Origin of the sequence: Ancylobacter mangrovi (assembly GCF_024752335.1) — a bacterium.
In the GTDB taxonomy this organism is placed as follows: Bacteria; Pseudomonadota; Alphaproteobacteria; order Rhizobiales; family Xanthobacteraceae; genus Ancylobacter; species Ancylobacter mangrovi.
The window spans coordinates 565,103-620,684 of the sequence record NZ_JANTHY010000003.1 but is presented as its reverse complement, the minus strand read 5'-3'; the positions used below and the strand labels follow the sequence as shown (position 1 = coordinate 620,684).

At 70.8% G+C, this 55,582-nt stretch carries 52 protein-coding genes (2 of these 52 cut by a window edge); 23 read left to right on the top strand and 29 right to left on the bottom strand.

What is annotated here, in order from left to right; translation table 11 throughout:
* From NVS83_RS12525 to NVS83_RS12505, 5 genes are all read left to right on the top strand, one after another.
* Positions 1 to 186, top strand: partial view of an anti-sigma factor family protein gene (locus NVS83_RS12525; RefSeq protein ID WP_258739597.1) — the final stretch only. Its footprint begins 627 nt before the window's first position; the window shows 186 of its 813 coding nt (coding positions 628-813); the start codon falls outside the window, past its left edge; its stop codon occupies positions 184 to 186.
* A 306-nt stretch (positions 187 to 492) separates the two neighbouring features.
* Positions 493 to 855 carry a DUF305 domain-containing protein gene (locus tag NVS83_RS12520; protein WP_309486202.1) on the top strand — a complete coding sequence of 121 codons (363 nt, stop codon included), beginning with the start codon at positions 493 to 495 and terminating at the stop codon, positions 853 to 855.
* Between the two features lie 56 nt (positions 856 to 911).
* Positions 912 to 2,369, top strand: coding sequence for a YncE family protein (locus NVS83_RS12515; RefSeq protein ID WP_258739596.1), 1,458 nt, complete (start codon positions 912 to 914; stop codon positions 2,367 to 2,369).
* 79 nt (positions 2,370 to 2,448) lie between these two features.
* A complete protein-coding gene (locus NVS83_RS12510) occupies positions 2,449 to 2,991 on the top strand; it encodes a sigma-70 family RNA polymerase sigma factor (RefSeq protein ID WP_258739595.1) in 543 nt (180 codons plus the stop codon).
* Positions 2,988 to 3,785: an anti-sigma factor family protein gene (locus tag NVS83_RS12505; protein WP_258739594.1), complete on the top strand. Its 798-nt coding sequence runs from the start codon at positions 2,988 to 2,990 to the stop codon at positions 3,783 to 3,785. Before NVS83_RS12510 ends, NVS83_RS12505 begins: the two co-directional genes overlap by 4 nt.
* Positions 3,786 to 3,821: 36 nt before the next feature.
* Here NVS83_RS12505 and NVS83_RS12500 read toward each other — a convergent pair whose 3' ends face one another.
* Positions 3,822 to 4,628 carry an IclR family transcriptional regulator gene (locus tag NVS83_RS12500; RefSeq protein WP_258739593.1) on the bottom strand — a complete coding sequence of 269 codons (807 nt, stop codon included), beginning with the start codon at positions 4,626 to 4,628 and terminating at the stop codon, positions 3,822 to 3,824.
* 415 nt (positions 4,629 to 5,043) lie between these two features.
* Here NVS83_RS12500 and NVS83_RS12495 point away from each other — a divergent pair, with 415 nt between their 5' ends.
* The 4 genes from NVS83_RS12495 to NVS83_RS12480 all read left to right on the top strand — a co-directional run bounded on the left by NVS83_RS12495 (position 5,044) and on the right by NVS83_RS12480 (position 8,546).
* Positions 5,044 to 6,069, top strand: coding sequence for a 2-keto-3-deoxygluconate permease (locus tag NVS83_RS12495; RefSeq protein ID WP_258739592.1), 1,026 nt, complete (start codon positions 5,044 to 5,046; stop codon positions 6,067 to 6,069).
* A 134-nt stretch (positions 6,070 to 6,203) separates the two neighbouring features.
* Positions 6,204 to 6,614: a GlcG/HbpS family heme-binding protein gene (locus NVS83_RS12490; protein ID WP_258739591.1), complete on the top strand. Its 411-nt coding sequence runs from the start codon at positions 6,204 to 6,206 to the stop codon at positions 6,612 to 6,614.
* A gap of 15 nt (positions 6,615 to 6,629) precedes the next feature.
* Positions 6,630 to 7,619: a 2-hydroxyacid dehydrogenase gene (locus NVS83_RS12485; RefSeq protein ID WP_258739590.1), complete on the top strand. Its 990-nt coding sequence runs from the start codon at positions 6,630 to 6,632 to the stop codon at positions 7,617 to 7,619.
* 36 nt (positions 7,620 to 7,655) lie between these two features.
* On the top strand, positions 7,656 to 8,546 hold the full coding sequence (locus NVS83_RS12480; protein WP_258735094.1) for a 2-hydroxy-3-oxopropionate reductase: 891 nt from the start codon (positions 7,656 to 7,658) through the stop codon (positions 8,544 to 8,546).
* Here the strand turns inward: NVS83_RS12480 and NVS83_RS12475 are convergent.
* Positions 8,530 to 9,072 (bottom strand): hypothetical protein, encoded by a 543-nt coding sequence (locus tag NVS83_RS12475; protein ID WP_258739589.1) that lies wholly within the window; start codon positions 9,070 to 9,072, stop codon positions 8,530 to 8,532. The genes NVS83_RS12480 and NVS83_RS12475 overlap by 17 nt on opposite strands.
* Here NVS83_RS12475 and NVS83_RS12470 point away from each other — a divergent pair.
* From NVS83_RS12470 to NVS83_RS12455, 4 genes are all read left to right on the top strand, one after another.
* Positions 9,049 to 9,465 carry a PadR family transcriptional regulator gene (locus NVS83_RS12470; RefSeq protein ID WP_258739588.1) on the top strand — a complete coding sequence of 139 codons (417 nt, stop codon included), beginning with the start codon at positions 9,049 to 9,051 and terminating at the stop codon, positions 9,463 to 9,465. The genes NVS83_RS12475 and NVS83_RS12470 overlap by 24 nt on opposite strands.
* Complete coding sequence (locus NVS83_RS12465; protein WP_258739587.1) at positions 9,465 to 10,097, top strand: O-methyltransferase; 633 nt, start codon at positions 9,465 to 9,467, stop codon at positions 10,095 to 10,097. Before NVS83_RS12470 ends, NVS83_RS12465 begins: the two co-directional genes overlap by 1 nt.
* Before the next feature lie 138 nt (positions 10,098 to 10,235).
* On the top strand, positions 10,236 to 11,441 hold the full coding sequence (locus NVS83_RS12460; RefSeq protein ID WP_258739586.1) for an efflux RND transporter periplasmic adaptor subunit: 1,206 nt from the start codon (positions 10,236 to 10,238) through the stop codon (positions 11,439 to 11,441).
* 10 nt (positions 11,442 to 11,451) lie between these two features.
* Complete coding sequence (locus tag NVS83_RS12455; RefSeq protein ID WP_258739585.1) at positions 11,452 to 14,562, top strand: multidrug efflux RND transporter permease subunit; 3,111 nt, start codon at positions 11,452 to 11,454, stop codon at positions 14,560 to 14,562.
* Between the two features lie 25 nt (positions 14,563 to 14,587).
* Here NVS83_RS12455 and NVS83_RS12450 read toward each other — a convergent pair whose 3' ends face one another.
* Together NVS83_RS12450 and NVS83_RS12445 are read right to left on the bottom strand one after the other, a co-directional pair.
* Positions 14,588 to 15,481, bottom strand: a complete 894-nt coding sequence (locus NVS83_RS12450) for an SDR family NAD(P)-dependent oxidoreductase (RefSeq protein WP_258739584.1) — start codon at positions 15,479 to 15,481, stop codon at positions 14,588 to 14,590.
* A 60-nt stretch (positions 15,482 to 15,541) separates the two neighbouring features.
* The gene (locus tag NVS83_RS12445; RefSeq protein WP_258739583.1) at positions 15,542 to 16,279 is read right to left on the bottom strand and encodes an SDR family oxidoreductase; all 738 of its coding nucleotides are present in this window, start codon (positions 16,277 to 16,279) and stop codon (positions 15,542 to 15,544) included.
* Positions 16,280 to 16,396: 117 nt separating this feature from the next.
* Here NVS83_RS12445 and NVS83_RS12440 point away from each other — a divergent pair, with 117 nt between their 5' ends.
* Positions 16,397 to 17,311: a LysR family transcriptional regulator gene (locus NVS83_RS12440; protein ID WP_258739582.1), complete on the top strand. Its 915-nt coding sequence runs from the start codon at positions 16,397 to 16,399 to the stop codon at positions 17,309 to 17,311.
* 9 nt (positions 17,312 to 17,320) lie between these two features.
* Here the strand turns inward: NVS83_RS12440 and NVS83_RS12435 are convergent, their stop codons facing one another.
* The 4 genes from NVS83_RS12435 to NVS83_RS12420 all read right to left on the bottom strand — a co-directional run bounded on the left by NVS83_RS12435 (position 17,321) and on the right by NVS83_RS12420 (position 22,921).
* Positions 17,321 to 18,751 carry a basic amino acid/polyamine antiporter gene (locus NVS83_RS12435; RefSeq protein ID WP_258739581.1) on the bottom strand — a complete coding sequence of 477 codons (1,431 nt, stop codon included), beginning with the start codon at positions 18,749 to 18,751 and terminating at the stop codon, positions 17,321 to 17,323.
* A gap of 199 nt (positions 18,752 to 18,950) precedes the next feature.
* Positions 18,951 to 20,186, bottom strand: a complete 1,236-nt coding sequence (locus NVS83_RS12430) for an arginine deiminase (RefSeq protein WP_258739580.1) — start codon at positions 20,184 to 20,186, stop codon at positions 18,951 to 18,953.
* 27 nt (positions 20,187 to 20,213) lie between these two features.
* On the bottom strand, positions 20,214 to 21,647 hold the full coding sequence (locus NVS83_RS12425) for a basic amino acid/polyamine antiporter (RefSeq protein WP_258739579.1): 1,434 nt from the start codon (positions 21,645 to 21,647) through the stop codon (positions 20,214 to 20,216).
* 263 nt (positions 21,648 to 21,910) lie between these two features.
* Positions 21,911 to 22,921: a helix-turn-helix transcriptional regulator gene (locus tag NVS83_RS12420; protein ID WP_258739578.1), complete on the bottom strand. Its 1,011-nt coding sequence runs from the start codon at positions 22,919 to 22,921 to the stop codon at positions 21,911 to 21,913.
* Between the two features lie 214 nt (positions 22,922 to 23,135).
* Between NVS83_RS12420 and NVS83_RS12415 the strand changes: the two genes are divergently transcribed.
* Complete coding sequence (locus NVS83_RS12415; protein ID WP_258739577.1) at positions 23,136 to 24,140, top strand: helix-turn-helix transcriptional regulator; 1,005 nt, start codon at positions 23,136 to 23,138, stop codon at positions 24,138 to 24,140.
* Between the two features lie 20 nt (positions 24,141 to 24,160).
* Here NVS83_RS12415 and NVS83_RS12410 read toward each other — a convergent pair whose 3' ends face one another.
* Positions 24,161 to 25,375: an MFS transporter gene (locus NVS83_RS12410; protein ID WP_258739576.1), complete on the bottom strand. Its 1,215-nt coding sequence runs from the start codon at positions 25,373 to 25,375 to the stop codon at positions 24,161 to 24,163.
* A 533-nt stretch (positions 25,376 to 25,908) separates the two neighbouring features.
* Between NVS83_RS12410 and NVS83_RS12405 the strand changes: the two genes are divergently transcribed.
* The 3 genes from NVS83_RS12405 (at position 25,909) to NVS83_RS12395 (ending at position 28,990) form a co-directional block, all read left to right on the top strand.
* Positions 25,909 to 27,078, top strand: a complete 1,170-nt coding sequence (locus NVS83_RS12405; RefSeq protein ID WP_258739574.1) for a patatin-like phospholipase family protein — start codon at positions 25,909 to 25,911, stop codon at positions 27,076 to 27,078.
* A gap of 3 nt (positions 27,079 to 27,081) precedes the next feature.
* Positions 27,082 to 28,533: a GntP family permease gene (locus tag NVS83_RS12400; protein ID WP_258739573.1), complete on the top strand. Its 1,452-nt coding sequence runs from the start codon at positions 27,082 to 27,084 to the stop codon at positions 28,531 to 28,533.
* 127 nt (positions 28,534 to 28,660) lie between these two features.
* On the top strand, positions 28,661 to 28,990 hold the full coding sequence (locus NVS83_RS12395; protein ID WP_258739572.1) for a hypothetical protein: 330 nt from the start codon (positions 28,661 to 28,663) through the stop codon (positions 28,988 to 28,990).
* A gap of 19 nt (positions 28,991 to 29,009) precedes the next feature.
* Here the strand turns inward: NVS83_RS12395 and NVS83_RS12390 are convergent, their stop codons facing one another.
* The 8 genes from NVS83_RS12390 to NVS83_RS12355 form a co-directional block, all read right to left on the bottom strand.
* Positions 29,010 to 30,227: an alpha/beta hydrolase gene (locus NVS83_RS12390; RefSeq protein ID WP_258732685.1), complete on the bottom strand. Its 1,218-nt coding sequence runs from the start codon at positions 30,225 to 30,227 to the stop codon at positions 29,010 to 29,012.
* 131 nt (positions 30,228 to 30,358) lie between these two features.
* Entirely contained in the window at positions 30,359 to 31,987 is a 1,629-nt protein-coding gene (locus tag NVS83_RS12385) for a complex I subunit 5 family protein (RefSeq protein ID WP_258739571.1), read from the bottom strand.
* 10 nt (positions 31,988 to 31,997) lie between these two features.
* Positions 31,998 to 33,515 (bottom strand): complex I subunit 5 family protein, encoded by a 1,518-nt coding sequence (locus NVS83_RS12380; protein ID WP_258739570.1) that lies wholly within the window; start codon positions 33,513 to 33,515, stop codon positions 31,998 to 32,000.
* Between the two features lies 1 nt (position 33,516).
* Positions 33,517 to 33,864, bottom strand: coding sequence for an NADH-quinone oxidoreductase subunit K (locus NVS83_RS12375; RefSeq protein WP_258739569.1), 348 nt, complete (start codon positions 33,862 to 33,864; stop codon positions 33,517 to 33,519).
* A complete protein-coding gene (locus NVS83_RS12370; RefSeq protein ID WP_258739568.1) occupies positions 33,861 to 34,787 on the bottom strand; it encodes a hydrogenase subunit MbhD domain-containing protein in 927 nt (308 codons plus the stop codon). Before NVS83_RS12370 ends, NVS83_RS12375 begins: the two co-directional genes overlap by 4 nt.
* Entirely contained in the window at positions 34,784 to 35,110 is a 327-nt protein-coding gene (locus NVS83_RS12365) for a monovalent cation/H(+) antiporter subunit G (RefSeq protein WP_258739567.1), read from the bottom strand. Before NVS83_RS12365 ends, NVS83_RS12370 begins: the two co-directional genes overlap by 4 nt.
* On the bottom strand, positions 35,107 to 35,367 hold the full coding sequence (locus NVS83_RS12360) for a monovalent cation/H+ antiporter complex subunit F (protein ID WP_258739566.1): 261 nt from the start codon (positions 35,365 to 35,367) through the stop codon (positions 35,107 to 35,109). The genes NVS83_RS12365 and NVS83_RS12360 overlap by 4 nt, the downstream gene beginning before the upstream one ends.
* Positions 35,360 to 35,863 (bottom strand): Na+/H+ antiporter subunit E, encoded by a 504-nt coding sequence (locus tag NVS83_RS12355; RefSeq protein ID WP_258739565.1) that lies wholly within the window; start codon positions 35,861 to 35,863, stop codon positions 35,360 to 35,362. Before NVS83_RS12355 ends, NVS83_RS12360 begins: the two co-directional genes overlap by 8 nt.
* Before the next feature lie 318 nt (positions 35,864 to 36,181).
* Here NVS83_RS12355 and NVS83_RS12350 point away from each other — a divergent pair, with 318 nt between their 5' ends.
* Together NVS83_RS12350 and NVS83_RS12345 are read left to right on the top strand one after the other, a co-directional pair.
* Positions 36,182 to 37,270 carry an efflux RND transporter periplasmic adaptor subunit gene (locus tag NVS83_RS12350; RefSeq protein ID WP_258739564.1) on the top strand — a complete coding sequence of 363 codons (1,089 nt, stop codon included), beginning with the start codon at positions 36,182 to 36,184 and terminating at the stop codon, positions 37,268 to 37,270.
* Positions 37,270 to 40,311 (top strand): efflux RND transporter permease subunit, encoded by a 3,042-nt coding sequence (locus NVS83_RS12345; protein ID WP_374115058.1) that lies wholly within the window; start codon positions 37,270 to 37,272, stop codon positions 40,309 to 40,311. Before NVS83_RS12350 ends, NVS83_RS12345 begins: the two co-directional genes overlap by 1 nt.
* Positions 40,312 to 40,342: 31 nt before the next feature.
* Here NVS83_RS12345 and NVS83_RS12340 read toward each other — a convergent pair whose 3' ends face one another.
* The 3 genes from NVS83_RS12340 to NVS83_RS12330 form a co-directional block, all read right to left on the bottom strand.
* Entirely contained in the window at positions 40,343 to 41,389 is a 1,047-nt protein-coding gene (locus NVS83_RS12340; RefSeq protein WP_258739562.1) for an AI-2E family transporter, read from the bottom strand.
* Between the two features lie 135 nt (positions 41,390 to 41,524).
* The gene (locus tag NVS83_RS12335) at positions 41,525 to 42,262 is read right to left on the bottom strand and encodes an SDR family oxidoreductase (protein WP_258739561.1); all 738 of its coding nucleotides are present in this window, start codon (positions 42,260 to 42,262) and stop codon (positions 41,525 to 41,527) included.
* Between the two features lie 41 nt (positions 42,263 to 42,303).
* Positions 42,304 to 42,978 (bottom strand): O-methyltransferase, encoded by a 675-nt coding sequence (locus NVS83_RS12330; RefSeq protein ID WP_258739560.1) that lies wholly within the window; start codon positions 42,976 to 42,978, stop codon positions 42,304 to 42,306.
* Positions 42,979 to 43,071: 93 nt separating this feature from the next.
* On the opposite strand from NVS83_RS12330, the gene NVS83_RS12325 reads away from it, so the two are divergent.
* Positions 43,072 to 43,710 (top strand): TetR/AcrR family transcriptional regulator, encoded by a 639-nt coding sequence (locus tag NVS83_RS12325; protein WP_258739559.1) that lies wholly within the window; start codon positions 43,072 to 43,074, stop codon positions 43,708 to 43,710.
* 16 nt (positions 43,711 to 43,726) lie between these two features.
* On the opposite strand, the gene NVS83_RS12320 is transcribed toward NVS83_RS12325, so the two are convergent.
* The 6 genes from NVS83_RS12320 to NVS83_RS12295 form a co-directional block, all read right to left on the bottom strand.
* A complete protein-coding gene (locus tag NVS83_RS12320; protein WP_258739558.1) occupies positions 43,727 to 44,323 on the bottom strand; it encodes a UbiX family flavin prenyltransferase in 597 nt (198 codons plus the stop codon).
* A gap of 13 nt (positions 44,324 to 44,336) precedes the next feature.
* Positions 44,337 to 45,842 (bottom strand): chlorohydrolase family protein, encoded by a 1,506-nt coding sequence (locus NVS83_RS12315; RefSeq protein ID WP_258739557.1) that lies wholly within the window; start codon positions 45,840 to 45,842, stop codon positions 44,337 to 44,339.
* 24 nt (positions 45,843 to 45,866) lie between these two features.
* Positions 45,867 to 47,792, bottom strand: coding sequence for a TRAP transporter permease (locus tag NVS83_RS12310; RefSeq protein WP_258739556.1), 1,926 nt, complete (start codon positions 47,790 to 47,792; stop codon positions 45,867 to 45,869).
* Between the two features lie 43 nt (positions 47,793 to 47,835).
* Positions 47,836 to 48,831, bottom strand: coding sequence for a TAXI family TRAP transporter solute-binding subunit (locus tag NVS83_RS12305; RefSeq protein ID WP_258732663.1), 996 nt, complete (start codon positions 48,829 to 48,831; stop codon positions 47,836 to 47,838).
* 52 nt (positions 48,832 to 48,883) lie between these two features.
* Positions 48,884 to 50,281: a UbiD family decarboxylase gene (locus NVS83_RS12300; protein ID WP_258732730.1), complete on the bottom strand. Its 1,398-nt coding sequence runs from the start codon at positions 50,279 to 50,281 to the stop codon at positions 48,884 to 48,886.
* Between the two features lie 152 nt (positions 50,282 to 50,433).
* The gene (locus NVS83_RS12295) at positions 50,434 to 50,910 is read right to left on the bottom strand and encodes a MarR family winged helix-turn-helix transcriptional regulator (protein WP_258732662.1); all 477 of its coding nucleotides are present in this window, start codon (positions 50,908 to 50,910) and stop codon (positions 50,434 to 50,436) included.
* 322 nt (positions 50,911 to 51,232) lie between these two features.
* On the opposite strand from NVS83_RS12295, the gene NVS83_RS12290 reads away from it, so the two are divergent.
* Entirely contained in the window at positions 51,233 to 51,673 is a 441-nt protein-coding gene (locus tag NVS83_RS12290; protein WP_258739555.1) for an SRPBCC family protein, read from the top strand.
* A 53-nt stretch (positions 51,674 to 51,726) separates the two neighbouring features.
* Here the strand turns inward: NVS83_RS12290 and NVS83_RS12285 are convergent, their stop codons facing one another.
* A complete protein-coding gene (locus tag NVS83_RS12285) occupies positions 51,727 to 52,899 on the bottom strand; it encodes an MFS transporter (protein WP_258739554.1) in 1,173 nt (390 codons plus the stop codon).
* Positions 52,900 to 52,941: 42 nt separating this feature from the next.
* Positions 52,942 to 53,976: an aldo/keto reductase gene (locus tag NVS83_RS12280; protein WP_258739553.1), complete on the bottom strand. Its 1,035-nt coding sequence runs from the start codon at positions 53,974 to 53,976 to the stop codon at positions 52,942 to 52,944.
* 114 nt (positions 53,977 to 54,090) lie between these two features.
* Here NVS83_RS12280 and NVS83_RS12275 point away from each other — a divergent pair, with 114 nt between their 5' ends.
* Positions 54,091 to 54,987 carry a LysR family transcriptional regulator gene (locus NVS83_RS12275; RefSeq protein WP_258739552.1) on the top strand — a complete coding sequence of 299 codons (897 nt, stop codon included), beginning with the start codon at positions 54,091 to 54,093 and terminating at the stop codon, positions 54,985 to 54,987.
* Between the two features lie 18 nt (positions 54,988 to 55,005).
* Here NVS83_RS12275 and NVS83_RS12270 read toward each other — a convergent pair whose 3' ends face one another.
* Positions 55,006 to 55,582, bottom strand: partial view of an arabinose transporter gene (locus NVS83_RS12270; RefSeq protein WP_258739551.1) — the 3' portion only. The gene runs 611 nt beyond the window's last position; only the last 577 of its 1,188 coding nucleotides appear in the window; its start codon lies off the right edge, out of view; its stop codon occupies positions 55,006 to 55,008.

The following is a 55,582-nucleotide window of genomic DNA, read 5'->3' as shown; positions in this document are numbered from 1 at the left end:
GCCTCCGACGGCACGCAGACCGCGTTCCGCTTCTTCCGCGACGGCGATGCCTCGACGCTCGCCTGGCTCGACCAGGGCTTCGGTTTCGCGGTGACGGCGCCGCTCGCCCGCAACGCGCTGCTGCCGATCGCGGAAGCCATCTACCACGCCTTCGAGCCGGCCGGCCCGGCATCCGGGAATGGCTGAACCCACCCGCGATACCGGGGCCCGCGCGGTCCATCAAGCAGCCGTGACCGGCGGCGCGGCCCTTCCCGCTCCGTCGGCGGAATAATCCCCACCCGGCCCGCGTCTACGCCACCAGACGTTCATCACCGGACGAAGGAGTGGCCGATGACCGGCGCGATCCGCAGGACCTTCCGCAGAAACTTTGCCGGCAGCCTCCACCCCCTCCCGGGGTTCGCCCGCGGCGCGCTGGTCGGCGCGGCTCTGGCGCTGGGCGGCAGCGCCGTCCCGGGGCTCGCCCACGACATGAACGCCACGAACATGGGCGCGATGAACATGGACGCCACGAAAATGGCGGCTCCCGCGCCCGCTCCCGGCACCGACCCCGCCGCGCTCGCCGCCGAGCGGCCCTTCCTCGACGGCAATGATGCCGCCATGTCGACCATGATGGCCGGCATGGCGGTGGCGCCCACCGGCGACGTCGACAAGGACTTCGTCGACATGATGGTCCCGCACCACCAGGGCGCGATCGACATGGCGAAGCTCGAGCTGCGCTACGGCACCAACCAGAAGCTCAAATATCTCGCCCAGGAGATCATCGTCACGCAGCAGCAGGAGATCGCCGCGATGCGCCTCGCGGTGGGCGAGAAGCTGCCGCCCTCGACGCCCTCGCCCACCGGCACGGCCGACTAGGCCCCCGCCCACCCGGGCGCCGCCGCCTCCCCCATCCAAAACCTCAGGAAAATCCGATGAAGCGCATCCCCTTCCTGGCCGCGCTGGCCGGGACGCTGCTCGCCAGCGCCGCCGCCTTCGCGGGCCAGGCCCCCTATGCCGCTGCCGCGAAGGACATTCCGGTCAGCCATCGCGACCGCGTCTATGCCGCCGAGCAGTACTCCAATACGGTCTCGGTCACCGACCCGGCTAGCAACACGCTGCTCGGCGTCATCCGCCTCGGCGATCCCCAGCCAGGCAACCTCTCGCCGCTCTATCGGGGCCAGACCCTCGTCCACGGCATGGGCTTCTCGCCCGACAACCGGACGCTCGCCGTGGTCTCCACCGGCAGCAACTCGGTGACCTTCATCGACACCGCGACCAACACGGTGAAGCACACCACCTATCTCGGCCGCTCGCCGCACGAGGCGTTCTTCACCCCGGACGGCCGCGAGGTCTGGGTGACGGTGCGCGGCGAGGACTACGTCGCCGTGCTCGACGGCAAGACCTTCGAGGAGAAGACGCGCATCAAGGTGCCCGCCGGCCCCGGCATGCAGATCTTCTCGCCGGACGGCAAGTACGGCTATGTCTGCTCGTCCTTCAACCCGGAGACCGACGTGGTCGACGTCGCGACCCACAAGATCGTCGGCCGGGTGAAGCAGGCGAGCCCGTTCTGCCCCAACATCGCCGCCACGCCCGACGGCAAGCAGGTCTGGTTCACGCTCAAGGATGTCGGCAAGGTCCAGGTGTTCGACGCCCGCCCGCCCTTCAAGGTGCTGAAGACCATCGACAGCGGGCCGATCACCAACCACGTCAACTTCGCCCGCAACGCCAAGGGCAGCTTCGCCTATGTGACGATCGGCGGGCTCAACGAGGTCAAGGTCTACCGGACCGACACCTTCGAGGAGGTGGCGACCATCCCGGTCGGCGACCTGCCGCACGGCCTGTGGCCCTCGGGCGACGGCACGCGCGTCTATGTCGGCCTCGAGAACGCGGCGAAGCTCGCGGCCATCGACACGCTGACCAACAAGGTGGTGGCCGAGATCCCGATCGGCCAGGCGCCGCAGGCCGTCGCCTATGTGCCGGACGCGGTGCCGCAGGGTCCCGGCACGGCCAATCTGCAGCCGCTCGGCCTCGCCGGCGCGGTGGCGCATTTCCGCCTCTCCGCGCCCGGCGCGAAGGACGGCGCCAGCCCGACCAGCGTGGCGCTGTTCGACCAGGGGCTGACGCAGGTGCTGGAAGCCTCCGTCACCGGCCTCGAACCCGGCAGCCCCTACGTTCTGGCGCTCGCCGACAAGCCCGACGGCTCGGGCGATCTCGAACCGCTCGCCGCCTTCAAGGCCAATCCGGCGGGCTCGTCCATCGTCAACGCCGTCGGCCCGATCCGGCAGGTGGTGCAGGGCGGGAGCGCCGGCAGCCGGCGCTATCTGGTGATCGCCTCCGGCTCGATGGAGAAGATCGGCGCGCCGGTGCAGGTGCAGACCGCGGTCGAGTGAGCCGCCCGGCCCGCCGGCCTGTAGACTGCCGGCGGGCCGCCCCTCCACGCAGGGGCCGCCAACCCGAAAGAGACCTGTCATGGACGACATGGTGACCTTGCTCGAACCCCTGATCCCGCCGCTCCGGCGCTATGCGCGGGCGCTGATGCGGGACCGGGCGGCCGCCGACGACCTGGTGCAGGACTGCCTCGAGCTCGCCATCAGCCGCTGGCACCAGCGGCGCGAGGGCAGCGACGCCCGCTCCTGGACCTTCGCCATCCTGCACAACCTCGCGATCTCGCGCATGCGCCAGAGCAAGCGGCGCGGCGTGCACGTGCCGCTCGACGACCTGCAGCAGGACGCGGTGGCGCAGGCGCCGGACCAGGACCAGGGCCTGCGCCAGTACGACGTGATGAAGGCGCTCGACGCCCTGCCGGAGGAGCAGAAGAACGTGCTGCTCCTCGTCTCGGTGGAGGATCTGAGCTACGCCGAGGCCGCCCGCGTGCTGGACATCCCGATCGGCACCGTGATGAGCCGCCTCGCCCGCGCCCGCGAGCGCCTGCGCCACATCATGGAGCCGGGCGCGCAGGGTGGCGGCGAGGCCGGACAGGTGCTGCCGTTCCGCCAGCGGAGAATGACATGAACGCACGACCGATCAGCGAAGACGACCTCCAGGCCTATGTCGACGGCAGGCTCGACCCGGCGCGGCGGGGCGAGGTCGAGGACTATCTCGACACCCACCCGGAAGCCGGCGCGCGCGTCGCCGCCTATATGGACCAGCGCGACCAGCTCCGCGCCGCGCTTCGCCCTGTGGTCGAGGAGCCCGTCCCCTCCGAGCTGAACCTCGCCCGTCTGGTCGAGGAGCGGCGCCGCGGCCGGCAGGACCGCTTCGGCCGTTCCGCCCGCTCCTGGCGCGACCTTGCCGCCGCGGTGGTGCTGCTCGGCGTCGGCCTTGCCGGGGGATGGGTGGTGCATGGCCGCGTCGCCGGCCCGGCCGAGGGAGTGAACGCGCTCGCCAGCGAGGCGGCGGACAGCTACTCCGTGTTCGCCGCCGACCGGGTCCGCCCGGTCGAGATCGCCGCCGCCGACAGCAGCGACCTCGTCTCCTGGACCTCGGACCGGCTGCGCCACCCCGTGAAGATCCCGGATCTGAAGCCCTCCGGCTACCGCTTCATGGGCGGGCGGCTGGTGCCGACCGCGCACGGGCCGGCTTTGATGCTGATGTATGACGACGACAAGGGCACGCGACTGGTCATGGTCACGCGGCCGATGGCGGCCGACAGGAACGCGCTGATGTCGCAGACCCGCACCGGCGACCTCACCGGCTTCAGCTGGGCCCATGACGGCATCGGCTACAGCCTCGTCGGCCCGGTCGCGCCCGGCGACCTGCACCCGATCGCCGACGAGATCCGCCGGCAGGTCGGCCAGAGCGTCTGATCCCGCGCGGGCGTCCTTCCGCCGCCCGCGCGCCGGTCAGCCCACCGGCAGCGCCGGCTCCGGCGCGCCGCGATAGCCGAGCTCGCGCGAGATGCTGCCCGCCGTGCCACGCACCGCGCCGGCCAGCGTGTCGATGTGCTCCGGGCCGATGTCCAGCACCGTGCCCACCACGCTGATCGCCGCCACCACGCGCCCGCGCAGATCCAGCACCGGCGCGGCGATGCAGCGTATGTTGGGGTTGTCCTCCTCGTCGTCGAGCGCCCAGCCCTGTTCGCGCACCAGCGCGAGATGGGCGTGGTAGGCCGCCGGGTCGGTGATGGTCTTCGGCCCCTTGGGCTCCCAGGTCGCGTGCTGCAGCCGGTCGCGTATGTCGGCCTCCGGCAGCCAGGCCAGCAGCACCTTGCCGAGGGAGGAACTGTGCAGCGACAGGCGCTTGCCGACCCAGGTATTGACCCGGATCTCGCGCTGGCCCTCGACCTTCAGGAGATAGATCGCCGCGTGCCCTTCCAGCACGCCGAGATGGCAGGTGAGCTGCAGCTCGCGCGACATGCGGCGCAGGCTCGGCAGCGCCTGGTGCTCGATCTGGCGCTGACCGGCGGCGAGCGCGCCGAGTTCCAGCAGCCGCAGGCCGAGCACATAGCCGCGCTGCTCGTTCATCTGCAGCGCGCCGAGCTGGCACAGCGTGTTGATGAGGTGGTGGCAGCTGCTGCCCGGCAGGCCGAGGCGCGCGCGGATCTCGGCGAAGCGCAGGCCCGGCTCCTCGGCCAGCAGCTCGAGAATGGCGAACCCCTTGCTCAGCGCCGGCGCCGAAGACTTCGTCGCGTCCGTATGCCCGTCGGCCATCACCTGCTCCAGAACGTCGCACCCGCCGCCCGCGGCCGCGGAACGGTGCCGTTGCGGGCTTCTACCCCATTGATCTCCTCCGGCAACACAACTAGCATATCCGTATAACGAATTATAGTTCCACATATGGAATTATCTAGGGAGACCGGGTCCATGCACCCATGCCGCCATGCTCGTGGGGTAGGCACGCGCCCGCCCCATCGTTCGCCGCACTGACAGCTCAACAAAAAATCCGGCGAAACGCCGGCACCTGAAACCAGCCTTCTCGATGGAAACGGGCCGGTCCTGCCGTCGCGCGGGCGGGCCGCCGCATGGCCATAGGTAGTATTTTATTACCTTTACGCTACGGAAAGCGCCTCGCTGGGCGCGTTTCCGGGGCCGCTGTCGACGAATCAAGAAGTCAGAGGAAATGCCCATGAAGATCTACCAGACCATCACCAAGGTGCCCGGGGGGCTCATGGTCGTGCCGCTGTTCCTCGGCATGATCATCAACACCTTCTGCCCCAACCTGCTCAAGATCGGCGGCTTCACCGAGGCGCTCAGCGGCGCCGGCTACCCGACCGTGCTCGGCATGTACCTCTTCACGGTCGGCACCAAGATGACCTTCAACGCCGCCCCGCGCATGCTGAAGCGCGGCTTCGGCATCCTGTTCGCCAAGGTCGCCGTGGCGATGCTGATCTCGCTGTCGGTGGCGAAGTTCTTCGGCGGCGAACTGTTCGGCCTCTCCACCCTCGCCCTGCTGGTGGCCATGAGCGACACCAATGGCGGCATGTTCATGGCCCTCACCAGTGCCATGGGCAACAAGGAGGACGCCGGCACCTATGTGGCGCAGAGCATCGAGACCGGCCCGTTCCTGACCATGGTGATCCTGGTCGGCGCCGGCCTCGCCAACATCCCCTGGCTGTCGATGGTCTCGGTGGTCGCGCCCATCTTCGCCGGCGCCATACTCGGCAATCTCGACGGCGACCTGCGCGAGTTCTTCGGCTCCAAGGAAGGGCTGGTGGTGCCGTTCATGGCCTTCACGCTGGGCCAGAACATCAACCTGAACAACGTCGTCGCCGGCGGCCTCTCGGGCATCTTCCTCGGCCTGCTGGTGTTCGTCGTCACCGGCATCTGCTGCGTCTTCGCCGACAAGATGCTCGGCGGCTCGGGCGTCGCCGGTGCCGCGGCCTCCAGCACCGCCGGCAATGCCGCCGCCGTGCCCAAGGCCATCGCCGCCGCCGACCCCTCCTATGCCGCGATCGCGCCGGTCGCGACCGTGCAGGTGGCGGCCTCGGTCATCGTCACCGCCGTGCTCACGCCGCTGCTCACCGCCTATGTCTACCGCAAGGTGCAGAAGCGGAACGCCCAGCGGCTGGCGGAGGGAATGGTCGCCACCGACGAGACCGCGCCCCCGCCGCTGGTGACCGACCGCCCCGCCTATGAGCAGGGCAAGCCCTGACGGCTTCTCCCGACAGCTCCCACCCTGCCTGAGCCCCTGGCCGCGCCCGCCCGGCGTGGCCGGGGACGAAACCGCCGCGCGGGACCGGGATCCCTCCCGCCCCGCCGGCCCCGAACCGTGAAAGGCGCTTCCCCATGGAGACGATCGACTACGAACAGGCCCGGCGCATGGTCGCCGACGCCCTCGCCCGCGCGGCCGCCGAATACGGCCGGCCGATCTGCGCCGCCGCCTGCGACGCACAGGGCTTCCTGCTCGCCTTCGCCCGGGCCGACGGCGCCCCGGTACGCAGCATCGCCCTGTCGCAGGGCAAGGCCTATTCGGCCGCGCGCATGGGCGTGGGCACGGACGCCTTCCTCGCCCGCCTGCACCGCGAGAACATCCCGGCGAGCTATTTCTGCGATCCCGCCCTCACCGCGCTGCCGGGCGGCGCGGTGGTGAAGAACGCCGCCGGCCGCCTCCTGGGCGCCGTCGGCATCAGCGGCCTCGCGCCGGAGGAGGACCAGGCCATCGCCGACCTCCTCGCCGCCTCCCTCGACACCCACTGATCCAGGATCCGATCCATGACGAGCCGCAAATCCGTCTATGTGACGCGCGCCATTCCCTCGCAGACCATCGAGGAGCTGCGCGCCCATTTCGACGTGGAGGTCAATCCCGAGGACCGGGCGCTGAGCCGCGACGAACTGAAGGAGCGCCTCAAGGGCCGGGACGCCGCGATCACGCTCCTGACCGACACCATCGACGGCGAGGTGCTCGACGCCGCCGGCCCGCAGCTTCGCGTCGTCGCCAACTACGCGGTCGGCTTCAACAATTTCGACCTCGCCGCCGCCACCAGGCGCGGCGTCGTCCTCACCAACACGCCCGGCGTGCTGGACGATGCCACCGCCACCCACACCATGACGCTGCTGCTCGCCACCGCCCGGCGGATCGCCGAGTCCGACGCCTTCGTCCGCCAGGGCCGATGGCAGGGATGGGCGCCGATGACCTTCGTCGGGCTCGACGTCGACCGCCAGACGCTGGGCATCGCCGGGCTCGGGCGCATCGGCCGCAACGTCGCCCGCAAGGCGCGCGGCTTCGACATGAACATCATCTATGCCGACATGCACCGCGACGCCGACTTCGAGGCCGAGACCGGCGCCCGCCATGTCGACAAGCCGACGCTGCTGCGCGAATCCGACTTCCTCACCCTGCACGTCCCGCTGCTGCCCGAGACCCACCACTACATCGGCGCGGACGAGCTGCGGGCGATGAAGAAGACCGCCGTGCTCATCAATGCGAGCCGCGGCCCGGTGGTGGACGAGCCGGCGCTGGTCGAGGCGCTGAAGGCCGGCGAGATCTGGGGCGCGGGGCTCGACGTGTTCGAGGACGAGCCCGCCCTCGCGCCCGGCCTCGCCGGGCTGGCCAACGTGGTCGTCGTGCCGCACATCGCCTCCGCGACGCCGCAGACGCGGCTCGCCATGGGCCGCATCGCCGCGACCAACATCATCGAGGTGCTGCACGGGCGTGCGCCCGGGACCTGCGTCAACCCCGACGTGCTCAAGGTCACGGCCTGACCGCAGCGAAACACGCAGGAAAGCGAGGACGAAACGATGGCGAAGGTTGGATTTGTAGGTCTCGGGATCATGGGCGCGCCGATGGCGGGTCACCTGATCGACGCGGGCCACACGCTTTATCTGTACGACATCAAGCCGGTCCCGGCGGACCTGACAGGCAAGGGCGGCATCGCCTGCGCCAACGGGACCGAGGTGGCGTCGAACGCCGACATCATCATCATCATGGTGCCCGACACCCCGCATGTGGGGGCGGCGCTGTTCGGCGAGGGCGGCATCGCCGCCGGCCTGTCGGCGGGCAAGATCGTGGTCGACATGTCGTCGATCGCCCCGGTCGAGACCAAGGAATACGCGAAGAAGGTCAACGCGCTCGGCTGCGACTATCTCGACGCGCCGGTGTCGGGCGGCGAGGTCGGGGCCAAGGCGGCCTCGCTGACCATCATGGTAGGCGGGCCGGACAAGGCGTTCGAGACGGTGAAGCCGCTGTTCGAGAAGATGGGCAAGAACATCACGCTGGTGGGCGGCAACGGCGACGGTCAGACCACCAAGGTGGCGAACCAGATCATCGTGGCGCTGACCATCCAGGCGGTGGGCGAGGCGCTGCTGTTCGCCTCCAAGGCGGGGGCGGACCCGGCCAAGGTGCGCCAGGCGCTGATGGGGGGCTTCGCCAATTCGCGGATCCTCGAGGTGCATGGCGAGCGGATGGTGAAGCGGACCTTCGACCCCGGCTTCCGGATCGAGCTGCACCAGAAGGACCTGAACCTGGCGCTGAACGGGGCGCGCCAGCTGCAGATGGCGCTTCCCGCGACCGCGGTGGCGCAGCAGCTGTTCTCGGCCTGCGCGGCCAATGGCGGGGCGGCGTGGGATCACTCGGCGCTGGTCAAGGCGCTGGAGATGATGGCCAACCACACCGTCATGCCCGACGCCTGATGGGCGGCATGTTCGCGGACGACGACGACATTCGGGGGCGCTGGACGCCCCCGAAACTTTTTCCGGCGCAAGCTCCGCGCCTCGCGCAAATCCAGCGGCCGCCAGCCTTTTCCGCGCTCTGGTCGCGCCGGAGCGGGGCGACTGAAGCGGCATATCTCGATATATCTTGATTTACGATATATCGAGATATATATCCCGTCGCATGAAACACACCGACAACGAACACGACGATCACCCTTCCCACGAACCGCACCACCGCCGCGGCCGCCATCGCGGGCACGGCCCCCACGAACACGGTCATCACGAACACGGTCATCACGAACACGGTCATCACGAACACGGTCACGACCGTCACGGCGAAGGGCGCCACGGGCGCGGCCCTGGCGGCCCCGAGGGGCCTGACGCCGAACATCACCGCCCGGAGCGTCACGGCCACGGCCGCCGGCGCCATGGCGGCGACCGGGCCTTCAACTATGGCGAGCTGCGGCTGCTGACGCTGGACATGCTCGCCGAGCAGCCGCGCCACGGCTACGAGCTGATGCGCGCCATCGAGGCGCGGATGGGCGGCAGCTACAGCCCGAGCCCGGGCGTGATCTACCCCACCCTGTCCTGGCTGGAGGACATGGGCTATGCCCGCATCGCCGCCGAGGAGGGAGGGCGCAAGCGCTACGGCCCGACCGAGGAGGGCACCGCCTTCCTCACCGCCAACCGCGCCGCGCTCGACGCCCTGCTGGCGCGCATCGGCGGCGCCGGCCCCGGCTCCCGGCACGGCGACGTGCCGGCCCCGGTGATCGAGGGCATGGACTCACTGAAGCGCGCGCTGCGCCACCGCCTGCGGCGCGGCGATATCGACGAGGCCGCCGCCGGCACCATCGCCGATGCCCTCAACACCGCGGCGCAAACCATCGAGCAGAGCTGATGGACGACAGGATCGACGCCGTCCTCGACGTCTATCACGAGATGATCCGACGCGAGCAGGACGAGCGCGAACGGGAGCGGCGGGGCCATGCGCCCCGCCCTGCCGAGGACGGGATCGACCGCCGGCTGCTCGCCGTCGGCCCGCAGACCGGCCGCTTCATCAACCTGCTGGCGCGCAGCCTGAGCGCGCCGGCCATCCTCGAGCTCGGCACCTCCTACGGCTATTCCGGCATCTGGCTGGCCGAGGCCGCGCGCGCCTCCGGCGGCCGGCTCGTGACGATGGAGGCGAAGGACTACAAATCCGCCTTCGCCCGCGAGATGTCGGCAAAGGCGGGCCTTGCCGAGCATGTCGAGTTCCGCGTCGGCGACGCGGTGGAGATGATCGGCGACCTGCCGGCGGGGCTCGACTTCGTCCTGCTCGACCTGCCCAACCAGCTCTATTTGCCGGCCCTCGAGGCGTTCGCCCCCAAGCTCAATCCCGGCGCCATCATCGTCGCCGACAATATCCGCCCGGGACGGCGGGACGTCGCCGCCTATCTCGACGCGGTGCGCGGCCCGCCCGACATGGCGAGCCTGCCGGTGCCGGTCGGCAACGGGCTGGAGATCAGCCGCTTCAGGGCGTTCGAAAGCTGAGGTAATGCCGCGCGGAAAGGCAAGATTTCCCCGCCGCGTGACCTGCCCCAACGTAGCCCATGTGAACGCGAATTAATGTGACTATGACAGGGTTGCTGGGCAACATCATGCATCGTCAGCGGCGAACACGGTCCCCTAATGTCGGCAAGAGATGACTCCCCTTCGCGCGGTCGAGCGATCGTCCGCTCGCTGCTGCTGCTCGTCGGCCTCGCCGTGCTGGGCGCCGGCTTCTTCGTCTGGCGCGAGAGCGCCGCACGCGCCGCCGCCCCGAACCCCGCCACCGTCCGGCAGGCGGCGCCGGTCCCGGTCACGGTGGCCACCGTCGCCCGCCGCGACATGCCGGTGGTGCTGAGCGGCCTCGGCACGGTCCAGGCCTCGCAGACCATCAACATCCACGCCCGCGTCGACGGCACGCTGCAATCGGTCGACTTCACCGAGGGCCAGGACGTCAAGGCCGGCGACGTGCTCGCCAAGCTCGACCCGCGCCTCGCCGAGGCTTCGCTCGGCCAGGCACAGGCGACCAAGGAGAAGGACACCGCGCAGCTGCGCGGCGCCGAGGCCGACCTCAACCGCTACACCGAGCTCGCGCAGAAGGACTTCGCCAGCAAGCAGCAGCTCGACCAGCAGCAGGCGACGGTCGACCAGCTCAAGGCGACCATTTCCGCCGACGACGCCGCCATCCGCAGCGCGCAGACCACGCTCGGCTACATGACCATCACCGCCCCGGCCGACGGGCACATGGGCATCCGCCAGGTCGACGCCGGCAACATCGTCCACGCCACCGACAGCACGCCGATCGCCGTGCTCACCACGCTGAAGCCGGTGGCGGTGGTCTTCACCCTGCCGGAGAAGAACCTCGGCGCGGTGCAGCGGGCGATGGCGAAGGGCCCGCTCACCGTCGTCGCCCGCGGCGAGGACGGCAGCGCGCTCGGCACCGGCACGCTCGCCGTGGTCGACAACCAGATCGACACCAGCACCGGCACGCTGCGGCTCAAGGCGATCTTCACCAACCAGGACGAACGCCTGTGGCCGGGCGCCTTCGTGCATGTCGACCTCACCGTCGACAAGCTGAAGGACGTGCTCGCGGTCCCGGTGGCCGCGGTGCAGCGCGGGCCGGACGGGCTGTTCGCCTGGGTCATCGACACCGGCGACAAGGCGACCGTGCGGCCGATCGAGACCAGCCAGGTCGCGCGCGGCTTCGCCAAGGTCGAGAAGGGGCTGACGGAAGGCGAGCGCGTCGTCACCGACGGCCAGTACCGGCTGCGCCCGAACGCGCATGTGGCCGCGACCGACGCCGGGCCGAAGGAGGAATTATCCTCGGCCGCCGCCCCGGCGGCGCCGTGAGCGCCCAGCCATGAACATCTCGGCCCCCTTCATTCAGCGTCCCATCGCCACCTCGCTGCTGATGGCGGCGCTGGCGGTGCTCGGCGTCATCGCCTACCAGCTGTTGCCGGTGGCGCCGCTGCCGCAGGTCGACTTCCCCACCATCCAGGTCTCGGCGAGCCTGCCCGGCGCCAGCCCGGACACCATGGCCTCCGCCGTCGCCTCGCCGCTGGAGCGGCGCTTCGGCCAGATCGCCGGCATCACCCAGATGACCTCGACCTCGACGCTGGGGTCGACCTCGATCACGCTGCAATTCGCGCTCGACCGCGACATCGACGCCGCCGCGCAGGACGTGCAGGCAGCCATCACCGCCGCCCAGCGCCAGCTTCCCGACGATCTCTCCACCCCGCCGAGCTACCGCAAGGTGAACCCGGCCGACGCGCCGATCATGATCCTCGCTGCGCGCTCCGATACCATGCCGATCACGGCGGTGGATGATTTCGCCGACAACGTGCTGGCCCAGCGCCTGTCGCAGGTGCAGGGCGTGGCGCAGGTCATCATCGGCGGCGAGCAGAAGCCGGCAGTGCGGGTGCAGCTCGACCCGGCGCGGCTCGCCGCCAGCGGGCTGACCTTCGAGGACGTGCGTTCCACGCTCGCCGATTCCACCGCACAGGCGGCCAAGGGCGCGATCAACGGCGCGGTGCGCAGCTTCACCATCGCCGCCAACGACCAGATCGTGAAGGCGTCGGACTATGACGATGTGATCCTCGCCTACCGCAACGGCGCGCCGATCCGCGTGCGCGACGTCGGCCATGCGGTGGAGGGCCCGGAGAATGTCGACGTCGCCGCCTGGAGCACCGACAAGCGGGCGGTGGTGCTGCTGGTGTTCAAGCAGCCGGGCGCCAACGTCATCGAGACCGTCGACGCCATCAAGGCGACGCTGCCCAAGCTCGACGGCATCATCCCCGCCGGCATCACCATCGACACCATCGTCGACCGCACCACCACCATCCGCGCCTCGGTCGAGGATGTGCAGTTCACGCTGATCCTGACCATCGCGCTGGTGGTGATGGTGATCCTGCTGTTCCTGCGCAACATCCGCGCGACACTGATCCCGGCGGTGGTGGTGCCGATCTCGCTCGCCGGCAGCGCGGCGGTGATGTACGCGCTCGGCTTCAGCCTCGACAACCTGTCGCTGATGGCGCTCACCATCGCCGTCGGCTTCGTGGTCGACGACGCCATCGTGGTGGTCGAGAACATCGTGCGCCACATGGAGGAGGGCGAGGCGGCCTATCCGGCGGCGCTGAAGGGCGCGCGCGAGATCGGCTTCACCGTGCTGTCGATCAGCATCTCGCTGGTGGCGGTGTTCATCCCGCTGCTGCTGATGGGCGGCATCGTCGGCCGGCTGTTCCGCGAGTTCTCGCTCACCGTCACCGCCGCCATCGCGGTCTCGGCGCTGGTCTCGCTGACGCTGACGCCGATGCTGTGCTCGCGCTTCCTCAAGCCCCCGCGCCACACCCATGGCCGGGTCTACCGCTTCGTCGAGGCGGGCTTCGACGGGCTGCTCGGCTTCTACGAGCGCACGCTCGCCCTCGCGCTGCGCTGGCGCTTCTTCACGCTGATGGTGTTCTTCACCACCATCGCGCTCACTGGCTGGCTGTTCGTGGTGGTGCCCAAGGGCTTCTTCCCGACCCAGGACATCGGCGTTATCACCGGCCTCTCCGAGGCGGCGCAGGACATCTCGCCCGACGAGATGAAGCGCGTGCAGCAGGCGCTCGGCGCGGTGATCGCCAAGGACCCGGCGGTGGCCGCCTTCGGCTCGGTGCTCGGTGCCGGCGGGGCGAAGACCTCGAACACCGGGCGCTTCTTCATCGCCCTGAAGCCGCGCGACCAGCGCGACGCCTCGGCGCTGCAGGTCATCAACCGGCTGCGCCCGAAGTTGCAGCAGGTCACCGGCGCGGCGGTGTTCCTGCAGCCGGCGCAGGACATCAATGTCGGCGGGCGCATCTCGCGCGCGCAGTACCAGTACACGCTGACCGACGTCGACCTCGCCGAGCTCGACGAATGGGCGCCCAAGCTGCTGGCCAAGCTGCGCCAGATCCCCGAGCTGACCGACGTCACCAGCGACCAGCAGGGCAGCGCGCCGCAGGTCAAGATCACCATCGACCGCGACCGCGCCGCCCGCTTCGGCATCCAGCCCGCGGTGATCGACGCCACGCTGAACGACGCCTTCGGCCAGCGACAGGCGACGCAGTACTTCACCCAGCTCGATTCCTACTCCGTCATCATCGAGGCGACGCCCGAGCAGCAGAAGCACATCGGCACGCTGGACGAGATCTATGTGAAGTCGCCGACCACCGGGCAGGCGATCCCGCTCTCCACCCTCGTCACCCTCGACGCCAAGGCGGTGGGCCCGCTCTCGGTCTCGCACCAGGCGCAGTTCCCGGCGGTGACGCTGTCCTTCAACCTGAAGCCCGGCGTCTCGCTCGGCGAGGCGGTCGCCGCCATCAACGCCGCCTCGGCCGAGCTCGGCGCGCCCTCCACAATCGGCGGCAGCTTCCAGGGCAGCGCGCAGGTGTTCCAGAGCGCGCTGGCGAGCGAGCCGGCGCTGATCGCCGCCGCGCTGTTCGCCGTCTACATCATCCTCGGCGTGCTCTATGAGAGCTACATCCACCCGCTGACAATCCTGTCGACCCTGCCCTCGGCCGGCGTCGGCGCGCTGCTGGCGCTGTGGGGCGGCGGCTTCGACCTGTCGGTGATCGGCATCATCGGCATCATCCTGCTGATCGGCATCGTGAAGAAGAACGGCATCATGATGGTCGACTTCGCCATCGCCGCCGAACGCGAGCGGGGATTGGGGCCGGAGCAGGCGATCGCCGAGGCCTGCCGGCTGCGCTTCCGCCCGATCCTGATGACGACCATGGCGGCGCTGCTCGCCGGCGTGCCGCTGATGCTGGGAAGCGGCACGGGCGCGGAGCTGCGCCAGCCGCTCGGTTACGCCATGGTCGGCGGCCTCGCGCTCAGCCAGGTGCTGACGCTCTACACGACGCCGGTGGTCTATCTCTACCTCGCCCGGTTCCAGACCTGGCTGGCGAGCCGGGCCGAGGCGGGCACCGGGGCCGGAACCGTGCCCGCCGAATAGCGGCCTCGCCGCCGGCGGCGGCCGGTCAGCCGCGCCGGGCCGGCTTCAGCAGGTCGGCAAGGCCGACCCGGTGCAGCATCTCGGCGCGCAGCCGGTCGAGCACCGCGAAGCCCACATCCGCGCCATCCCCGGTCGGGTCGTAATGGACCCGGAACGGGCGCGTGCCGAACGGCGCATCCACCACCTCGACGATCCGCCGCGCGACTCCGCCCGCATCCGCGTCTTCCGGCACGATGGCGGCGAAGGCCTGCTGCACCTGCTCGCCGAAGCCCTTGTAGGGCCCGGCCTCGTAATCCGCGAGCCGCGCCTCGTCCGCCGGCCGGCCGGAATGGGCGAAGTGGTTGGTGCCCCTGGTGAAGGCGCCCGGCACCACGATCGTGGTCTCGATGCCCCAGCGGGCGAGCTCGCGCGCATATTGCACGGCGAGCGCGTCCATTGCCGCCTTGGCGGCGAAATAGGGCGCCAGATAGGGCGGCGTGCCGCCCGCCGAGCTGGAGCTCGACACCCAGACCAGCAGCCCCTGCCCGGCGGCGCGCATATGCGGCAGCGCCGCCCGGTTGACGCGCTGCGTGCCGAGCACGTTGACGTCGTACTGCTGGGCATATTGCTCGGGCGTGAAGCTCTCGGCCGGGCCGAACATCATGTGCCCGGCATTGTGCACCAGCACGTCGATCCGCCCGGCCTCGGCGATGATGCGCGCCACCGCGGCCTCGGTCGACGGCCCGGACTGGACGTCGAGTTCGACCGGGCGGATGTCGGTGCCCGGCAGGGCGGCGAGTTCGGCCGCATTGGCGGCATTGCGGCCGGCGACGTCGCGCATCGAGGCGTAGACGGTGTGGCCGGCGCGGCCGAGCGCTTCAGTCGTCAGGCGGCCGAAGCCGCTGGAGGCGCCGGTGATGAGAATGATCTGTTTCGACATGGCGTCATGCCTTTCCGATCCTGAAATCGTGGGGTTGAGCGGGGGACGGCGCGGGCAGGATCAGATGATCCCGCCATTGGCGCGCAGCACCTGCCCGTTGATCCAGCCGCCATCGGGGCCGGCGAGGAAGGCGACCGTATTGGCGATGTCCTCCGGCTCGCCGAGCCGTTCCAGCGGGGCGAGCTTCGCCAGCGCATCGACCGCCTGCTGCGGCTTGCCGTCGAGGAACAGCGCCGTGGCGGTGGGCCCGGGCGCGACCGCGTTGACGGTGATGTTGCGCCCGCGCAGCTCGCGGGCGAGCACATGCGTCAGCGCCTCGATGCCGGCCTTGGTGGCGGCATAGACGCCATAGGTCGGCTGGTAGAGGCCGACGACGCTGGAGGACAGGTTGATGATCCGCCCGCCCTCGCGCAGCCGCCGCGCGGCGAGCCGCATCGTGTTGATCGGGCCCTTGAGGTTGATGGCGATCTGGCTGTCGACCAGCGCGTCGTCGGCCTCGGCGAGCGTGGCGAGGCGCATGACGCCGGCATTGTTGACCAGCACGTCGACGCCGCCGAACGCGGCTTCCGCCGCGTCCCACATGCGCGCCACCGCCTGCGGATCGCTGACGTCGGCCTGCGCGGTCAGCGCGTGCCCGCCGGCCTTCTCGATCTTCGCCGCCAGCGCCTCGGCCTCCCCGGCCCGGCCGGCATAGTTGATCACCACCGTATGGCCGTCGGCGGCCAGCCGCTCGGCGATGGCCGCGCCGATGCCCCGGGACGCGCCGGTCACCAGGGCCACCCTGTTCTCGTTCGACATGGTGCTTCTCCTCTTGCTGCCGCCACCGTGGCGACGCGCCTGATGCGCCATCTGGCGGGTTGAAGATAATCGGGCTAGGATCGCCATTACTGTTCAATATGAACGAACAATCGATCCATGGACCGGCTCGACGCCATGCGCCTCTTCACCCGCATCGTGGAGCGGCGCAGTTTCACCGAGGCCGCGCACGACACCGGCGTGCCGCGCTCCACCGCCACCACCGTGATCCGGCAGATGGAGGAGCGGCTGGGCGTGCGGCTGCTCCAGCGCACCACCCGCGCCGTGCGCCCGACCCTCGACGGCGAGGCCTATTATCGCCGCTGCCTCGCCATTCTCGACGACATCGAGGATGCGGAGGGCGCCTTCGGCGGCGCCGAGCCGACCGGCATGCTGCGCGTCGACGTGCAGGGAACGCTGGCGCGGCATTTCCTGATGCCGACGCTGCCCGATTTCTTCGCCCGCCATCCGCGCATCGAGCTGAGCATGAGCGAGCGCGACCACTGGGTCGACCCGGTGCAGGAGGGCGTCGACTGCGTGCTGCGCTACGGCGCGCTGCCCGACAGCGACCTCGTCGCGCGGCGCGTCGCGATGCTCGAGCGCGTCACCTGCGCCACGCCGGGCTATCTCGCCCGCTACGGCATCCCGGCGAGCATTGACGATCTGGCGAACCATCGCCTCGTCGGCATCCGCCGGCTCAGCACCGGCAACCTGACGCCGGTCGAGTTCCAGGTCGAGGGCGGGCTGCGGCGGGTGGAGATGAAGGCGCCCTTCTCCGTCACCGGGCCGGAAAGCTACCTGCTCGGCGTGAAGCTCGGGCTCGGCCTCGCCCAGGTTCCGCGCTTCCACATCGAGCACGACCTCGCGAGCGGGGCGCTGGTCCCCCTGCTCGAAGACACGCCGCCGCCCTCCGCGCCGGTCTCGCTGCTCTATCCGCGCAGCCGCCAGCTCTCGCCCCGGGTGCGGGTATTCCTCGAATGGGCGGCCCGCCAGTTCGCCCGGCGCGAGGGGACGGCGGGGCACGAGCCGACGTGAGGCCCGCGCTCAGATGGTGATGCGCCCCGTCACCAGCCCGTACAGGCCGAGCACCGCGCCCGCCGCCACCGCGCCGAACAGCAGCAGCTCCGCCGGCGTGAACACCGCGTGGCCGCGCTCCTTCTGCGCGATCGCGAACAGTGCCGTGCCGGGCGCATAGATCACCAGCGACAGCAGCAGGAACTTCAGCCCGCCGGCATAGACCAGCCCGGCGGCGTAGAGCGTCGCCAGCCCCGCCCGCACCAGATCGACCCGCCGTCCGCGCGGTTTCAGCTCGTAGCTCTCCCCGCTCCAGGCGAGCTTCAGCGCATAGGCCGCGACCAGCAGGTAGGGCAGCAGGATCATGGAGGAGGTGAGCTTCAGCGCCAGCAGGAACGCCTGTTCGGCGAACAGCGTCATCACCAGGAAAAGCTGGATGAGGATGTTGGTCAGCCACAGCGCGGCGAAGGGCACGCGGTTGCGGTTCTCGGCCGAGAGGAAGGCCGGCATGCTCTCCATCCGCGCCGCCGAGAACAGCACCTCGGCGGCGAGCAGCGACCAGGCGAGATAGGCGCCGAGCACCGAGACGATCAGCCCGATGCTGACGAACACCGCGCCCCAGCGCCCGACCACCGCCTGCAGCACGCCGGCCATGGACGGGTTGCGCAGCGCCGCGAGATCGGGGCGCAGCAGCACGCCGTAGGACAGCATCGTCACCATCACCAGAAGGCACAGCACGCCGAGGAAACCGAGCAGCGTGGCGAGCCCGACATCCTCGCGCCGGCGCGCAAAGCGCGAATAGACGCTCGCCCCCTCGATGCCGACGAATACGAACACCGTCACCAGCATCGTGCCGCGCACCTGCGTGAACAGCCCCTCGCCTTCCAGCCCCGGCCCGCCGAGGAAATTGGCGGCGAAGACGTCCGCCTTGAAGCCGAAGCCGACGAACACCAGGAAGACGAGGATCGGGATGATCTTCGCCACGGTGACGATGGTGTTGAGGCCGGCCGCCTGCTTCACCCCGCGCAGGATCATGAAATGCACGGTCCATACGCCGACCGAGGAGACCGCCACCGCGGCCACCGTGTTGCCGTCGCCGAAGATCGGGAAAAGCGCGCCGAGCGTCGACTTGATCAGCACCCAGTAGGACACGTTGCCGAGGCAGCAGACGGTCCAGTAGCCGAGCGCCGAGAGGAAGCCGGGATAGTTGCCGAACCCCGCCTTGGCATAGGCATAGACGCCGGAATCGAGCTCCGGCTTGCGCCGCGCCAGCGTCTGGAACACGAAGGCGAGCATCAGCATCCCGCCGCCCGCGATGGCCCAGGCGACCAGCGCGCCGAGCCCGCCGGTGACGCGCCCGAAGGTCTGCGGCAACGAGAAGATCCCCGCCCCGACCATGGAGCCGACCACCATGGCGGTCAGGGTCGGGAGGGCGAAGCTCTGCCGGGAGGGCTCCTTCATCGGGACCTCTGGAGCGGGGGATCGGGCGCGGCCGTCCCGCCCTGCGGCGAAGGTGGCCGCGCGGCGGGTCGGCGGGGAATCGCGCCGGGCGTGGCGCCGTGGACGCCATCAAGCATAGCGCGACGACGCGCCGACGCACCCCCGCCGCCGGTTTTCCACCGCATGCGCCCCCTCCGGCAATGGGAGAGCGCCGCCGCGCTCAGTAGTCGACCGGGTCGCGGATGATCGGGCAGGTCATGCAGTGGCCGCCGCCGCGCCCGCGGCCAAGCTCGGAGCCGTCGATGGTGATGACCTCGATGCCGGCCTTGCGGAGCAGCGTGTTGGCGTAGGTGTTGCGGTCATAGGCGAACACCACGCCCGGCGCGGCGCAGACGAGGTTGGCGCCGGAATCCCACTGCGTGCGCTCGCGCATGTAGTCGTTGCCGCCGGTCTCGACCACGCGGATCTGGTTGAGCCCGAGCGCCTCGCGCACCGTCTCGACCAGGCCCTTGTCCTTCGACAGCTCGATCCCGCCATTGCCGTCCGGCCGATAGGAGAAGCACTCGATCTTGTCGACGATGTCGGGATAGAGCAGCACGCAGTCGCGGTCGGCGAAGGTGAACACCGTGTCGAGATGCATCGCCGCGCGCAGCTTCGGCATGGCGGCGATGATGACGCGCTCGGCCGCCCCCTTCTCGAACAGCGCCCCGGCGAGCTGGCTGATCGCCTGGCGCGAGGTGCGCTCGCTCATGCCGATGAGCACGTTGCCCTTGCCGATCGGCATCACGTCGCCGCCCTCAAGCGTGGCGAGGCCCCAGTCCTGCGTGGGGTCGCCCCACCACACATTCACCTTGCCGGCGAAGTCGGGGTGGAACTTGTAGATCGAGGTGGTGAGGATGGTCTCCTCGTGCCGCGCCGGCCAGTAGAGCGGGTTCAGCGTCACCCCGCCATAGATCCAGCAGGTGGTGTCGCGGGTGTAGAGCGTGTTGGGCAGCGGCGGCAGCAGATATTCGCTCACGCCGGCCGCGTCGCGGATCAGCGCCAGTGTCTCCCCGCCGATGGTGTCGGGAAACTCGTAGGTCGACAGCCCGCCGATCAGCGTCTCGGCGAGCTGGCGGTTCGGCAGGCCCTCGAGATAGGAGCGCACCTCGTCGACGAAGCCGAGCCCGATCTGGTTCGGCACCACCTGATGGTCGAGGATCCACGCCTTGGCCTCGGGGATCGCCACCGTCTCGGTGAGGAGGTTGTGCATCTCCACCACCTCGATGCCGCGGTCGCGCATCTTGGTTGTGAAGTCGAAATGGTCGCGCTTGGCGACGTCGACCCACAGCACGTCGTCGAACAGCAGCGCGTCGCAATTGCTCGGGGTCAGGCGCTGGTGGGCGCGGCCGGGGGCGCAGACCATGACCTTGCGGAGCTGGCCGACCTCCGAATGCACGCCGAAGGGGGTTTCCATAGTGAAGGCTCCTGATCCGTCCTGATGTCAGGGAGTAATGAGGCCGGTCGCGAGGCCATAGGCGCCGATGGCGCCGCCGAGCAGGGTGACGGCGAACACGGCGAGCTCGACCGGCGTGAACAGCCGCGCCCGCTGCTCGCGACGGGCCCAGACGTAGAGCACCGTGCCGGGCACGAAGAGCACGGTCACCAGCAGCACGTATTTGAGGCCGGCGGCGACGAACATGAACAGCGTGTAGACCACCGCGATCCAGGCGAAGACCTGATCGCGGCCGCGCTCGCCCGGCGTCGTCTCGTAGCCGACGCCGCTGCGCGCCAGCAGCACGCCGTAGCCGGCGACCAGCAGATAGGGCAGCAGCGCGGTGACGCTCGTCATGTCGAGCATGACGTTGAAGGCGTCGCGCGACCAGTAGGTCGAGATCACGAACAGCGAGACCACGATATTGGTCAGCCACAGCGCGTTGGCCGGCACGCGGTTGCCGTTCTGGGCCGCGAACAGCCGCGGCATGTCGTTGGACCGCGCGGCGGCGAACAGCACCTCGGCGCAGATCAGCGACCAGGCGAGATAGGCGCCGAGCACCGAGACCAGCACGCCGATGGAGATGAACACCGCGCCCCAGTGGCCGACCACCAGTTCCAGCGCGCCGGCGAGCGAGGGGTTGGCGACGCCGGCGATGTCCGCGCGCGGGGCGGTCGCGTAGGGCAGCAGCGTGATCGCCACCATCAGCCCGGTGACGGCGACGAAGCCGAGGATGGTGGCGGTACCGACGTCGGCGCGCCGCTTGGCGTAGCGCGAATACACGCTCGCTCCCTCGATGCCGAGGAACACGAATACCGTGATCAGCATGGTGTCGCGCACCTGCGCCACCAGCGTCTTCTCCGGCATGCCGACGCCGCCGAAGAAGTTCTCGGAGAACTGGGCGTAGTTGAAGAAATAGATGAAGGCGAGGATCGCGACGATGATCGGCACGATCTTGGCGATGGTGACGATGGTGTTGATGAAGGTCGCCTGCTCGACCCCGCGCAGGATCATGAAATGGAAGGCCCAGATGCCCGCCAGCGAGACGATGATCGCTGTCGCCGAGGTGCCGTCGCCGAAGAGGCCCGGGAAGAAGCGGCCCAGCGTCGAGGAGATCAGCACCCAGTAGAACACGTTGCCGAGGCAGCTTCCCAGCCAGTAGCCGAAGGCCGACAGGAAGCCCATATAGTCGCCGAAGCCGGCCTTGGCGTAGGCGAACACGCCGGAATCGATGTCCGGCCGCTTCTCCGCCAGCGCCTGGAACACCCGCGCCAGCATGTACATGCCGGTGCCCGCGATCGCCCAGGCGATGATGGCGCCGAACGGCCCCGTCGCGGTGGCGAAGCGGCCCGGCAGGTTGAAGATGCCGGCCCCGACCATCGAGCCGACGACCATGGCGGTGAGGGTGGGGAGCGGCAGCTTGTCCGCCGAAGGATCGGCCATGTGCGCCTCGTTCGGCAAGGAAGGAGCGTGGTCGATCCACCTATAGACCAGCGGCAATCACAAGAAATGGGTGACGCATCCCAATTGTTTGCCTGTAATCCCAATTTACGCCATTGTCACGCCGTTCTTCATGCTGCAATTGCGAGAAGATCTGGAATAATTAGTACCAGAGATCGCATGCAATCAACATACGGCCGATTAGTTCGATTCTGATAATTACCCTGCGGAATTATCGGACCGCGCCCGGAAATTTACGTCGCCGCCTAGGCGACGAGCATGCGCAGCAGGTCGGCGAGGCTCGGCATGTCGGCGCTGGCGAGGCCGGCACCGCGACCCCCGCCCGGCGGCAGGATGCCGATCCGCCCCGCCTCGCGCGCCGCCTTCGGCGACAGCCCGAACTCCTGCCGGAACGAGCGGCTGAACACCGAGGCGTCGGCGAAGCCCCACTGCTCGGCGATGCGGTTGATCGGCCGCCCGTCCGCCGTGTCGAGCAGGGCGTGGCGGGTCTGCATGAGGCGCTGGCGGCGCACATAGCTCGATATGCCGCCGAGCGGCTCGAACAGCCGGTAGAGCCGCGAGCGCGACACGCCGAGCTCGCGGCAGATCGCGTCCGGGGAGAGGTCGAGCTCGGCCAGCCGGCGGCGGATCAGCCGCCGCGCCCGCTCCAGCAGGGCGAGGTCGATCGGCGCCTGCGCCGCCGCGCGCCGGTCGGCGGACGGGCTCGCGCAGGCGGCGACGAAGCAGCGCAGTGCCTCCACCACATGGTCGAGCCCGGCCGGGTCGAGCTCGGGCAGCCGCCGGTCGAGCGCCAGCATCATGTCGGCGAGCAGCGCCCCGGCGGCGCCCTCGAGCGGCACGTCCAGCATTTCATCGAGCATGGAGGAGGCGAACAGGTCGCGCGGAATGTAGAGCGCGAGCGCGCCGTCATCGGGCATCTGCGCGGCGAGCGGGCGCGCCAGCGAATGGATGCGCGGGCGCATCGCCGGCTCACGGTGCACCGCCTGCCCTTCGACGAAGCGGCAGGGCAGGATCACGTACCAGTGGTCGAGAACCGCCCGCTCCCAGTGCTGCCAGCGCAGCGCGTGCCCCCGGCCCGGCAGGGTGGTGCTGGTGAGGACGAGCTTGCCGAGCGGCCAGATCCGCTGCGAGACGTCGAACGCGCCATCGTCGCCGGCGACCGGCCGTATGTCCTTGATCGGCTCATAGGCGGCGCGGAACGCCTCGAACTGGTCGTCCGGGCGCAGGTCCGTGGTTGCGAACAGGATCGGATGCACGAGCTTCGGTCGACCGCTGGCTGCCGCGAAGGCCGGATCGGACCTTCGTCGTCGGTACGCGCTCGCACGCGCCCGCGCCGGGTTCCAGAGGGGCGTGACGACTGGATATAGCCGGTGAAGAAGCGCAATAATGCCGGGCACCGCGCCAAGGGCGGATTCACGCCCTGCGCAGCCGCGCGGCGGCAGGGCGGTGCGGAAGGCGACGCAGGGGCCGATGGACGAGCGACGCAGGCTGGAACTGGACTTCCGCGCCGTGCGCTCCGGGCTCGGGGTCGGCGAGTTCGTGCGCTCGGCCGAGGTGCTTGGCCCGGTCGCGGACGTTTTCCGCGCCCACGAGCACGGCTACCGCCGCATCGACGACTTCACGCTCCTGCACCTGCTGAACTTCGAGGCCGGGCAGCCCTACAGCCTGCGCATGGAGCGGGCGGACCTCGTCTGCATCCAGGCTACCATCGCCGGGCGCTACAATCGCTGGATCGGCCAGCGCATGGACCTCGTCAGCCCGCATCTGATGCACATCAGCAATACCCCGCTCTCGGTCTCCGACACCGAGGAAGGGACGCGGTTGCGCGGCGTGCTCATCGTCTGCGAGCGCCGGCATTTCGTCGAGCACTACCGGCTCAACCTTGAGCGCGTGCCACCCGCCTACCGGCCGATCTTCCTGTCGCGCGAGGGAACGCCGGAGGTGCTGACGCTGCCGCTCTCCCCGCTCGGCATCGGCCTCGTCGACCAGCTTCTCTCCTGCCGCTATGGCGAGCCGCTGCGCGGCATCTTCGTCGGCGCCAAGACGGTGGAGATCATCTGCGACGTGGTCGCCCAGCTCAACCGGCTCCAGCCGCGCGCGGCGCCGCGCCTGCTGGGCGAGCGGGCGCGGGCCGAGGCGATCGAGAGCGCGGCCGAGATCTACCGCCGTGAGATCGGCGCGCCGCCGACCATCGAGCAGCTCGCCCTGCGGGTCGGGCTGAACCGCAACGAGCTCACCTCCGGCTTTCGCGCGCTGTTCGGCGTCACGCCCCACGCCTATGCGCAGATGCGCCGTATGGAACGGGCGCAGGAGCTGCTGCACGAGGGCGCGCTCTCCATCAGCGAGGTCGCCCGGCGCGTGGGCTATGAAGGCTATTCGAGCTTCGCGCGCGCCTATCAGGCCCATTACGGCCGCGCCCCCGCGCCCGCCGACGCCCCGCCCCGCCGCCGCGCGAAGGGAGACGAGCGCGCCTGAGGCGGCGGACAGGATCGACGTCAGCGGATCGGCATGTGCGCCGTCTCCGGCATGTGCCGGATCACCGCGAGGCTGGTCAGCGCGGCGGCGATTACATAGCCGGCCGGCGCCAGCGGGTCGTCCACCACCTGCGTCAGCCACACGGCGATGAACGGCGCGAAGCCGCCGAACAGCGCCGCCGCCACCGCATAGGCGACCGACGACCAGCGCGAGCGGTCGGAAGTGGCGAACAGTTCGGCGGCGACGGCGGGGCCCGGCCCCGAATAGAGCGCGATGGCGACGCCGAACAGAAGCTGGACGCCGACCACCAGCGCGAAGCTCGGAAAGGCGAGAATGCTCCACAGCGCCGGCACCACGGCCACCAGCACCAGAAGGCACGAGGCGGCAAGGAACGGCCGCCGCCCGTAGCGGTCCGACAGCCGGCCGACCAGCGGCACCAGCAGGACGATGGCGGCGGTGCAGATCGTGTTCGACCAGGTCGCCTCGGCCGCGCTCAGCCCGGCGTGCTGCTGGGTGAACAGCGGCATGTAGACGAGGAAGATGTAGTAGCAGACCGTCCAGTGCATGGTGAAGCCGAACAGCGTCAGCCCCGGCCGGCCGACCCGCTGAAGCAGCGGCGCGGCCGCCGGCGCCCTCGCGCGGCGATAGGCCGGGGTCTCGTCGATGCCGGTGCGCAGCCACAGCGCGACCACCCCCAGCGCGCCGCCGAGCACGAAGGCGAACCTCCACCCGCCCGCCGCCAGGCTCTCCGCCGGCAGCGTCCCCGCCAGCAGCGCGGCGACGGCGCTGGCGAGCCCGCTGCCGAGCGCCACCGACACCGACAGGAAGCTGGTGGAAAAGCCGCGGCGGCCCTCCGGCGCGGATTCGAGCAGGAAGGCGTTGGCGATGCCCCACTCCCCGCCGGCGGAGAAACCCTGCACCATCCGCGCCGCCAGCAGCAGCACCGGCGCCAGCGGCCCGATCCGCTCATGGGAGGGGATGAGGCCGATCGCCAGCGTGCCGGCCGCCATCAGCCCCGCCGCCAGCAGCAGCGCCGGCTTGCGCCCCCGGCTGTCGCCGAACCCGCCGAGCACGAGCCCGCCGAGCGGGCGCATCACGAAGCTGACGCCGAACACCGCCAGCGTCGCGAGCAGCGCGGTGTGCGGCGATTCCTCGGGGAAGAAGGCGCGCGACAGGTAGAGCGCGAGCAGCCCGTAGATGACGAAGTCGTACCACTCCAGCACGTTGCAAAGCATGACCCCGGCAAGCGCCCGCCTGCGCCGCGCGGCGGCCGGGTGCGCTTCGTCCTGGTGCGCAACGGGCGCGTCCAGCGTCGTGGAACTGTCAGGCGGGAGTGCCCGCGGCGTTACCGGCATGCCGCCCCGATCGGAAAGAGTGTACCGGTTTCATTGAACCACACGCGCGGCAGGTGGAAAAGGGAGACCGGCCCCGCGGCTCGCCCCCGCCCGGGCGGCGCGCACGGGCGAAGAAGCGCCGCGCGGCTCCCGGCCGCCTGCCAGCTTTCCCAAGTTGTCGTGAAATCCTGATCCTGTGCCGCGCATCCCAAAGTGGCGGTTGTACGCGATAACGCGCTGGCGGCGACCGTCATGAATGTTGCAAACCCTGCGGTGTTTCATGATGGAATCTCGCGGTTCGACTGGTCGCACGCGATCGGCGTGGGCGGACGGGCGGCGAGGACGACCACGCGAAGCGCCCGTTGCTTGAATCATGTTGCGATGCAGCATGCGCGGCGATACCGTGGCGCAACCCTGTCCGGGAGGCCGATCCGATGCCGCGCCAGACGCCTGCGACCCCGCCGCGCCGCCCCTCCCGGGCCGGCCGCTCCCCATCCCGAACAGCGACCGCCGACGCGCCCGCCGCACAGGACGCCGCCGCGCCAGACGCCAGCGCGCAGGACACGCCTTCGCCCGCCGGCAAGGGGCCGCGCGCGCCGGTGCTGGTCGACCTCGCGCTGCAGGGCGGGGGCGCGCATGGCGCCTTCACCTGGGGCGTGATCGACCGCCTGCTGGAGGAGGAATGGCTGCGTATCGACGGCGTCTCCGGCACCTCGGCCGGGGCGATGAACGCGGCGGTGATGGCCGACGGCTATGCCGCCGGCGGCGCGGCGGGCGCGCGCGCCGCGCTCGACGCCTACTGGCGCCACGTAGCCGACGCCGCCCGCTTCAGCCCGTTCCGGCGCGGGCCGCTCGACGTGCTGCTCGGGCGCTGGACGCTCGACCACTCGCCGCTGTTCCTCGCCATGGACCTGATGTCGCGGCTCTATTCGCCCTACGACCTCAACCCCGCCGGCACCAACCCGCTGCGCGCGGTGCTGGAGAAGGCGATCGACTTCGAGCGGCTGAAGACCTCGCCGGTGAAGCTCTTCATCACCGCCACCAATGTGCGGACCGGACGCGGACGGGTGTTCCGCAACGCCGAGATCACGCCCGACGTGCTGCTCGCCTCGGCCTGCCTGCCGACCCTGTTCCAGGCGGTGGAGATCGACGGCGAGAGCTACTGGGACGGCGGCTATGCCGGCAACCCGACCATGACCCCGCTGGTGCGCGACCTTGAATCGGACGACACCATCCTGGTGCCGATCAACCCGATCGAGCGGGCGGGCACGCCGCGCACGGCGGCCGAGATCCTCAACAGGCTCAACGAGGTCTCGTTCAACTCGGCGCTGCTCAAGGAGCTGCGCATGATCGCGCTGCTGCGCCAGGTCGCCGATCCGGGCAATAGCGAGGGCGCGCAATGGGCGCGCATGCGCATCCACCTGGTGCGCAACGACATCATGGGCACGCTCGGCTACTCCTCCAAGCTCAACGCCGAATGGGAGTTCCTCTCCATGCTGCGCGACGAGGGGCGCAAGGCCGCCGACGCCTTCCTCGCGGCCGACGCCGACAATATCGGCAAGCGCTCCTCGGTCGATCTCGACATCTTGCTGGAAGGGGTGTGAGCGATGGGCCTCCTCGGCATCCTCCTCGGCCTCGGCCTGCTCATCTGGTTCGCCTATCGCGGCTGGAGCGTCCTGCTGCTGGCGCCGCTGGCGGCGCTGATCGCCGCCTTCCTGTCCGGCGAGCCGCTGCTTGCCAACTGGACCCAGACCTTCATGGGCAGCGCGGCGAGCTTCGTCGGCCAGTTCTTCCCGCTGTTCCTGCTCGGCGCGCTGTTCGGCAAGCTGATGGAGGACAGCGGCTCGGTCACCGCCATCGCCGAGTTCATGACCGGCACGCTCGGCGCGCAGCGCGCCATCCTCGCCGTGGTGCTGGCCGGCGCCATCGTCACCTATGGCGGCGTCAGCCTGTTCGTCGCCCTGTTCGTGCTGGCGCCGATGGCCGAGGCGCTGTTCCGCGCCGCCGACATTCCGCGCCGGCTGATGCCGCCGGCGATCGCGCTCGGCACCTTCACCTTCACCATGATGGCGCTGCCCGGCACGCCGGCGATCCAGAACGCCATCCCGATGCCGTTCTTCGGCACCACGCCCTTCGCCGCGCCGGGGCTCGGCATCATCGCCTCGGCGATCATGCTCGGCTTCGGCCTGTGGTGGCTCTCGCGCGCCGAAGCGGGCGCGCGCCGCGCCGGCGAGGGGTTCGGCGCGAGCGCGGCCTCGGTGAACGCGGCGCTGGACGACACGGTGCTGCGTGAGCGCGCCACCACGGCGCGCGAATTCGACCCGGCCGAGATCGCCCACGGCCATCTCAGCGCTGAGCGGCCCTCCATCGCCCTCGCCGCCCTGCCGCTGGCGCTGGTGATCGTGGTCAACCTGCTGATGTCCTTCGTCATCCTGCCTCGGCTCGACTTCGCCTTCCTCGGCGAGGAGCGCTGGGGCGGCATCACCTTCTCGGCGGTCAGCGGCGTGTGGTCGGTGGCGGTGGCGCTGATCGTCGCCATCCTCGCCACGCTGGCGATCAACCGCCGTCGCCTGCCGAAGCTGCGCGAAACCATGGACGCGGGCGCCAACGCCTCGGTGCTGCCGATCTTCAGCGTGGCGAGCCTGGTCGGCTTCGGCGCGGTGGTCGCCGCGCTGCCCGCCTTCGCGCTGGTGCGCGACTGGGTGCTCTCGATCGGCGGCGGGCCGCTCGTCTCGCTGGCGGTCGCGACCAACATCCTCGCCGCGCTCACCGGCTCGGCCTCGGGCGGGCTCACCATCGCGCTCGACGCGCTCGGGTCGACCTATCTGCAGCGGGCCGGCGAACTCGGCATCGACCCGGCGCTGCTGCACCGCGTGGCGGTGATGAGCGCCGGCACGCTCGACAGCCTGCCGCACAGCGGCGCGGTGGTCACACTGCTCGCGGTTTGCGGGGCGACGCCGCGCCAGAGCTATCTCGACATCGTCATGGTCGCCATCGTCGGCGCCATACTGGCGCTGGTGGCGGTCATCGCCATCGGCTCGGTGACGGGGAGCTTCTGAACGCCGCCGCGACGGCGCCTCCCCCGCCCGACCCGGGACGCGAACGCCGCCCCGGCATCTTCCGCGACGGCCGCCATGCCGCGCGCCGCCGCTTACGGACACCATTCCCCCCTCAAGGACACGTGCGATGCTCTCACGCCGCTCGCTGCTCGGACACCTCGCCACCCTCGCCGTCGCCCTGCCGGCGGCCGTCCTCCCGCTCGCCGGCGCCGAGGCGCAGGGCGTTCCCGCGCCGCGCTCGGCCCCTCCCCCGCCGCGCCGCGAGCCGCGCCCGGCGCCGCGCCGGGGCTACACCTGGGTGCCCGGCCACTGGAACTGGACCGCGCGCCGCAACTGGGTCTGGGAGCCCGGCCACTGGGAGGAGAACCGGCGCGGCTTCACCTATGCCGGCCCGCGCTGGGTGCTGCGGCGCGGCCAGTGGGTGTTCGAGCCCGGCCGCTGGGTGCGGAGCTGGTAGCGGGCACGCCGTCCCGCGCTCACTCGGCGGCGGGGTCGTCGGCGTTCTCGGTCACCACCCGGCCGAACTGCTCCACCTGTCCCTGATAGGTGCGGCGCGTCGCCGGGTCGATGACGGCGATCGGCGCGCTCAGCGCCAGCCCCGCCGCTCCGCCGACGGTCTGGCCGACGCCCATCGCCGCCGCGCCGATCCGGTCGCCCAGGCTTATCTGCGAATCCGTCACCGTCTGCCCGTTCACCAGCCGCTCGCCGATCAGCCGCACCACCTCGGGCGAGGAGGCGAAGCGGCCATGGTTGAGCGCGTCGCCGCTGCGCATGGCGGTGAGGTCGATCACCACGATGCCGGACTTCTCCAGCTCCCGGTAATACTGGTCGGCGTCGATCAGCCCCAGCCGGTCGACGCCCCCGGCGATGCGGCGCGACACCCGGAGCGCGCGGTCGTCGCGCGAGACGAACAGGGTGAAATGAGCCTTCGGCGTGTTGAGCGCCTGCCACTGGGTGGCGAACACGTCGACATCGACATCGGGCGAGGCGAGGATGACGTTGCTGATCTTCGCCGGCAGTTTGCCGCGCCGGATCGCCATCTGCCGCAGCCCCTCCATGGCGAGCCACGCGCCCATCGAATGGGCCATGATGGTCACGTCCTCGACGCGTGGGTCGCTCGCCACCTGCCAGACCGTCTCCTCGAACGCGTCGCGCGAGAAGATGGTGCTCTCGCGGTCGAACAGATAGTCGAACACCCGGGCGCGCGAGGGCCAGGTGAACAGCACCGGCGCCACTTCCGAGCCGGAATCGTGGACGATCTGCGCGAAGCGGTAGACCGCATCCTCGAAGCGGTTGTTGAAGCCGTGCACGAAGATCATCACCCGCCGGCTGGGCGGCAGGTGGCCGTCGAGCCAGCTCCGCGCCGCCTTCTCCCCGTCGAGCGGCTTCACCGCGAGGGTGGCGAAGTCGGTCTGCGGATTGGCCGGCAGGCTGCGCGGCCACTGCACCTGCCCGACCTCGCGCCGGCTGTCCGGCGGGATCGAGATGGTGAAGGCGCTGAGCGAAATGCCCTTGCCGCGCTCGCCGGTGTAGCGGATCGCCTTGTCGGTCGAGGGCGCGCGGGTGGTGGCGACCAGCATGTCGACCTTGGTCGCCTCCGGCACCGACGCCTCGACCGGGGTGAGCACCCCGACCGGGCGCCCGGAACATCCGGCGCACAACAGGCCGGCCAACAGAACAACGACCAGACGCATTCCGCCTCCGCCGGCCACGCGCGAGCAAAGGTGAGCAATATCGCGCCCGCCCCGCCCTGACCAGAGGGCCGCGGCGCCGCATATTCCCTGCCCGCCCGCCGCGGCGGTGCCGTGATATGGGGCAGGGTGGCTCACGGCAAAGCGAGCAGCGCGCCCAGCGCCAGCACGACGGCGAGCAGCGCCAGCCCCGCCACCGGCCATGCCCGCATCGCGGCGTCGAACTGCTCGACCCCATGGCCGAGCCGGCGCACCGCCGGCCCGGCGCGCTCAGCCAGCACGGCGACGTCGCCTTCCGGGATCGCCGGCAGCCGCGCGCCCCAGCGGGCAAGGCCGAGCGCCAGCAAAAGGCCCAGCAGGATCGGCCATGTCGCCTTCCACAGCGCCGCGGGCGCCAGCATGCCGGCGAGGCTGCCGCCGGTCGCCTGCGGGAACAGCGCCCAGGCGACGGCGAACGAGGCGAACGCGGTCACCAGCCAGGGCACCACCATGCCGACGGGCGCGCGGTCCTGCGGTCGCGCCTTCGAGGTAGCCGCCAGCAGCCGCAGGAAATGCAGCATCAGCAGCGTGCTGCCGGCGGCGGAGAGGGTGGCGAGCGTACCCGTCGCGCCTTCGCCCAGCACGGCCTTGGCGGCGTATTTGGCGAGCGCGCCGCTGGTGAAGGGCAGCCCGGCGAGGCTGAGCGCCATCACCGTCATAACGCCGAGCACGAGCGGGCGCCGGCGCGCCCCGGTGGCGGCGACGACGCCCACGCCCATGAACAGCGCGCCCTTCACCAGCAGGTGGTGCAGCCCGTAATAGGCGGCGAGCCGGGTCGCGTCCCCCGCGCCGGCCGCCATGCCGGCGCCGATGATGGCGGCGACGAGCCCCATCTGGCTGACGGTGGAATAGGCCAGCACGGTCTTGAGGTTGCGCTGGGTGATGCCCACGCCCACCCCGTAATAGGCGGTGACGAGGCCGAGCGCGGCCAGCGCCGTGCCCCAGTCCGGCGCCGCCCGGTCGAAAGGCAGGAACCGGATCAGCCCGATCACGCCCGCCTTGACGACGATGCCGCTCAGCACCGCCGAGGCCGGCATCGGCGCCACCGGATGCGCCAGCGGCATCCATATGTGCAGCGGCACCAGCCCCATCTTCAGGCCGAAGCCGAGGATCAGGAGGGTGAGCGTCGCCGCCCGCCAGGGCGAGCCGTCGAGCATCGCCACCGCGTCCGCGATCAGCGGATTGCCGTTCGGCCCGGCGGTCGCCAGCAGCACGAAGCCGAACAGCAGGAACGCCTCGCCGAGCAGCGCCAGCGCCATATAGGCGAGCCCCGCCCGCTCGGCCGCCGGCGTGCCCTCATGCGCCACCAGCCCGTAGGCGGCGAGGCTGACCAGCGAGAACATCAGGTAGAAGCTCGTCATGTCGGCGACGATGAACACGCCGAGGCTGCCGGCGAGCGTCAGCAGCCACCACACCGCGAAGCCGGTGCGTCCGGCCCGCCCGCCCATGTAGCTTCCGGCATAGAGGCCGGCGCAGCTCCACAGCAGCGACGCGCCGCCGAGCAGCATCGCGCCCGGCGTGTCGAGCGCCAGCACGAGGCGCAGCGGCGCCGGCGCCAGCAGCAGCGATCCGCCGGGCGCGAGCAGCGCGGTCGCCAGCCCGGGCAGCGGCGCCAGCGGGAGGAGCGCGAAGACGCGGCGGCGGAACGGCGCCAGCAGGCAGAGCGCGGCGAAGGCGAGCGGCGTCGCGAGCGTGGCGGCGAGCAGGGTCCCGGACAGCGTCATCGCCTCCCCCTCACGGCAGCGCCACGCCCGCCCGGCCGATGGCGAGCAGGCCGAAGGGCTGGAGCGGCACCAGACCGAGCGCGACCGCGCACAGCGCGAGGGCGAGCGCCGCCAGCTCGCGCGAGCGCGCCACCGGCGAGGTGACGATGCCTTCCGGCAGCGGCGCCATCGCGCGCTTGAGCACCCGCGTGACATAGGCGGCGGCGAGCAGGCCGCCGAAGCTGATCACCACCGCGATCCACCACGCCCCGCTGAGCGTCGCGGCGCTGAGCAGCAGCAGCTTGGCGATGAACCCGCCGCTCGGCGGAAGCCCCATCAGCGACAGGCCGGCGAGGCCGAAGGCGAACAGGCTCACCGGCACGGCGCGCCCGGCGCCGGCGAGCTCGTCGATGCGGTCATGGCCCAGCGCCTCGGCGATCAGCCCGGCGGCAAGGAACATCGCCGCCTTGGCGAGTGCATGCGAGACGAGCTGCAGCATGCCCCCGGTCCAGCCGATGGTCGCCCAGGCCGGCACGCCGGGCTCGATGGTGAGCTGGAACATCAGGAACAGGTAGCCGACCTGCGCCACGGTCGAATAGGCGATCATCAGCTTCAGCCGCGCCTGGCGCAGCGCCACCACGCTGCACACCAGGATCGCCGCCGCCCCGAGCACGGCGAGCGCGCGCGCCGCCGCCTCGTGCGAGGCGCCGGGCAGCACGTCGAACCACAGCCGCACGATGATGAAGAACGGCGCCTTCACCACCAGCGCCGACAGCACCGCGCTCGCCGGCGCCGGCGCCCCGGCATGGGCCGGCGGCAGCCACAGATGCAGCGGGAACAGCGCCGCCTTCGCCATCAGCCCGCCGATCATCAGCGCGATCGCGGCGTGGGTGGCGAAATCGGGGTAGGCCAGCTCGTGCAGCAGGCCGATGTCGAGCGTGCCGTAGCGCGCATAGAGCACCGCCACGCCGAGCAGGTAGAGCACCGAACCGACCAGCGCGAAGACGAGGTAGCGCAGCGCCGCCTCCAGCGTCGCCGCCGTGCCGTCGAGGCAGACCAGCGGCACGGCGGCGAAGGTCAGCAGCTCCAGCGCCACGAACAGGTTGAACAGGTCCTCGCCGACGAAGGCGAGGTTCAGCGCGCTCCACAGCCCCATCAGCAGCGCCCAGAAGCCGAAGGCGCGCCGTCCGCCCGGCGCTGTCTCCGCCGCCGCGAATTGCGGGCGCGCATAGAGGGCGACGAGGGCGATCACCAGCGCCGCCATTGCCATCATCACCGCCGAGAGCCCGTCCGCGCGCAGCACCAGCCCGAGCGGCGGGCTCCAGCCGCCGATCCCGTAGACCAGCGCTTCGCCCGAGCGCACGACGCGCCATCCAACTGCGCCAGCGACCGCGACCCCGACGGCGATGGTCGCGAAGGCGAGGCTCGCCGCGTGCCGCCCCCGCAGCAGGCCCATCACCGGCATCGCCAGCATGCCGATCACCGGCACAAGGACGGCGAGCACCAGCAGATAGCCGCCGGGGGAGGACGCCAGCGCGTCGCCGTCCATTTCAGCGCGTCTCCCGCGGCGGGGCGGCGGTCGGCGCGGTCCCCTCCTGCGGCGTGCCGGCAGCCGCCGCGCGCAGGATGGCGAGGCGCCGGATAAGCGCCACGGCGAGTGCGGTGGCGGCGAAGGCGACGACGATGCCGGTGATGACCAGCGCCTGCGGCACCGGATCGCCCGGCAGTCCGGCCGCGGCGCCGCGCCGCGCGCCGACGCCGAACAGCAGGAAGACGCCGGCCCCCACCAGGTTGAACGCCAGCACCCGGCGCAGCGGCGCGGCATGGGCGAGAACGCCGTGGAGCCCGAGCCCGATCAGCGCGGCGGCGGCGAGGCCGTAGAGCAGCGGCCCGCTCATGTCCGCCGCTCCCCGGTGCCCGGCCCCAGCACGATCAGCGCCAGCATGGCGGCGAGCGAGGCGGTGAGCGCGACCTCGATGACGATGATCGCCGCCTTGGCCCAGCCTTCGGGATAGGCGAGGAACTGCCCCGGCACGAGGAAGCCGGCGAGGCCGATGGCGATGAACACCGCCGGCCCGGCGGCGATCAGCCCGCGCAGCCTCGCCCCGCCGAGCTTCGGCGGCGCACGCAGCCCCGCCATCAACACCAGCAGCCACATGGCGGCGATCAGCGTCGCCGCCTGGAACTTGCCGCCCGGCGCTTCCGCCCCCGCCCACAGCAGGTGGACCGCGACCACCAGCCCGACCGGCGGCAGCAGGCGCGCGAGCAGCACCAGCGGCCGGCTCGCCGTGCCGCCGGGTGCAGCGGGCGCGCCGCGCCATTCCCCCTCGCCCGCCAGCGACCAGACGCCGATCAGCGCCAGCAGCACGACCACCGTCTCCAGCAGCGTGTCGAGGGCGCGATAGGCGAGCAGCACCGCCGTCACCGGGTTGCCGAGCTCCAGCGCGCCGAGATGGGCCGCCGCCGCCGCGGCGAGGCTCGGCGCCGGGTCGGGCGCGCCGGCGACGATCACGGCGACGCCGGCGGCGACCAGCGTCGGGGCGATGGCGAGCAGCCCCCGCAGGAGCGGGGAGCACAAACGCGGCGCGGCGGCGGCAACGGCGGTAGAGGCCGCGCCGAGCAGCAGCACGCCCGTCAGCGCGCCGATCGCCGCCTCGGTGAGCGCGACGTCGACCGCGCCGAGCCGCACCCAGACGAGCGCCAGCAGCAGGCCGAGCGCCATGAAGCCGATCACCGCCGAGCGCTCGTCACGCGCGTTCAGGCTGAACAGCGCCATCACCGGCAGCATCAGGGTGAGCACCGCGTCGAGCGTCGCGTTCATCCCTCCCGCCCGCCATGGATCGTTTCGGGCGCCCCGCGCTTCCCGCGGCCGTTCACGATCTGCGCGATCATCTGCCCGGCGATGCCGCCGGCGCCGAGCGCCAGCAGCCAAACCGCAACCAGCTTCAGCGCCCCGCCGAGGCTTCCGGCCTGCGGCATCAGACCCAGCACGATCAGGCCGAGGCCGAGATTGTCGGCCTTGGTCAGCGCGTGCAGGCGCGAGAGCGCGTCGGGAAAGCGCAGCAGCCCGGCCGTGCCGGCGAGGAAGAAGCCGAGCCCTGCCGTCACCGCGACCACGGTGAAGATGTTCGCCAGCAGGCTCATGACGAAGGCGTCCCGGCGGCGCTTGCCAGCGCAGCGGCGCCGAAGGCGGCGAGCACCGCCAGCACCAGCGCGACGTCGATGATCGCATCCATGCCCTGCGCGATGGCGAGCAGCAGCGCGACGCCCGTGCCCGCCGTGCCGGCGAGCTGCACCGCCATCATGCGCTCGACGACGCTCGGCGCGCGCAGCAGCCATATGAGGCCGACCGCCGCCAGCACGACCAGCACGAGCGCGGCCGCGGTCAGGAACTCAGCCATCGGCGCGCGACTCCCGGATGCGCATGAGCCCGACCTCGGCGGCAGCGACCTCGCGCGTCACCGGCCGGTCGAGGTCGAGCGCATGGATGAGCACGGTGCGCGCGTCGCGCATTCCCACCGGCAGCGTGCCCGGCTGCAGGCTCAGATAGGCGTGGAACACGTCGCGCGCGGTGCCGGCGGGAAGCCGTGCCGGGCAGGCGACGAGGCCGGGCCGCAGCCGCGGGGCGGGGGCGAGCGCGAGCCGCGCGACCTCGAGGCCCGCGCGCAGCGACTGCCCGGGAAAGCCCACGGCGAGCCCTGCGAGCCGCCCCCAGGCGATCCGCCCGGGGCCGGGCGGCAGCAGGGCGAGGCTGAGCCGGGTCGCAGCCAGCGCGGTCATCGCGCCGACCGCCAGCGCCCCCGCGCCGCCGCCATGCAGCACCAGCCAGAGCGCGAGGAAGGCCACGGCGCGCGGCGCGCCGTGCCGGAGCGAAGACAGGGGCGAGGGACGTGGCACCTTGGCACGGGCTCCCGCAGGGGCGGCGGCGACCGTCGCCCGGCCGCCGGTGTGAGCTACTGTGCCGAACGAGGCCGGCCCGTGGCAATAGTGCCGGGCCATCGTCTTGTGCGCTGCACACGAATTCTCCGCCTGGCGGGACATCGCGCACAGGATCGGGACGGAACGCGGCTTTCTTCGCCTTTCACCCGTGTATAATGGTGCCGCTCAGTTGCGGCAGCCGGCCGTCGAGGCGCGAGGACGCGCCCGCGATTCCGGGTGCCGGGCCGGTGGATCGTCATATCCCCGGGGCGAGGCATGGCGAGAGGACGGAACGGCATGACGACGGCGGCGGGGCCCTGGGCGAGTGTCGTTGCACTCGTCGCGTCTCTTCTTCTCGCGGGTTGCGGCGAGCAGACGGAAGCGGAGGCGCCGCCCCCGCGCCCGGTCCGCGTGATCACGGTCGACAAGGGCCAGGGCGGCCAGCTCGTCACCTTTACCGGCCAGGTCGAGGCCCAGGACCAGGCCGCCCTCTCCTTCCGCGTCGGCGGACGGATGATCGAGCGCAGCGCCAATGTCGGCGACCAGGTGAAGGCGGGCCAGGTGGTCGCCCGCCTCGACCCGCAAAACGCGCTCAACACGCTGCGCTCGGCGCGCGCGGCGCTCACCGCCGCCGAGAGCCAGCTCGTCACCGCGGCCAACACCTTCGAGCGGCAGGACCGGCTGATCGCCAGCGGCTTCACCACCCGCGCCAATCACGACGCCGCGCGCACCGCCCAGCAGGCGGCGCAGTCGGCGGTGGACGACGCCGAGGCGCAGCTCAAGATCGCCGAGGACAATGTCGGCTACACCGACCTCGTCGCCGACGCGCCCGGCACCGTGACCGCCCGCGGCGCCGAGCCCGGCGAGGTGGTGCAGGCCGGGCAGATGATCCTTCAGCTCGCCCGCAAGGGCGGGCGCGACGCGGTGTTCGACGTGCCCGCGCAGATGCTGCGCTCGTCGCCGGCCGACGCGGTCATCACCGTCTCGCTCAGCGACGACCCGGGCGTGACCGCCACCGGCCGCGTGCGCGAGGTGGCGCCGCAGGCCGACCCGGTGACCCGCACCTTCCGCGTGCGCGTCGGCCTCGACAACCCGCCGGAAGCGATGCGGCTCGGCGCCACCGTCGACGGCCGGGTGCGGCTCTCCAACGACCCGATGATCGAGATCCCCGCCTCCGCCCTCACCGCGGCCAACGGCAAGCCGGCGGTCTGGGTGGTCGATCCCGCCAGCCAGACGGTCGCGCTGCGCAACATCGAGGTGGGCAGCTTCTCGCCGGCCGAGGTCGGCGTCGCCTCGGGCCTGTCGGCCGGCGAGGTGGTGGTCACGGCCGGGGTGCAGGCGCTGCATCCCGGGCAGAAGGTCCGCCTGCTCGGCGCGGGGTCATGATGCGCTTCAACCTTTCCGAATGGGCGGTGCGCGAGCGCTCGCTGGTCATCTACTTCATGATCGCGGTCGTCGGCGCCGGCCTGTTCGCCTATTCCCGGCTCGGCCGCGCCGAGGACCCCTCCTTCGTCATCAAGACCATGGTGGTGCAGGCCGCCTGGCCGGGCGCGAGCATCGAGGACACGCTGCAGCAGGTGACCGAGCGGCTCGAGCGCACGCTGCAGGAGACGCCGAATCTCGACCATATCCGCAGCTATACCCGGCCCGGCGTCACCACCATCTTCGTCGACCTCAAGGACAGCACCACCGCCGCCGAGGTGCCGGACGTCTGGTACCATGTGCGAAAAAGCGTCGGCGACATGCGCCACACCCTGCCGGCGGGGGTGGTGGGCCCCGGCTTCAACGATGAGTTCGGCGACACGTTCGGCCTGATCTACGGCTTCACCGCCGACGGCTTCACCCATCGCGAGCTGCGCGACTATGTCGAGCGGGCGCGCTCGCGGCTGCTCAACGTGCCGGACGTCGCCAAGATCGAGCTGCTGGGCGAGCAGGACGAGCAGATCTTCGTCGAGTTCTCGATGCGCGAGCTGGCGACGCTCGGCATCGACCGCAGCGCGCTGGTCGCCGCGCTGCAGGCGCAGAACGTGGTGCAGCCCGCCGGCACCATCCAGACCGGCGACGAGAAGCTGGCGATCGACGTCACCGGCGCCTTCGGCTCCGAACAGGACATCGCCAACATCAATTTCGCCGTGGGCGGGCGGATGCTGCGCCTGTCCGACATCGCCACCGTGCGGCGCGGCTATGTCGACCCGCCGCGGCCGATGTTCCGCGTCAATGGCGAGCCGGCGATCGGCCTCGCCATCTCGATGCGCGAGGGCGGCGACATCCTACAGCTCGGGCACAATGTCGAGCAGGCCATGGCCGAGATCACGGCCGAGCTGCCGATCGGCATCGAGCCCCACCTCGTCGCCGACCAGGCGGTGACGGTGCGCAGCGCCATCACCGAATTCATGACATCGCTCTGGCAGGCGATCCTCATCATCCTGGTGGTCAGCTTCATCGCCCTCGGCCTGCGCGCCGGGCTGATGGTGGCGCTCACCATCCCGCTGACGCTGGCCGGCGTGTTCGCCGTCATGTGGCTGCTCAACATCGACATGCAGCGCATCTCGCTCGGCGCACTCATCATCGCGCTGGCGCTGATGGTGGACGATGCCATGACCACCACCGACGCCACGCTCGGGCGCCTCGCGGCCGGCGAGCGCAAGGAAGTGGCGGCGGTCTACGCGTTCAGGACCTATGCCTTCGCCATGCTGGCCGGCACGCTGGTGACCATCGCCGGCTTCGTGCCGGTAGGTTTCGCCGCCTCCTCGGCGGGCGAGTACACCTTCACCCTGTTCGCGGTGGTGGCGGTCGCGCTGCTGGTGTCGTGGCTGGTGGCGGTGCTGTTCGCGCCGCTGATCGGCCTCGTCATCCTGAAGCCGCCGAAGGGCGCCGGCGGCGAGCCGGGACGGGTGATGCGGGTCTATCGTGGCCTGCTCTCGGCCGCGCTCGCCGCGCGCTGGATCACGGTGGCGATCACGCTGGCGCTGTTCGTCGCCGCGGTGCTGCTGATGCCGCTGATCCCGCGCCAGTTCTTCCCCTCCTCCGACCGGCCCGAGCTGCTGGTCGACCTCCAGCTGCCGCAGAACGCCTCCATCTACGCCACCGAGCGGGCGATGGAGCGGCTCGACGCGGCGCTGAAGGGCGATCCCGACGTCGACCGCTGGAGCGGCTATGTCGGGCGCGGCGCCATCCGCTTCTACCTGCCGCTCAACGCCCATCTTCCCAACGACTTCTTCGGCCAGGCGGTGGTGGTGGCGAAGGACGTCGAGGCGCGCGAGCGCCTGCACGCGCGTCTCGTCAAGCTGCTGGCGGAGGACTTCCCCTCGGTGGTGAGCCGCGTCTCGCCGCTGGAACTCGGCCCGCCGGTGGGCTGGCCGATCCAGTACCGCGTGGTCGGCACCGACCTCACCCAGGTGCGCGACATCGCGCTGAAGCTCGCCGAGGTCATCGCCGCCGACCCGCTGACGCGCACCGTCAACTATGACTGGATCGAGCCCGCGCGCGAGATCCGCGTCCATGTGAACCAGGACCAGGCCCGGCTGCTCGGCCTCTCCACCGCCGCCATCGGCGCGGTGCTGAACACGGTGGTCACCGGCGCGCCGGTGACCCAGGTGCGCGACGACATCTATCTCGTCAACGTGGTGCTGCGCGCGACCGACGAGCAGCGCGTCTCGCTCGACACGCTGCGCACGCTGCAGGTGCCTCTGCCCGGCGGGCGCACCGTGCCGCTGAGCCAGTTCGCCACCTTCGACTACGCCCAGACCCAGCCGCTGGTCTGGCGCCGCGACCGGCTGCCCACCCTCACCGTCCAGTCCGACATCGTCGAGGGCGTCCTGCCCGAGACGGTGGTGGCCCAGCTCGGCCCCAGGATCGCCGAGCTGGCGGAGACCCTGCCGGCCGGCTACCGCATCGAGACCGGCGGCACGGTCGAGGAGAGCGCCTCCTCGCTCGCCTCGGTGCAGGCGGTGGTGCCGCTGATGCTGCTCATCATGCTCACCGTGCTGATGTTCCAGCTCCGCCGCTTCTCGCTCACCTTCATCGTGCTCAGCGTCGCCCCGCTGGGGCTGATCGGCGTGGTGCTGGCGCTGCTGGTCTCCAACCGGCCGCTCGGCTTCGTCGCCATTCTCGGCGTGCTGGCGCTGATCGGCATGATCATCAAGAACGCCGTCATCCTGATCGGCCAGATCGAGGCCGAGCGCGCCGCCGGCAAGGCCGTGCGCGAGGCGGTGGTCGACGCCTCCTGCGCCCGCTTCACGCCGATCATGCTGACCGCCGTCTCCACCGTGCTCGGCATGATCCCGATCGCCCCGACCGTGTTCTGGGGGCCGATGGCGTTCGCCATCATGGGCGGGCTGCTGGTCGCCACCCTGCTGACGCTGCTGTTCCTGCCGGCGCTCTACCTCGCCACCAGCCGCGAGCGGAGCCCGCCGGCGACGCCCTGAGCCCGCGCAACGCCCTGCCGAAGTCGCCCGGCTAGAGCGGCCCGGCCACCGCGTCGGCGGGCGGCTCCTCGCGGCCCGACAACAGCCGCGCGATCCAGCGCGTCTCCTCGCCCTCCTCGCAGAAGGTGAGCGCGGCGATCACCAGCGGCACACCGATGAAGGCACCGGCCATGCCCCACATGAAGGACCAGAAGAACACCGACAGCAGCACGAGGAACGGCGACATGGCGAGCGCCCGGCCCGCCACGCGCGGCTCGATATAGCTGCCGGAGAAGAACTGGATCACGTTCATGGCGACGAACACCAGCACCGCCGTCTCCCACGAGCCGAACTGCGCCAGCGAGAAGAAGGTCGGCAGCAGCGTCGCCACCAGCGGTCCGATGAAGGGGATGTAGTTCAGCGCGAAGGCGATCACGCCGAAGGCCGGCGCAAGGTCGAGCCCGAGCGCCGCCGTCACCGCCCACACGAACAGGCCGGTGAGCACGCTCATCACCGTGCGCACCATCATGTAGGTGCGGAACTTCGCCGCCACCGCCGCGCTCGCGCGCAGCAGCCGGCGCCCCGCCTCGCCCGCCTCGCCGGCGAGCTTGGCGCGCATGATGTCGACCTCGAGCAGGCCGAGCATCACATAGACCAGCGTCACCACCGCGAAGCCGAGCATCGCATTCAGCCGCCCGGCCAGCCCCTGGAACATGCCGATCAGCCAGCCGACGTTGAAGGTGTCCGCCAGCATGCCGGCGGAGTACAGGCCGTGGCCCTCGAGCCAGGTGGTGGTCTCGGTATAGATGGCCTGGAAGCGGGCGGCGTTGACGATCAGCCAGCGCCCGGTCTGGCTCAGCCCCCATACGGTGGCGTAGCCGAGCGCCCCGATGACGAGGATGGTCACCGAGAGGCTGATCGCCATCGCCGGCAGCTTCGCCATGCGCGCCTGCAGCCGGGCCTGGAGCGGCCAGACGAGGGCGATCACGAACAGCGCGAACGCCACCGGCGCGATCAGCGAGCGCGCGAAATAGCACGCCCCGCCGGCAAGGACCGCGGCGCAGATACCGAGCAGAATGGAAGTGGCACGCACGCTCATGGACACCTATCGGCCGTCGCCTCACCATAGCCGGATAAGGCAAGCGGCGGCACGGATAATCGCCCCGCGGCCGACTTGCCCACAAGGCGGCGCGTGCGGTCGCGCGTCATCCGCGCAAGGCAGGGCCGACGGGCGTCAGTTGCGCCCGCCATTCGCCTTGATGACCTGCCCGCTCACCCAGCCGCCGTCCGGCCCGGCGAGGAAGGAGACCACGCGGGCGACGTCGTCCGGCTCGCCCAGCCGGCCGAGCGGGATGTCGGCGACGAGGCGCTGGACCATCTCCGGCGAGCGGCCGGCATAGAACAGCTCGGTGCCGACCGGGCCCGGCGCCACCGCGTTGACCGTCACTCGGCGGGGACCGAGTTCCTTTGCCAGCACATGGGTCAACCCCTCCACCGCCGCCTTGGTCGCCACATAGACGCCGTGCGCGGGCAGATACGCGCCGATCAGGCTGGTCGAGAGGTTGATGATCCGCCCGTCGTCGCGCACGCGCCGCGCACCCTCGCGCATGCCGTTGAACGCGCCTGTGAGATTGACCGCGACGACGCGCCGGAAGTCGTCGTCGGTGACCGCCGCCAGCGGCGCGATCGCGCTGATGCCGGCATTGTTCACCAGCACGTCGACCGGGCCGAAGGCGGCCTCCGCGCGGTCGAACAGATCGGCCACGGCCGAAGGATCGGCGACGTCGGCGCGCAGGGCGATGGCGCTCCCGCCGGCCGCCTCGATGGCGGCGACCACCGCCTCCGCCTCATTGGCGCTGGAGGCGTAATTGACCACCGTGCGGAAGCCGTCGGCGGCGAGGCGGCGGGCGAGCGCCGCGCCAATGCCCCTGGAGGCGCCGGCGACGATCGCGGTTCGGAGGGTGTCGGACATGATGGGATGACCTTGTCTTAAACCGCGGGCGGCAGGACGGTTCAGGCGATCCGCATCGAGACCTCGACGTCGCCACCGAACGGCACCGACAGGTAGCCCTGCTCGGGCGAGCGCACGCGCTCGAGATAGTCCGGGCAGAAATCGGCGTTGTCGGCGACCACCAGCGCACCGGGCCGCAGCCGGTCCTCGACCAGTTCCAGCACCGCGGCATAGAGGCCCTTGGCGCCGTCGAGCAGCAGCAGGTCGACGCTCTCGGGAAGGTCGACGGCGAGCGTCTCGAGCGCGTCGCCCGGCCGGAATTCGACGAGATCGTCGAGGCCGCCGGCCGCAAGGTTCGCGCGCGCCCGCGCCACCTTGGAGGGCTCGAACTCGCTGGTGATCAGCCGGCCGCCGCCATTGTCCCTCAGCGCCGCCGCGAGGTGCAGGGTCGAAACGCCGAACGACGTGCCGAACTCGACGATGCTGCGGGCCCGCGTGGCCCGCGCCAGCATGTAGAGCAGCGTCCCGGTCTGCGGCGAGACGGCGAGCGGCAGGTCCTTCAGGCGCGCGTAGAGGTCGGCATAGTCCGTGGTGCTGCGCATCAGCCGGTCGCGCTCGGGCACGGTCAGCGCCGACCAGTAGGTGGCGACCGAGGGCGTCGCCGACCAGGCATTCTCGGCCTGCGCGAACAGTTCCGCGATGAGCGGCGCCACCGGCGCCGTGGTCAGGGTGGTCATGGGTGTCTCCGGTTGCAAAGAAACGCGATGTCGTGTTGGGTTATAAATACGACGAATTACTCGCGTTCTCTATTCGCATTCCCGGAGCGCCCCGTGGCCGACCGCCCCAAGCCGCTGATATCGTTTCGTAAACGCCCCCGGCAGGCGCGCTCGGAAGCGCTCGTCGCGGCGATTCTGGACGCGGCGGCTCAGGTTCTGGCGAGCGAAGGGGCGGCGCGTTTCACCACCGCGCGGGTGGCGGAGAAGGCGGGGGTGAGCATCGGCTCGCTCTACCAGTACTTCCCCAACAAGGCGGCGATCCTGTTCCGCCTGCAGAGCGAGGAATGGCACCAGACCATCGAACTGATGCGCACCATCCTCGAGGATGGCGGCACACCGCCGCTCGACCGGCTGCGGCGGCTGGTCGAGGCCTTCGTGCGCTCGGAATGCGACGAGGCGCCGATGCGCGGGGCGCTCGACGACGCCGCCCCGCTTTACCGCGACGCGCCCGAGGTGGAGGAGGTGATGGCTTCCGGCGACCGGCTGTTCCACCGCTTCATGCGCGAGGCCCTGCCGGGAGTCGCCGAGGCGACGCGCGAACTCGCCGGCGAGGTGATCATCACCACGCTCGGCGCGGCCGCCAAGGAATTCTCGGAAAGCCCGCGCAGGCCGGCCGAGATCGCCGCCTATGCGGGGGCGATGGCCGACATGTTCTGCGCCTATCTGCGGGAGATCGAGCGCCGCCCGGCATAGCGACGCCCCCCGGCCGTCAGTCCCGTCCCGGCGAGGGCATGCGGGCGCCGGTCCAGCGCCGGAAGATGCCGGCATCGATGCCGAACAGGTCGAGCGCGCGCCCGATCGTGTGGTCGACGATGTCGTCGACGCTCTCAGGGCGCACATAGAAGCCGGGCACCGGCGGCATGACGATGGCGCCCATCTCGGTCGCTTGCGTCATCGAGCGCAGATGGCCGAGATGGAGCGGCGTCTCGCGCACCAGCAGCACCAGCCGCCGGCGCTCCTTCAGCACCACGTCGGCGGCCCGGGTCAGCAGGTTGGAGGTCACGCCGGTGGCGATCTCCGACAGCGAGCGGATCGAGCACGGGGCGACGATCATGCCGGCGGTCGGGAATGAGCCGCTCGAGATCGCCGCGCCGATATTGTCCACCGAATGGACCACGCTGGCGCGCGCATGCACGTCCGCCACCTTCAGGTCGGTCTCGTGCGCCAGCGTCACCTGCGCCGAGCGCGTCATCACCAGATGGCTCTCGATGCCGAGGCCCGCCAGCACGTCGAGCAGCCGCACCCCGAGCACCGCCCCCGAGGCGCCGCTGATGCCGACGATGATCGGTTTCGTCCCCCCGCTCATCCGCGCGCGTCCCTCACACCGCCTCGCAGGCGAAGCCGGCGGCGGGGTAGCACCAGGGGCAGGCCTCCTCGGCGCTGCGCCCGAGCGGGTCCCATTGCGCAAGGCTGTCCCACACCGCCTCGCCCGCCTGCTGCGCCCAGGCGTTCAGCTCTCCGAAGTCGACGCCGGGAATGATGCCGTTCTCCATGCGGATCTCGCCGTCGACGATCACCGTGTCCACGTCGTCGCCCACGCCGCATTCGACGAGGCTCTTGACCGGGTCGCGCACCGGCCCGTAGCGCAGCGAGTTGCGGCCCGACTGGTCGATGATGACGATGTCGGCGAGCGCGCCCGGCGCGAGGCGCCCGAGGTCGTCGCGCCCCACCGAGCGGGCGCCGCCCAGCGTCGCCGCCTCCAGCGCCTGGCCGGCCGTGGCGGCGAGGTAGGTGTGGCTCATCACCTTGCCGAGGTAGGAGGCGGTGCGCATGTTCATGATCATGTCGCGCGGATAGGTGTCCGAGCCGATCGAGATGTTCACCCCCGCCGCGCGGTAGCTCTCCCAGCTGTCCAGCGTGCGCGAGCGCCGCACGATGTTGATCGGGCAGTGGGAGATGCTGACACCCGCCTCGCCCATCAGGCGCAGATCGTCCTTGCGCGCGAAGTTCAGGTTCGGGTTGTCGGAGATGAAGTTGCCGTGGCCGATGTTCAGCGTCGGGCGCAGCATGCCGAGGCTGTCCAGCACCTCGATCGGCGTCATCATGTATTCGCGCACGGTCTCGTAGAACTCGATCACGCTGTAGGCGGCGTGGGTCGCCATCGGCAGGCCGAGTTCGTCCGCCGCCTCGCGGGTGCGGCGCAGCAGCTCGAGGCTCGCCGTCTCCACCTCGCGCGGCACCAATATGCCGCGCACCCGCCCGCCGGCGGCGCCGTCGTTGCGGGCGATCCAGTCGAGCGCCACTTCGAGCCCGTCGAGGCCGAGCTTCTCGTCGCGCACCCGCTTCAGCCTGCCCTGCTCGTCGCCCACCCAGCGCCCGCAATCATAGCCCGGCGCCAGATAGGCGCGGGTGCCGAGCCGGGAGACCTCCGCCAGCAGCGCGTCCTGCACCTTGAGCTGGCTGCCGAACTCGATGAAGGTCGTCACGCCGTTGCGCAGCAGCTCGGCCACGGTGAAGGTGGCGTTGCGGGCGAACGCCGCCTCCGCCCCGGGATCGCCGTGCTTGAGGTAACGCGCATCCCCGCTCACCGTCGCGCCTTCCTTCGGCACGCTGATCTCGAGGAAGGGCTGGCCGTAATAGATCGGCCGGCCGGTATCGGAGATCAGCCGGTGCGAGGCGCGGTGGCCCGAATGCACATGGGTGTCGATGAAGCCGGGCGTGACGAGCTTGCCCCGGGCGTCGATCGTGCGGTCCACCTCGCCCTCGAAGGAGGGGCCGACATGGATGATCCGGCTGCCCTCGAACACCACCACGCCGTCGCGCAGCAGCGTGTGGTGGCCCTTCTCATGGCCGACGATCCAGCCGGCTTCGATTTTCGTACGCATCGGACGAGCGATCCCTCGGACTCTTCAGGAGGTGGATGTCTCGGAGCAGGCGTCGGGCTTTGCCGCCCCGCCGCCCGCCGCGCCCGCCTGCCCGCGGGCGAAGCGCAGTTGCCAGCCCATCACCAGCACGAGCAGGACGAGGCCGGCGATCTCGGAGGCGTTGTCCGGCACGATCAGCAGCACGCCGCCGGCGAACAGCGCCGCGCGCGCGGGCGCCGACAGCCGGCCGAGCGCGAACCCGCCCGACGCGGCGGCGGTCGCGCACACCCCGACCACCGCGGTGCCGACCGTGCGCACGATGTCGAGCGCGTCGCCCTGCAGCAGCAGCGAAGGATCGGACACGAAGGCGAAGGGGATGACGAAGCCGGGAATGGCAAGGCCGAACGAGATCAGTCCGGTGGTCCACAGCGAGCCCCCGCTCACCCCGGCCGCGGCATAGGCGGCGAGCGCCACCGGCGGCGTCACCATCGACAGCACCGAGAAGTAGAAGATGAACAGATGCGCCTCCAGCGGCGGCACGCCGAGATTCTGCAGCGCCGGGCCGACCAGGATGGCGGCGACCAGATAGGCGGCGGCGGTCGGCATGCCCATGCCGAACACCAGCGTCAGGAACATCGCCCCCAGCAGCGAGACGAACAGCGAGCTGCCGGCGACGTCGAGCAGCCAGCGTTCGAGATGCAACGCCATGCCGGTGTGCACCAGCGCGCCGACGATGATGCCGGCGACCGCCGAGGGCACCGCCACCTCCGCCGCGCTGCGCGCGCCCGAGACCAGCGCGGCATAGATGTCCTTGAGGCCGAGCCGGGTGACGGGGCGCAGCCAGCTCACCACGATGATCGCCACCATGGTCACGGCGCCGACCCGCATCAGCGAATATTGCGAGGTGAGCAGGTAGACCATCAGCACCAGCGGCAGCAGCACGTGCCAGCGCTCGCGGAAGCCGCGCCAGGATTCGGCGAGCGGCAGGTCCTTGTTCGGCGCCAGGCCGTGGCGGCGCGCATGGCTGTCGACCAGCACGTAGAGCGAGAGATAGAACAGCGCCGCCGGCACGATAGCGGCATAGGCCACCGTGCCGTAGCTGACGCCGACGATGTCGGCGAGGATGAAGGCCGCCGCCCCCATCACCGGCGGAGCGAGCTGGCCGCCGGTCGAGGCGGTGGCCTCCACCGCGCCGGCGAAATTGGCCTTGAAGCCGGTGCGCCGCATCAGCGGGATGGTGACGACCCCGCTCATCAGGACGTTCGCGACCGCGCTGCCCGACACCGTGCCGAACAGGCCGGAGGAGACCACGCCCGCCTTCGCAGCCCCGCCCCAGGCGCGGCCGGTGGCGCAATAGGCGAGATCGACGAACAGCCGCCCCGCCCCGGAGCGCTCCAGGAACGCGCCGACGATGACGAAGTAGAACACCATGTTGGCCGAGGCCGAGATCGGCGTGCCGAAGATGCCCTGGTCGGACAGCACCTGCAGGTCGATGAAGCGCTTCAGCGACATGCCGCTATGGGCGAGCGGCCCCGGCAGATACGGGCCGGCGAAGACATAGACGATGAACAGCACCGCGAGCGCGGCGAGCACGATGCCGGCGATCCGCCGCGCGGCCTCGACCAGTAGCAGGATCAGCACGATGCCGAACACGTAGTCGGAGGTGTAGACCGGATCGACGCCCTCGATCCGCTCCGCCACGCGCCCGCCCTGGCGGAAGAAATAGACCGCGCAGGCGAGCGCGAGCAGGGCGCAGACGAGGTCGAGCACCGGCACCCCCTCGCCTTCCTTGCGCCGGCCGGACTGGCCAACCATCAGGTAGACGATGGCGGTGGTCGCGCCGACATGGGCCGAGAGCAGCGAGATCTCGTAGAGCGCCCGGCCCATGAAGACCGGAATGAACTGCACGGCGGCGAGGCCGAGGGCGATCGCGCCCAGCAGCAGCCTCGCGTGGCGGGGAGACAGAACCATGGCTACTGGCCTCCGCTGAGGTTCATTCCGGCGCCTGCCGCGCCTACTTCATCAGGCCGGCTTCGCGGTAGTACTTGGCCGCGCCGGGATGGATCGGGCAATTGCCGTTCAGCGCCGGGTCGGCGGCCATCTTGGGATCGAAATCGGACAGCGCGGCGTGGATCTTCGGCAGCGCAGCGGCGTTCTCCACCAGCATCTTGGCGAAGGTGTAGGCGACGTCGTCCGGCACGCTCTTGGCGATCAGGATGTTGGAGGCCGCGCGCACCGTCTTCACCGGCTCGGTCTGGCCCTTGAAGGTGTTCGGCGGCACGGTCACCGCCGACCAGCCGTACTTCTCCACCATGCCCTTGATCACGTCGTCCGGCAGCGGGATCATGATCATGTCGTTGACGGTGGTGATCTGGGTGGCGGCGGGGTGGCCCTTGGTCACCACATGCGCCCAGCCGTCGGCCTGCCCGTCCTTGATGATCTCGGCCGTGCCCGAGCGGGTGGAGGGCTCGATCATGCCGCCCTTGGCCGCGACGTCGTCCTTGCTGGAGCCCATCAGCGAGAGCACCTGGCGCACCGCCTGCTCGCCGGTGCCGCCGGCCTTGGTGGTCAGCAGGTGGAACTTGTTCTTGCCGTCGACGATGTCCTGCCACGAGGTGACGCCGGACGACTTGGTGACGAAGGTGCCGAAGTAATAGGTGTCGAGCCCGCCGATCAGGCCCATCACCTTGTCCTGCTTCTCGGGGAAGGTGCCGAAGCCGCCGCAGGCCTCCGCCGAGGTGACCGCGAAGCTGATGCCGAGCTCGGCCTCGCCGTTCTGGATCAGCTTGATGTTGCCCACGCCGCCGGCGATCGGCAGCACGTCGATGGTGGAGCCCTTGGGCAGCTTGGGACCGACGAGGTCCGCGATGCCGGCGCCGTAATTGTACCAGGCCGAGCCGACGCCCACCGTGCCGAAGCGCAGCTTCACGGGCTCGTCCGCGACCGCGGCGCTGAGGGCCGTCGTGGCCGCGAATGCCAGGCTCATGCAGAAAACGCTCAGTCTGTTCATCGTCTTCTCCTGTGGCGGCCGGAACTGGCCAGTTGCGCGAGGCGATGCGGGGTCAGAGGGTGATTCCCGCTCCGCGGAGGATCGAACGGGCGCGCTCGCGCGCCTCGTCCGGAACGACCAGGCGCTCGGCGAATTCCCGCCCGGAGGGACGGGTGGCGTCGATGCCCATCTTGGTGAGGGTGAAGTCCTTCGGGTCGGAGCTCGGGTCGATGATCGCGCCCTTGGCGCCGGGCACGAAGAAGATGTCCTTCTCCGCATGGACGCGGGTGGCGATGGCCCAGAACACGTCGTTGAGGTCGAAGATGTCGACGTCGTCGTCCACCACGATCACGTATTTTGTGTAGAGCTCGGTGGCGAGCGCCGCCATGGCCGCCATCTGCGGCTCGCCCTCGGCGGTCTTCTTCATCGCGATCACGGCGAGGAACGCGCCGCAGGTCGAGTGCGGCACGTGCACCCCGGTCACGTTCGGCAGGTTGCGGCGCAGCGCGTTGAGGATCTCGCCCTCGCGGGTGACGCAGGAGATGAGGATGTGGTCCTTCGACATGCCGGAGGTGACGCTGTGGAAGAAGGCGTCGCGGCGCATGCGCAGGCGGTGGGCGACGAACACGTTCTGCGTGCTGCGGTAGGAGGCGTAGCCGGTGAACTCGCCGAACGGCCCCTCCGGCTCGTGCACGCCGGCGAGGATCTCGCCCTCGATCACCATCTCCGCCCCGGCCGGCGCCTCAAGATCGCCGACCCCGCAGCGGGCGAGCCGGTAGGGCTCGCCGAACAGCGCGCCGATGATCTCGTATTTGCGCACGTCCGCGCCGTAGGCGTAGGTCATCGAGCCCATATAGTGGAGCGGGTGCACGCCGATGGTGATGGCGGCGGGCAGCGATTCCCCGCGCTCCTCGGCCCGGCGGTGATACTCGTACATGCGCCGGCGCGAATGCAGCGAGACGCCGAGCCGGTTCTTGTCCTTCAGCATCAGGCGGTGAAACCCGGTCGTGTCGACGCCGGTGAGCGGGTCGCGCGCCGTGACCTGGCCGGCGGTGATGTAGGGCGCCGCGTCGACCGTGAACTGGTAGGGGATGGGCAGCTTCGTCAGGTCGAGCGCGTCGCCCTCCAGCACCACCTCGTCCCACGCGGCCCGCTCCACCACCTCGCAGGGGATCGGGTTCTGGCTGCGGTCGCGGAAGGCGGTCGGCAGCGCCGAGGGCTCGACGCCGAGGCAGGCGGCGAGCAGCCGGCGGTTGGCGGCGACATTGGTGACGCAGGGCATGTCGAAATCGCCCAGCCGGTCGAACATCACCACCGGACTCTGCCCGGCGCGGTCGAGCTCCAGCACCATCGCCGTCGGCACCAGGCGCGAATCCACCCGCTCGCTTACCCGCAGGAATTCCTCGGGGAAGCGCTCCTGCACCATCGCGAGGAAGCCGCGAAGGCTCTGATCATCCACCCGGTCGGTCACGCTCAAGCACCCCGTCAACTCGTCAGTATACTGACGTTCTTGCCGCCATCCGTGCGCGCCACCTTGATCCGGAGCGTCGGGCCGGCCGTCAGAGATCATCAGTTTGCTGACGACTCAGGGGCTTTCAATGCCAAACATTCGGCAGGAGGCGCCTAGAGATTGCGCAGGACCGTCCGTCCCATACCGTTATTCGACTCCACCAGCAGGGACAGGTGGCGGATGAACTGCGCCCGCTCGGCGGCCGGAAGCGGGGCGATAAGCCGCGTATGCGCGGCGTCGAGCGCGGTCTGCATCTCGGCCAGCATGGCGGCGCCCTCCGGCGTCAGGAAGGCGAGCCGCAGGCGCCGGTCCTTGGGCGATTCCTCGCGCCGGACCACGCCCCGCTTCTCCAGCCGCGTCAGCACGTTGGAGGTGGTGGTGCGGTCCATGCCGATCTCGGCGGCGAGCGCCGCCTGGTCGAGGCCGGGCTTCATCCGCAGCACCTGCATGACGCTGGTCTGCACCGGCGTGGTGCCGAAGCGCTCGCACTCCTTCAGGTAGATCGCAACATAGATCTGGTGGAGCCGGCGCACCAGGAAGCCGGGACGCCGGAACAGGCTCTCGCCCTCGATCTTCACATCATCCGACACGCGCTTGCTCCGCTGGACCCGGTCGATCCTCCGCATTCGCCGAAACGGGCGCGGAATCCAAGCGTTTTCACGCGGCCGGCGCGCCTCGGAGCGGAGACGACGCAACGGAACCCGCGGCCCGATAAATGTGCAGCCCCTCTCGTCGGCGTCCGCTCGCCACGCCGGATCGAGGCGTCGCGCGGGCCGGTTTCCGGTCCCCGGTGGGCGCGCGGGACGTGACGCTGGGGAGTGGCGTTTTGCCTTCACGGCGGTCATTCTGCGCCGCGCCGGCCCCGGGGATGCTCCGGGGAGCCGTGCCGCCACGTCGTGAGGAGGAGCGGGGATGCCCAGCACGATCCATCTGCATCGCGTCCTGGCCACCAGCCCGGAGAAGGTCTACCGCGCGTTCCTCGAGCCGGACGCGGTGGCGAAATGGCTTCCGCCCGCCGGCTTCGCCTGCACCGTGCACCATTTCGAGCCGAAGGTCGGCGGCAGCTTCCGCATGTCGTTCCGCAACTTCACCACCGGCGACAGCCACGCCTTCGGCGGCACTTATGACGAGCTCGTGCCGGGCGAGCGCCTGCGTTACACGGACCGCTTCGACGACCCGAACCTGCCCGGCGAGATGCGGGTCAGCGTCACGCTGAAGAAGGTCTCGGTCGGCACCGAGATCGAGATCGAGCAGGCCGGCATCCCGGACGCCATCCCGCCCGAGGCGTGCTATCTCGGCTGGCAGGATTCGCTGCGCAACCTCGCCAACCTGGTCGAGCCGGACATCCGCTAGGAGCCCGGCTTCCCGGCGCGAACTGTGCGCCGGGAAGCGGCCCGCGTTTCCGCTCAGCGCGCGGGACAGGCAGCGACGCGCCGGCCCTGGCGCTGCGTCATGGCCAGCACCAGCACGAGGCCTGAGGCGGCCGCCACCGCGCCGGCGAGCGCGACCGCCGGATAGCCCAGCCCGCCGCCGATCACCGCCCCGCCCAGCGCCGCGCCAGCGGCATTGCCGAGGTTGAAGGCGCCGATATTCATCGAGGAGGCGAGGTTCGGCGCCGCCGAAGCGGCCGTCATCACCCGCACCTGCAGCGGCGGCACCAGCGCGAAGCTCGCCACCCCCCACAGGAAGATCAGCACCGCGCTCGGCCCGGCGAACGGCATCGCCAGCGCGAACGCCACCAGCAGCGCGGCGAGCGAGGTCAGCGTGACGATCAGCGTGCGGTCGACAGACCGGTCCGCGAACCGCCCCCCGAGCCAGTTGCCGACCGTCAGCCCGACGCCATAGGTCACCAGCATCGCGGTGACGAAGGAGATCGAGGCATGGGTCTCCTGCTGCAGGATCGGCGCGATATAGGTGAAAACGGTGAACATGGCGGTGGCGCTCAGCACGGTGAGCGCGAGCGCCAGCAGCACCGGCCCGCGCCCCAGCACCCTGAGCTCGGACACCATGTCCCCGCCCGCCTCGGCCGGCACATAGGGCAGCGTCAGGCGCAGCGAGGCCATGGCGAGGACGCCGAGCCCGGCAATGCCCCAGAAGGCGGCGCGCCAGCCGATCAGGTCGCCGACCCAGGTCGCCAGCGGCACGCCGACCACATTGGCGATGGTGAGCCCCATGAACATCGCCGCGACCGCGCCCGCGCGCCGGTTCTCCGGCACCAGGCCAGCGGCAACGATCGAGCCGACGCCGAAGAAGGCGCCGTGATTGAGCGAGGTGATGAGCCGCGCCGCCAGCAGCATGCCGTAGCTGTCCGACAGCGCCGCCATCAGATTGCCGAGCGTGAAGATCGCCATCAGGCCGATCAGCAACGTCCGGCGCGGGACCCGGCCGGTGGTGAGCGTCATCAGCGGCGCCCCCAGCATGACGCCGATGGCATAGGCGCTGATGAGCAACCCGGCGGTCGGGATCGACACGCCGAGATCGCCGGCGATCACCGGCAACAGGCCCATCGGCGCGAACTCGGTGACGCCGATGCCGAAGGCGCCGGCGGACAGCGCGAGAAGGGGAGGATTGAGTTTCATGGACGAAGCCTTCGAAGAGACGGGCGCAGCAGGAGCCTGCGGTCAGACCAGCGGCGGGTTGAGGCGGGCGAAGCCTTCCTGCTGGCGGTAGGGCGTGTGCGGATAGGCCGGCAGCACGTCGCTCGCGCCGTCGAGCAGCGCCATCTGCTCGGGCGTCAGCGACCAGCCGACGGCACCGAGATTCTGGCGAAGCTGCTCCTCGTTGCGGGCACCGATGATGACCGAGGCGACGGTCGGGCGCTGCAGCAGCCAGTTGATGGCGATCTGCGGCACGCTCCGGCCGGTCTCGCCCGCCACCGCCTCCAGCGCGTCGACGACGCGGTAGAGATGCTCGTCCTCGACCGGCGGGGCGAAGATCGCGGTCTCGTGCAGGCGGCTGCCCTCGGGGATCGGCGCGCCGCGCCGGATCTTTCCGGTCAGCCGGCCCCAGCCGAGCGGGCTCCACACCAGCGCGCCGACGCCCTGGTCGGCGCCGAGCGGCATCAGGTCGGCCTCGTAGGCGCGCCCGATCAGCGAGTAGTAGACCTGATGCGCGACATAGCGCGGGCGCGCGTCGCGGTCGGCGGCGGCGAGCGCCTTCATGAGCTGCCAGCCGGGATAGTTCGACACGCCGGTGTAGCGGACCTTGCCCGCGGCGACGAGGGTGTCGAGCGTGGCGAGCACCTCCTCGACCGGGGTCGAGGCGTCGAGCGCGTGAAGCTGCAGCAGGTCGATATGGTCGGTGCCCAGCCGGCGCAGCGCCGCCTCGACCTGCCGGATCAGCCGGCTGCGCGAAACGCCCCAGTCATGGGGACCGTCGCCGGTCGGCAGGCCGGTCTTGGTGGAGATCAGCACCGCGTCGCGGCGCCCCTTGATGGCCTCGCCCAGCACCTGTTCCGACGCCCCGTCCGAATAGACGTCGGCGGTGTCGAACAGGTTGACGCCGGCCTCGAGGCAGATGTCGACCAGCCGCCGCGCCTCGGCGGCGTCGGTGCGGCCCCAGGCGCTTAACAGCGGCCCGCTGCCGCCGAAGGTGCCGGCGCCGAAGCTGAGTACGGGGACGCGCAGGCCGGAGGAACCCAACTGACGATATTCCAAGCTCGCCTCCAGAAGTGAGATGATGTCGATGATGACGTTTCGGCAAAGATGGACGACGCCCCGGCGGCGCAGTAGACGTGGCCGAGGCCAAACATTTTTGATCTGGACGCAAAGATGCGAATGGACGGGGCGGATCGCGCGCGCGAGCTCGAAGTGTTCTCGGCGGTGGCGCGCACGGGCAGCTTCTCGGCCGCCGGGCGGGCGCTGCACCTCACCCCCTCGGCGATCAGCCGAACCATCGACCGCATCGAGGCGCGGCTCGGCGTGCGGCTGCTGATCCGCTCAACCCGGGCGCTGACGCTGACGGCGGAAGGGCTCGGCTATCTCGGCGCGGCGCGGCGCATCCTCGCCGACCTCGACGAGGCCGAGCGCGTGATCGCCGACCAGGGCGCGCCGCGCGGACGGTTGCGTGTCAGCGCCGCCTTCTCGCACGGGCGCCTGTGCGTGGTGCCGCTGCTGGGCGACTTCGCCCGGTGCTACCCGCACATACTGGTCGACATCAGCCTGACCGACACGGTGGTGGACGTGGCGGGCGGGCAGGCGGACGTGGCGATCCGCTTCGGCCCGCTGGCCGACAGCGCGCTGACCGCGCGCCGGATCGGCGAGACCGGCCGCAGCGTCGTCGCCTCGCCCGCCTATCTGGCGCGGCACGGCACGCCGCGCGTGCCCGAGGACCTGCACGGGCACAACTGCCTGAACTTCAACTTCCGCCGCGCCGAGCCGGTCTGGCCGTTCCGGCGCGAGGGGCGCGACTACGCGCTCACCGTGACCGGGAACATCGAGGCCAATAATGGCGAGACGCTGGGCCAACTCGCGCTGGACGGGGTCGGCATCACCCGGGTCGGCAATTTCGGCGTCGTCGACGATCTCGCCGCCGGCCGGCTCGTCCCCCTCCTCGAGGCGTTTAACCCGGGCGACGTCGAGCCGATCCACGCCGTCTTCGTCGGCGGCGCCAACATGCCGGCGCGGGTGCGGGTGTTCGTCGACTTCCTGGCCGAGCGCCTGCGCTGAGCGCGGGCCCCGGCCCGTTCACTCGAACACCATCGAGCGCGCGCGCCGCAGCGCCAGCGCGATCACCAGGCCGGCCGCCGCCGCGCCGGCGCCGATCAGGAACACGCGGCCATAGCCGGCGCGGTCGGCGAGCAGCCCGGCCAGCGGCCCGGTCAGTCCATAGGCGAGGTCCTGGAAGGCGGAGAACCCGCCCAGCGCCGTGCCGCGCAGATGCGGCGCAACGAGCCGCACCACCTCCCGCCCCATGGAGGGGAAGATCATCGAGCAGCCGAGCCCGGTCAGGAACGCCCCGGCGAGGGCGGTGAGCGGACCCGGCGCGCTCCAGATCAACGCCTGGCCGAGCGCCTCCACCGCCAGCGAGCCGGTCGCCACCGGCAGGCCGCCGATGCGGTCCGGCAGGTGGCCGAGCAGCAGGCGCACCAGCACGAAGCCGGCGCCGAAGGCGGTGAGCCCGAGCCCGGCATAGCCCCAGCCGCGGTCGAGGAAATAGAGCGTGAAGAACGACCCGATGGCGGCGAAGCCGATGCCCTGCAGGCACACGATCGCCCCGTGCGGCCAGATCCGGCCGATCACGCTCCAGAAGGACGGGCGCGCC

What these genes read in the sequence shown, in the direction of transcription:
- NVS83_RS12520 (WP_309486202.1), top strand. Translation starts at nt 493, where the DNA reads ATGAACATGGACGCCACGAAAATGGCGGCTCCCGCGCCCGCTCCCGGC.
- NVS83_RS12515 (WP_258739596.1), top strand. Translation starts at nt 912, where the DNA reads ATGAAGCGCATCCCCTTCCTGGCCGCGCTGGCCGGGACGCTGCTCGCC.
- NVS83_RS12510 (WP_258739595.1), top strand. Translation starts at nt 2,449, where the DNA reads ATGGACGACATGGTGACCTTGCTCGAACCCCTGATCCCGCCGCTCCGG.
- NVS83_RS12505 (WP_258739594.1), top strand. Translation starts at nt 2,988, where the DNA reads ATGAACGCACGACCGATCAGCGAAGACGACCTCCAGGCCTATGTCGAC.
- NVS83_RS12500 (WP_258739593.1), bottom strand. Translation starts at nt 4,628, where the DNA reads ATGGCCGACGGGCATACGGACGCGACGAAGTCTTCGGCGCCGGCGCTG.
- NVS83_RS12495 (WP_258739592.1), top strand. Translation starts at nt 5,044, where the DNA reads ATGAAGATCTACCAGACCATCACCAAGGTGCCCGGGGGGCTCATGGTC.
- NVS83_RS12490 (WP_258739591.1), top strand. Translation starts at nt 6,204, where the DNA reads ATGGAGACGATCGACTACGAACAGGCCCGGCGCATGGTCGCCGACGCC.
- NVS83_RS12485 (WP_258739590.1), top strand. Translation starts at nt 6,630, where the DNA reads ATGACGAGCCGCAAATCCGTCTATGTGACGCGCGCCATTCCCTCGCAG.
- NVS83_RS12480 (WP_258735094.1), top strand. Translation starts at nt 7,656, where the DNA reads ATGGCGAAGGTTGGATTTGTAGGTCTCGGGATCATGGGCGCGCCGATG.
- NVS83_RS12470 (WP_258739588.1), top strand. Translation starts at nt 9,049, where the DNA reads ATGCTCGCCGAGCAGCCGCGCCACGGCTACGAGCTGATGCGCGCCATC.
- NVS83_RS12465 (WP_258739587.1), top strand. Translation starts at nt 9,465, where the DNA reads ATGGACGACAGGATCGACGCCGTCCTCGACGTCTATCACGAGATGATC.
- NVS83_RS12460 (WP_258739586.1), top strand. Translation starts at nt 10,236, where the DNA reads ATGTCGGCAAGAGATGACTCCCCTTCGCGCGGTCGAGCGATCGTCCGC.
- NVS83_RS12455 (WP_258739585.1), top strand. Translation starts at nt 11,452, where the DNA reads ATGAACATCTCGGCCCCCTTCATTCAGCGTCCCATCGCCACCTCGCTG.
- NVS83_RS12450 (WP_258739584.1), bottom strand. Translation starts at nt 15,481, where the DNA reads ATGTCGAAACAGATCATTCTCATCACCGGCGCCTCCAGCGGCTTCGGC.
- NVS83_RS12445 (WP_258739583.1), bottom strand. Translation starts at nt 16,279, where the DNA reads ATGTCGAACGAGAACAGGGTGGCCCTGGTGACCGGCGCGTCCCGGGGC.
- NVS83_RS12440 (WP_258739582.1), top strand. Translation starts at nt 16,397, where the DNA reads ATGGACCGGCTCGACGCCATGCGCCTCTTCACCCGCATCGTGGAGCGG.
- NVS83_RS12435 (WP_258739581.1), bottom strand. Translation starts at nt 18,751, where the DNA reads ATGAAGGAGCCCTCCCGGCAGAGCTTCGCCCTCCCGACCCTGACCGCC.
- NVS83_RS12430 (WP_258739580.1), bottom strand. Translation starts at nt 20,186, where the DNA reads ATGGAAACCCCCTTCGGCGTGCATTCGGAGGTCGGCCAGCTCCGCAAG.
- NVS83_RS12425 (WP_258739579.1), bottom strand. Translation starts at nt 21,647, where the DNA reads ATGGCCGATCCTTCGGCGGACAAGCTGCCGCTCCCCACCCTCACCGCC.
- NVS83_RS12415 (WP_258739577.1), top strand. Translation starts at nt 23,136, where the DNA reads ATGGACGAGCGACGCAGGCTGGAACTGGACTTCCGCGCCGTGCGCTCC.
- NVS83_RS12410 (WP_258739576.1), bottom strand. Translation starts at nt 25,375, where the DNA reads ATGCTTTGCAACGTGCTGGAGTGGTACGACTTCGTCATCTACGGGCTG.
- NVS83_RS12405 (WP_258739574.1), top strand. Translation starts at nt 25,909, where the DNA reads ATGCCGCGCCAGACGCCTGCGACCCCGCCGCGCCGCCCCTCCCGGGCC.
- NVS83_RS12400 (WP_258739573.1), top strand. Translation starts at nt 27,082, where the DNA reads ATGGGCCTCCTCGGCATCCTCCTCGGCCTCGGCCTGCTCATCTGGTTC.
- NVS83_RS12395 (WP_258739572.1), top strand. Translation starts at nt 28,661, where the DNA reads ATGCTCTCACGCCGCTCGCTGCTCGGACACCTCGCCACCCTCGCCGTC.
- NVS83_RS12390 (WP_258732685.1), bottom strand. Translation starts at nt 30,227, where the DNA reads ATGCGTCTGGTCGTTGTTCTGTTGGCCGGCCTGTTGTGCGCCGGATGT.
- NVS83_RS12385 (WP_258739571.1), bottom strand. Translation starts at nt 31,987, where the DNA reads ATGACGCTGTCCGGGACCCTGCTCGCCGCCACGCTCGCGACGCCGCTC.
- NVS83_RS12380 (WP_258739570.1), bottom strand. Translation starts at nt 33,515, where the DNA reads ATGGACGGCGACGCGCTGGCGTCCTCCCCCGGCGGCTATCTGCTGGTG.
- NVS83_RS12375 (WP_258739569.1), bottom strand. Translation starts at nt 33,864, where the DNA reads ATGAGCGGGCCGCTGCTCTACGGCCTCGCCGCCGCCGCGCTGATCGGG.
- NVS83_RS12370 (WP_258739568.1), bottom strand. Translation starts at nt 34,787, where the DNA reads ATGAACGCGACGCTCGACGCGGTGCTCACCCTGATGCTGCCGGTGATG.
- NVS83_RS12365 (WP_258739567.1), bottom strand. Translation starts at nt 35,110, where the DNA reads ATGAGCCTGCTGGCGAACATCTTCACCGTGGTCGCGGTGACGGCAGGG.
- NVS83_RS12360 (WP_258739566.1), bottom strand. Translation starts at nt 35,367, where the DNA reads ATGGCTGAGTTCCTGACCGCGGCCGCGCTCGTGCTGGTCGTGCTGGCG.
- NVS83_RS12350 (WP_258739564.1), top strand. Translation starts at nt 36,182, where the DNA reads ATGACGACGGCGGCGGGGCCCTGGGCGAGTGTCGTTGCACTCGTCGCG.
- NVS83_RS12345 (WP_374115058.1), top strand. Translation starts at nt 37,270, where the DNA reads ATGCGCTTCAACCTTTCCGAATGGGCGGTGCGCGAGCGCTCGCTGGTC.
- NVS83_RS12340 (WP_258739562.1), bottom strand. Translation starts at nt 41,389, where the DNA reads ATGAGCGTGCGTGCCACTTCCATTCTGCTCGGTATCTGCGCCGCGGTC.
- NVS83_RS12335 (WP_258739561.1), bottom strand. Translation starts at nt 42,262, where the DNA reads ATGTCCGACACCCTCCGAACCGCGATCGTCGCCGGCGCCTCCAGGGGC.
- NVS83_RS12330 (WP_258739560.1), bottom strand. Translation starts at nt 42,978, where the DNA reads ATGACCACCCTGACCACGGCGCCGGTGGCGCCGCTCATCGCGGAACTG.
- NVS83_RS12320 (WP_258739558.1), bottom strand. Translation starts at nt 44,323, where the DNA reads ATGAGCGGGGGGACGAAACCGATCATCGTCGGCATCAGCGGCGCCTCG.
- NVS83_RS12315 (WP_258739557.1), bottom strand. Translation starts at nt 45,842, where the DNA reads ATGCGTACGAAAATCGAAGCCGGCTGGATCGTCGGCCATGAGAAGGGC.
- NVS83_RS12310 (WP_258739556.1), bottom strand. Translation starts at nt 47,792, where the DNA reads ATGGTTCTGTCTCCCCGCCACGCGAGGCTGCTGCTGGGCGCGATCGCC.
- NVS83_RS12305 (WP_258732663.1), bottom strand. Translation starts at nt 48,831, where the DNA reads ATGAACAGACTGAGCGTTTTCTGCATGAGCCTGGCATTCGCGGCCACG.
- NVS83_RS12290 (WP_258739555.1), top strand. Translation starts at nt 51,233, where the DNA reads ATGCCCAGCACGATCCATCTGCATCGCGTCCTGGCCACCAGCCCGGAG.
- NVS83_RS12285 (WP_258739554.1), bottom strand. Translation starts at nt 52,899, where the DNA reads ATGAAACTCAATCCTCCCCTTCTCGCGCTGTCCGCCGGCGCCTTCGGC.
- NVS83_RS12275 (WP_258739552.1), top strand. Translation starts at nt 54,091, where the DNA reads ATGCGAATGGACGGGGCGGATCGCGCGCGCGAGCTCGAAGTGTTCTCG.